Genomic DNA, 57,671 nt, shown 5'->3' with positions numbered 1-57,671 from the left:
ATAAAATTAAGATCATGTCGAATGATCAAGTTCATATCGCAGATAAAGTGGGTATTTTCACACCAAAACAAACTAACACGGGTATCTTAAAAACCGGTGAAGTAGGCTTTGTTATTGCGGGTATTAAAGAAATCCATGGTGCACCAGTTGGTGATACCATCACTTTACAACGTAATTCTGCGCCTGAGCGTTTACCGGGCTTCCAACGCATTAAACCGCAGGTTTATGCAGGTATGTTCCCAATTTCATCAGATGACTATGAGTCATTCCGTGATGCGCTTGATAAATTAAGCTTGAACGATGCGTCGTTATTCTTCGAGCCAGAAAACTCAACAGCACTAGGCTTTGGTTTCCGTTGTGGCTTCTTAGGTATGCTACACATGGAAATCATTCAAGAGCGTCTTGAGCGTGAATACGACATTGATCTTATTACCACTGCGCCAACAGTAATCTACGAAGTAGAGACTAAAGACGGAACTAAACAGATAGATAACCCGTCTGACTTACCGCCAGTGAATAATATTCTTGAAATCCGTGAGCCAATTGTTGAAGCTAACATATTAGTTCCGCAAGAGTTTTTAGGTAACGTAATTACGCTTTGTGTTGAAAAGCGTGGTATGCAAACTAAAATGAGCTACCATGGTAAGCAAGTTGCGGTGACGTACGAATTACCGATGGCTGAAGTAGTCATGGACTTCTTTGATAAGTTAAAATCAACAAGCCGTGGTTTTGCATCGCTTGATTATAACTTCAAGCATTTCCAAGCTTCAGACATGGTACGTGTTGACGTATTAATTAATGGTGAGCGTGTTGATGCGTTAGCGATTATTGTTCACCGTGATATTGCACAATCACGTGGTCGTCAGTTAGCTGAAGCACTGAAAGACTTAATTCCACGTCAGCAGTTTGATATTGCGATTCAAGCAGCGATTGGTCAGCATGTTATTGCCCGTACAACCGTTAAGCAATTACGTAAAAACGTAATCGCAAAATGTTACGGTGGTGACGTGAGCCGTAAGAAGAAACTGCTACAAAAACAAAAAGAAGGTAAAAAGCGAATGAAGCAACTAGGTAACGTTGAAGTACCTCAAGATGCATTCTTAGCTATCCTTAAAGTTGGTAAATAATTAGAAGTAAATAAAGGAATTAATGCATGGCGGGTTACTTTTCTATTTTCTTAGTGTTGTTAACGCTAGGCTCAGGATTAATTTGGTTAATTGACCACTTTATGTATGCGCCAAAGCGTCAGCAACGCATTGCCCTTGCTCAAAATGCAGCAGGTGGTGAACTAGACGAAGAAACCGCCGCATTAATTGCGCCTGAGCCAAGTATCACTGAAACGGCTAAGTCAATTTTTCCGATGATTGCAGCGATCACGATTTTTCGCTCTTTCATTTTTGAACCGTTTCAAATTCCATCTGGCTCAATGATGCCAACCCTATTAGTGGGTGACTTCATTTTGGTACAGAAGTACTCATATGGCATCAAAGACCCAATTTGGCGTAGCCAGTTAGTTGATGTTGATGAACCTGAACGTGGTGATATTGTGGTATTTAAATACCCATTAGACGAGCGTGTAGATTACATTAAACGTACGATTGGTTTACCGGGCGATAAAATTGTTTATCGCAATAAGCACCTTTATATTCAGCCAAAATGTGCCGAAGGTGAAACGCAGCAAGGTGATTTGCTGTGTAATGAATACAACAAAATTGATATGGAAATCCTCAATAGTGACGAGTTCAAGCAGGGTTCGATGAATTTAGTGCGCTTAGAAGAAAACCTAAGCACATTGAATCATAACATTTTAATTAACCCGCAAGCTCCTGAAATGAAAGGCCGTTATTATCAACAACCAGGTACACGCTCTGATGAGTGGGTTGTTCCTGCCGATCATTATTTCATGATGGGTGATAACCGTGATAATAGCCAAGACAGTCGCTTTTGGGGCTTTGTACCTAAAGAAAACTTGGTAGGTAAAGCCGTCTTTATATGGATGAGTTTTGAATTTGAGAATGGCCCAGATGACTTTTTACCAGGCTGGGTTCCAACTGGTGTTCGTTTTGAACGCCTAGGTAATATTCAGTAACGATGAAAAAAAACGTAACAGAGTTATACAACAAAATAGGTTATACATTTACTGATCAAGCTTTGCTTGAGCAGGCAATGACGCACCGCAGTCATAAAGGTCAACATAACGAGCGCTTAGAGTTTTTGGGCGATTCGATTTTGAGCTTTGTGATTGCGAATGCGCTTTACACTAAATTTCCAAAAGCACGCGAAGGTGATTTAAGCCGCATGCGTTCGACCCTAGTTCGTGGTCAAACGTTGGCTGAATTTGGCCTAGAGTTTGGCTTAGGCGATTACTTACGCTTAGGTCCAGGTGAGCTTAAAAGCGGTGGTTTTCGCCGTGAATCAACCCTTGCTGATGCCGTTGAGGCGATTATTGGTGCGGTGTTCTTAGACTCAAACATTGAGCAATGTGGTGAGTTAATTTTAAGCTGGTACGAGTCGCGTCTTGATGCAATTTCGCCGGGCTTAAATCAAAAAGATCCAAAAACATTACTTCAAGAATACTTACAAGCGCGCAAATTATCGTTACCTGGCTACACTGTAATTGATACAAAAGGCCAAGCGCACAATCAAACATTCACGGTTGAATGTATTGTTGAAGGGATGGATAGCATTATCTCAGTTGGTAGCTCGCGTCGTAAAGCTGAGCAAAAAGCCGCTGAAAAAGCCTTAAAGATACTTAAAAATGAATCTTGATGATTTAATTAGCAAAGAACCTGCAGAGCTAGACACGCACTGCGGTATGGTTGCCATTGTTGGCCGCCCAAATGTAGGTAAATCAACCTTACTTAACTATATTGTTGAGCAAAAGGTGTCTATTACCTCGCGTAAGCCACAAACCACACGACACCGTATCATGGGTATTCATACCGAAGGTAAATACCAAGCTGTTTATGTGGATACACCAGGCTTACACGTCGAAGAAAAACGCGCTATTAACCGTTTAATGAACCGTGCTGCATCAAGCTCAATTGGTGATGTCGAACTTATCATCTTTGTGGTTGAAGGCACACACTGGAACGAAGACGATGAGATGGTACTAAATAAAGTACGTCAAAGTGGTCGCCCAGTGTTATTAGTTATGAATAAAATTGACCAGGTTAAAGACCGTGATTTAGTGCTTCCCCACATGCAGTTTTTAGGTGGTAAATTTGATTTTGTGGCTATTATGCCAGTCTCTGCGAAGCAGGGTAAAAATATTGATTTAATCAAAGATGAAGTGAAAAAGCGTTTACCGCTTTGTGAGTTTTACTTCCCTGAAGACTACGTAACAGACCGTTCAATGCGCTTTATGGCGGCTGAAGTGATCCGTGAAAAGCTGATGCGCTTTATGGGTGATGAGTTACCATATTCAGTCACCGTAGAGATCGAGCAGTTTAAATGGCAAGAAAACGGTGTCTGGCAAATTAATGGTTTGATCCTCGTTGAGCGTGAAACGCAAAAGCGTATGGTGATCGGCAATAAAGGCGAAAAGCTGAAAGTTATTGGCCGTGAAGCTCGTAAAGACCTTGAAGATATGCTTGATAACAAAGTGTTTTTAGAACTTTGGGTAAAAGTGAAGTCTGGCTGGGCCGACGATGAGCGTGCGCTACGTAGCCTTGGCTATGGTGAAGACTAAGTAAAGTCTTACACGCCATGGATAGCGAATTCTACACAGCATACTTGCTGCACCGACGTCCATTTAGCGACTCGCAAGTCATGCTCGATATGCTGGTAGAAGGCGTAGGTCAGCTGAGAATGCTGGCCCGTGTTAGTGGTCGCCAGGCCACTAAACATAAAGCACAATTACAACCTTTCCAATCTCTGCTCGTACAATATAACGGCAAGTCTGATTTAAAATACATTAATCGTTTTGAACCCCATGGCCGGCAAACTATGTTGCAGGGTACCGAGCTTTATTGCGGCTTCTATATGAACGAATTAACCAATCGTATCGTACCTATCAATGAGCCGATGGAAAGTGTTTATCATCTTTATAAACAGCATCTAGGTGAATTATCAACCACTAAAAACCTGCAAGCGGTGCTTCGCTCTTATGAGTTTCAGTTACTTGAAATGCTTGGTTATGGCGTTGATTTTAGTGTTGATGCCGAAGGTGATGAAATTATCGATGCAGCAAATTACCAGTACTTTGCTGAATACGGTTTTTTACTGCATGACGACCCCCATAGTGGTTTTTCAGGAAAGCAATTAAATGCCATAGCAGCTCATGACTTTAGCGCCCCTGATGTGTTATATATGGCAAAGCAATTAAGTCGATACTTACTCAAGCCTTTACTTGGTAAAAAGCCATTAAAAAGCCGTGAGTTATTTATTAAGTAGGCTGATGTTCAGCCTTGAATCGTTGTTTTAAACAGGTAAAAAAATGAAAGATATTCTTCTTGGTGTAAACGTTGATCACATTGCCACTTTACGCCAAGCGCGTGGCACGAGTTACCCAGATCCTGCGCATGCTGCAGCTGTTGCAGAGCATGCTGGTGCAGATGGTATCACCATTCATTTGCGTGAAGACCGTCGTCATATTCAAGACCGCGACGTATATGTGATGGCAAAAACGATTCAAACACGTATGAATCTTGAAATTGCAGTGACCGATGAAATGATCGACATCGCCCTTGAAGTGAAACCTGCTTATGTTTGTTTAGTGCCTGAAAAGCGTGAAGAGCTCACCACAGAGGGTGGTCTTGATGTTGTGGGTAATTTTGAAAAAGTAAAAGCAGCAACAGAAAAGCTAACAGCAGCAGGAATTAAGGTCTCGTTATTCATAGATGCCGACAACGCACAACTTGACGCTGCAAAAGCGTGTAATGCTCCATACGTTGAAATTCACACCGGTGCTTATGCTGATGCTGAAAATGACGAAGAGCTTCACACTGAGCTTGAGCGTATTCGTAGCGGTGTACAATATGCCGATAGCCTAGGTTTAATCGTTAATGCCGGTCATGGTCTTCATTACCACAATGTAAAACCCATTGCGGCAATGCCAGAAATTTATGAGTTAAACATTGGTCATGCGATTATTGCCCGTGCAGCGATTGATGGTTTAGAAAAAGCAGTCAGCGATATGAAACGTTTAATGATTGAAGCAAGACTTTAAGCTGACGCCTTTAATAAGAGCCAGCAAATTTGAATACTGAGCGCGGTGGATGTGATATCCACCGCGTTTTTTATTTACTCAGATAAACAATAAATTGTGCAAGCAATGAAGATAGCCAAGGGGAAAGGCAGAGTAGGACCACTAAATATTGATGCTTTTTCTTAAAGCTTTTTAAAACAGCGTCATCTATTGCCGACAATTCACCTTTCTTAATTGAATGAATAACCATTGAGTCAGGTTTTGTTCTCATTAATCTGGCTTGGCTTTCGTATGTTTGCCACAGCTCTGTGTAATTGGTTTTTACGTATTCGTTTGCCATCCCACTAAGCTTTTTAGAACTGAGTATGAACCAAAAGAACGATAATGATGTAAAAAACAAAAATAAAATAAAAAACATTAATCTTCCTTGATATCCTTCGTAACTTTTAACGTTGCTGCTCAAGCATTCCAGCATCGCTCAACAAATTATTTAGCTCATCAACAAGCTCAAACAATTCAGGCTCAATGTAATTTAAATCGCAATCACCTTTTAGTGCTGTCTCGAGTGTTTCGGCGAGGGATTTAAGTTTTGGCACACCAGTGTAACAACATGCGCCATGGAACTTGTGCACAATGCTAAGCACATGTTCACAATCTTCTTTTTCTATAGCTTCATTGAGCAGACGCAAGGTTTCCGGCACGCTGAGTAATAACATATTGAGCATTTCTAGTGCTAGCTCTTCTTTACCGCCAGCACGTTGTAGTGCTAACTGCCAGTCTAAGCGGGCACTTTCAAATGGAGGCTCTGAATTAATTGCCGGAACTTTGTTGCGTTCGCGGTTAATCGGTGATTGTGGACTATGATCGCTAATTATCTGCTTTAGCATATCTTCATCAATAGGTTTGGTTAAATAGCCTTTAAAACCATCCTTAAGTAGCTGTTCTTTTTCACCCGCTAGGGCGTGAGCGGTTACAGCAATGATAGGGGTATCTTCATTAAGAGATGACTCGCGAATAAGTTTACATGCGGTAATACCATCCATAATTGGCATTTGGATGTCCATGAAGATTAAGTCATATTTGTGGCTTTTACTTAAGCTGTAAGCTTGTGAACCGTTGTGTGCGGTATCTATCAGTTCTATTTGTTCATCAAGCAAGGTGCAAATAAGTTTAAGGTTGGCATCGTTATCGTCTACAACCAGTACTTTTAGCGGTAATAGTTTTTCATCGCCTTGTTCAATGTTATGTACAGGGTGATCAAGGCGATAAGGTGCAGCAAGCACTTCGCATAATTTACGGTGGTTAAGTGGTTTGCTTAAGCACGCATCTGCTCCGCTGCCAATAAAGGCTTCGCGCATATTATGCGAAACTGTATTGAGCATAAGGTAAAGATAGTCAGTGACAGGGCGAACGGCTTTTACATAACTCTTGAGCTGTTGCATATCATCAATTGCAGCTGTATGACCGATAATACAAATATCGTAACTGAAGTCTTTGTTAATCTCAGCTAAGAAACTTTCTTCATCTAAGCAGGCAGTTACTCGTGCTTGCCACTCATTGAGCAATGACAGAGTCGCTTGGTGTGTATGCTCGTGAGGTTCAAGGTAAAGAATACGTTTATTAATTAATGATTGAGTCGGTAAGTCACTGGTAATTGAGTTACTTGGCGTTCTGAATACGGCATTGAACGTAAAGCAGGTACCATTACCAGGTGCTGAGTTTAGGGTGATACGGCCATTCATCGCTTCAACAATATGCTTAGTGATGATTAGCCCAAGACCTGTGCCACCAAATTTACGGGTGATACTAGAGTCAGCCTGGCCAAATGGGGTAAATAACGCATCTTGTTTATCCATTGGGATGCCTACACCAGTGTCGGTGACAGACACTAAAATAGAGGCGCGTTCTTCATCTAATAAGCGATAGCCAACATCAACTTTGATTGAGCCTTTTTCAGTAAACTTAATGGCATTACTTAACAGGTTGATTAAAATTTGTTTAAAGCGGGTCGGGTCGCCAGTTAAGTTGTCGGGTACTTGTGGGTGGATAAATATCGATAGTTCAAGTTGTTTTTCGTGAGCACTTGGTGCCAACAAGGTCATAACTTCATTAATATTGTCACGGAGCTGGAATTGCATTGACTCAAGCTCCATGGCTCCGGCTTCTAATTTCGAAAAGTCTAAAATATCGCTGATAATGGTAAGTAAACTATTTGCCGACAGTTCAATGGTATCAAGATAATCTTTTTGATGCTTATTCAGCGGAGTCTTATAAAGCTGGCGAGTAAAACCAATTACACCGTTTAAAGGTGTGCGTAACTCATGACTCATTTTAGCTAAGAAGTCTGATTTTACTCGGTTCGCATCTTGTGCATCTTTTTTAGCAATACTTAACTGAATATTTTGGGTTTCGTATTGTTCGAGTGTTTCACGGTAATCAGAGGTTGCTTGGTCAATGTGCTTTTGCATCTCATCACGTTGCACGACCATGGTTTCTGCAATGGTATTTAAACCTGTGCGTAATAACTCAAACTCACCAAACATTTTTTGATCAAGTCCAGTGTCTACTTTACCTTCAATAAGCTTGTCGGTAGCTAGTACTAACTTATTAAGAGGCTGAATAAACATGCGAGTTAGTCTAAACGCTAATACGATAGCAAGTATGAGCGCGAGTAATATCACTACGCCACTGACCAATAATGCTCGTTGCTGGCCAATAATGGCTTGTTGTTTGTTAAGCATGATCACCACAGTACCAAGTGATGCTTGATAGCTGTGATGATTCCAAATCGTGTCTTGGCGGCTATGATTAATTATGGCAGTGGAGAATGTTAAATAGTGCTCAGAATTTTGTACTTGGATGCCATCCATGTTGTTTGCATTGCTGCTAACAATTTCTTTGAACTCACTTTGGTATTTACTAAAAATCACTAACTCATTGTTTTCATCAAAAATAGCAATTGATTGGATAGCAGGGGAGTGTTTGTTGTGCGTATGACTAACTAAGCGAGTTAATAAGGCTTTATCACGCTTTAATAGCGGTTGCTCAACAGCAATGGCGAGGGGCTCAATAATAGTCACGCCCTGTTGATACAAAATTTCATCGAGCTCAATGTAACGATTTATTGTAAAATAACCGCCCAGCAACAAGCCTATGATCACAGTCGGTATAAGTGTAAGGGTTAAGACTGAGTCACGTAAGCCAAATTTAGTCATAAAGAATGTTGTTATCATTATTATCGTTGTTTAAGAGTATATACTTACTCCCGCTTTATCAATAATTAAGGTGTTGCCCAATGGCACAGATTTTCAAAGCCAAAAAGAAATCCGTTTCGCAAAAAATGCTAACCCTGAATGTCACTGCTATGGATCACCAAGGACGGGGAGTTGCTAAGCAGGGAAATAAAGTCTGTTTTGTTAATGGTGCTTTGCCGGGTGAAGAAGTAAAAGCATTATTGATTGAAGATAAGGCACGCTTTGCCAGTGCTGATTGTAAAAAAGTGCTATCAGCCTCAGCGCATAGGGTTACTCCTTTTTGCCAGCATTATCAGGTTTGTGGTGGTTGTCAGCTACAGCACCTTGATGCAGAGCAGCAATTGGTTGAGAAGCAAGCGGCGGTGAGTCAGCTGTTTAGCAAGTTTGCCAAAGCTGATAACTTAAATTGGCAAGCACCTCTGCTTAGTGAAGAGCGCCATTATCGTCGCTCTGCGCGCATTGCCGTAATGCACGACAAAGCCGCAAAGAAAATGCGAGTAGGGTATCGGGCTCAAGGTTCTAAACAATTAGTGAGCATAGAAAACTGTGATGTGCTGAGCGGCACTTTTAAAGACGTTTTTTCAGTTTTTGATGTTCTTATCAACAGCCATTCAGGTCTGAGTAGCATTAGTCACTTACAATTATGTGAAGCTGATAACGCGGCCTTTGTGGTTATTAGGCATACCAAAGCCATTAACGCAGAGTTAAAAGCTATTGTAGTCGCAGCGTGTGATGAATATAGCTGGCGTGTTGTGTGGCAGTCACACAGTGGCGAAATTGATCACAGTGACCATCCAATGCCGTACTACCAGATACCGGCTTATGATTTACGCTTTGAGTTTGGCCTTGAAAACTTTATTCAAGTTAACCCGCAAGTAAACCAAGCTATGCTGTATCAAGCAAAACAGTGGCTTGATTTACAAGGTCATGAGCAGGTATTGGATTTGTTTTGTGGCATTGGTAACTTTTCATTATTGATTGCAAAGTATGCTAAATATGTTATTGGTGTTGAAGGGGTCGATTCTGCGGTTGCATTAGCAAAACAAAATGCGCAAACTAACTCATTGTCGAATACCGATTTTTATTGTTTTGATTTAACAAAATCACTGCAATCAGCTGCTTGGTTTAGTGCCGAACTTGACGTGTTAGTACTTGATCCATCACGTACTGGTGCAATGGCTATTTTAGAGCAGTTACCACTTACTCAGTTTAAAACGATTTTATACGTCTCTTGTGATCCTGTTACTTTAGCCCGTGACAGTGCAATTATTTTACAAGCAGGCTTTAGCATTGAAAAAATTGGGCTTATGAATATGTTCCCGCATACCGGGCATATTGAAACGATGGCGTTATTTCACAGGAGGTAAAGCGCACATGGTAGCCACTAGACAGTCACATCAGCTAACTAAGCCGAGTGATTTTGCCAGCCGTATCGAGCTGTTAGCGCTAACAGAAGACAAACATACCTTATTAGAGCAGGCTCACCAACTGTGCCTGCATTGCGATGATGCAAAACGTGAAAACACAGCCATTGAAATGGTGGAGATTTTAGCTGAGCTAAATTTAGACGCAGATTCCCTTGCTACTGCTTTTTTAACGCCTTATTTTTTAGCTGAAAAAATCTCGATAGAGACAGTCACTGAAAAGCTGGGTAACCACGTTGCATTATTACTAACTGGAGTAAGCCAAATGGCGACCATCAGTACCTTAGCCCACCAAGGGAAAGGCACTGTACAAATTGATAATATCCGCCGCATGTTATTAGCCATGGTTGAAGATGTGCGGGCTGTAGTGATTAAACTGGCGGAGCAAGTGTGCCACTTGCGTGATGTTAAAGACGCCAGTGAAGAAGAGCGCGTTATTGCCGCTAAAGAAACTCGCGACATTTTTGCCCCCCTTGCTAACCGTTTAGGGATTGGCCAGCTTAAGTGGGAACTTGAAGACCTGTCGTTCCGTTATCTGCATCCAGATACCTATAAAAATATCGCTAAACAGCTAGATGATAAGCGCCTTGCCCGTGAAGCTTACATGGAGAACATGGTTGCTTTAGTTAAAGCACGCTTGGCTGAGGCGGGTATTGAAGGTGAGGTGTATGGTCGCCCTAAGCATATCTACAGCATCTACAAAAAAATGGCACAGAAGAATTATGAGTTCGACCAGCTTTTTGACATTCGCGCTATGCGCATAGTGGTAGAGCGCCTGCAAGATTGTTACGCGGCGTTAGGTATCGTTCATACTAACTGGCGCCATTTAAATAAAGAATTTGATGATTACATCGCAACACCTAAACAAAACGGTTATCAGTCAATTCATACCGTGGTATTTGGCCCAGAGGGTAAAACCGTTGAAATTCAAATCCGTACGAGCGAAATGCACCAAGATGCTGAGCTAGGTGTTGCTGCGCACTGGATGTACAAAGAAGGTGCATTGCCAGGGCGTGGGTCGGGCTACGAGCAAAAAATTAGTTGGTTACGTAAGTTACTGCAATGGCAAGAAGAAGTTGTTGATGGTAGTGATCTTGCGGAAGAGCTTAAAAACCAAGTAGTAGAAGACCGCGTTTATGTGTTTACGCCTAAGGGTGATATTTTCGATTTACCGCTGGGTGCAACACCACTTGATTTTGCTTATTACATTCACTCAAACGTAGGGCATCGCTGTATTGGTGCAAAAGTGTTCGGCAAAATCGTACCCTTTACTCATCAATTAAGTACCGGTGATCAGGTTGAAATTTTAACTCAAAAGCAGCCTAATCCAAGCCGTGATTGGTTAAACCCATCGCTTGGTTATATTAAGTCATCACGAGCTCGTTCTAAAATCCATCATTGGTTTAAGCAGCTGGATCGCGATAAAAACTTAAGTGCCGGTAAAGAGATTCTTGAAACTGAGCTGCAAAAGCTGGATTTATCGACCAAAGATCTAGCGCCAGCAATTGAGCGTTTTAACCTTAAAGGCCTTGACGACCTTATGGTTGCGGTAGGTGCTGGGGATGTTCGCTTAAACCAGTTATTAAACTTTATTAGTGACCGTGAGCATGACGAACCACAAATTAAGTTTAAAAAACCAAAAAGTGTCACTGGCGATAAGAACGGTATTGTTGTTGATGGGGTAGGTAGCTTAATGAGCCATGTTGCTAAATGCTGCCGGCCCGTGCCGGGTGATGAAATCATCGGCTACATTACGCAAGGCCGAGGGATTGCAGTTCACCGAGAGGATTGTGATTCGTTTGAGAAACTTCGCCAGAAGCATCCTGAGCGGGTGATATCAGTAAGTTGGTCAGACGACATTAATGGCTCTTACTCATTAACGATAAAAGTTGAAGCCACTGACCGCTCAGGTCTTATTCGAGATATCAGCTCAGTGCTTGCAAACGAAAAAGTGAATGTGCTGAACATGAACGTCAACACAATTGAAGATAAGCAACTTGCGCTGTTTTCAATGCAGGTTGAAGTGCATGACCTATCGAGTACTAACCGCTTATTGTCTAAGCTACACCAAATCGAAGGTGTGCATGATGCAAAGCGTGGTCATTCGTAATGAGTGATAAACAGGCAATTGAGCAATCGCTTGCAATTATGGCCAAACTTCGGGACCCAGAATCTGGGTGCCCGTGGGATTTAAAACAAGACTTTAAATCGATTGTGCCGCATACCCTTGAAGAAGCTTATGAAGTAGCAGACTGCATTGAAAAAGGTGAATTCACTGAGCTTAAAAGTGAGCTTGGCGATTTACTTTTTCAAGTTATTTTTTATGCTCAACTTGCTAAAGAGCAGGGCTTATTTGATTTTGCCGATGTGGCTAATACGCTTAATGATAAATTAGTTCGTCGTCATCCCCATGTCTTTGCAAAGCAAAGTGAGCTGTCGGACGCTGAGCTTTCAGCGCAGTGGCAAGCTATTAAAGCACGAGAGCGAGCAGAAAAAACCGCCTCTCCACAAATGAGTTTATGGCAAGATATTCCTGATGCGATGCCGGGCTTATCAAAAGCGAAGAAGATTCAACAGCGTGTAGCAAGCCTAGGGTTTGATTGGCCAAGTTATCATGGGGCACTCGATAAAGTTGCTGAAGAAGTAGACGAAGTTAAAGAAGCACTGGCTCATGATCCTAACTCTGATCATAGTGCAGAGGAGTTGGGTGATTTACTTTTTGCAACGGTAAATGTAGCCCGTCATATTAAACGTGACCCTGAGCAATTATTACGAAGTGCCAATGCTAAGTTCGCGTCACGCTTTGAAAAAGTGGCTGCTTACTTAGGTGAACGTGGTCAAAGTTTAGAGACGGCTAGCCTCGAAGAAATGGACAACGCATGGGAAGCCATTAAAAAGCAGGCAAACTAAGTAAGTTATGATACGGCTTGGGTACAGCGTAACCAAGCTCGTTTTTTGTGCACTTATTTGCTAATTTTATCTGGATTGATAGCAGTCCCTTTGCTACAATATCGCCCCGTCTTGATTCTATATTATTCCTTTTAATTCCTGATATTCTAGGGTTCGCATGAGTACAAAATTTATCTTCGTAACTGGCGGGGTTGTTTCTTCGTTGGGTAAGGGTATTGCAGCAGCGTCATTAGCCGCTATTTTAGAAGCACGTGGTCTTAACGTGACTATTTTAAAGCTGGATCCTTACATTAACGTTGACCCAGGCACTATGAGCCCAATTCAGCACGGTGAAGTATTTGTAACTGAAGACGGTGCAGAGACTGACCTTGACTTAGGTCACTATGAGCGTTTCATCCGTACCAAGATGACTAGCCGCAACAACTTCACACAAGGTCGTGTTTATGAAGATGTATTACGACGTGAGCGTCGTGGTGAGTACCTTGGTGCAACAATTCAGGTTATTCCACACATCACAAACGACATTAAGCAACGTGTATACGACGGTGCTGAAGGTCGCGATGTAGCAATCGTTGAAATTGGCGGTACAGTTGGTGACATCGAGTCACAACCATTCTTAGAAGCAATTCGTCAGCTTGGCACTGAAATTGGCCGTGAGCGCGCATTGTTTATCCACCTAACGCTAGTGCCATTCTTAGGCCCTGCAGGTGAAGTTAAAACTAAGCCAACACAACATTCAGTAAAAGAATTACGTTCGATTGGTATCCAACCTGATATCTTGATCTGTCGTTCTGATCGTAAATTACCAAATAACGAGCGTGCGAAGATTGCACTTTTCACTAACGTTGAAGAGAAAGCCGTTATTTCATTACCAGACGTAGAAAGCATCTATAAGATCCCTGCGTTACTTAAGTCACAAGAATTAGATAACTTCGTATGTCGTCGTTTCTACCTTGAGTGCCCAGAAGCAGATTTATCTGAATGGGAACAAGTGTTATATCAAGAGTCTAACCCGACAGGTGAAGTGACAATTGGTATGGTTGGTAAGTACATAGAACTACCAGATGCATATAAATCAGTAAACGAAGCATTAAAGCATGCGGGTCTGAAAAACCGTTTAACTGTGAACATCGAATATGTTGATTCACAAGACTTAGAAAGCAAAGGTACTGAGTTACTGTCTCACCTTGATGCTATCTTAGTACCAGGTGGCTTCGGCGGCCGTGGTGTTGAAGGTAAGATCTTAGCGGCTAAATATGCACGTGAAAACAAAGTTCCTTACTTAGGCATTTGTTTAGGTATGCAAGTAGCGCTTATTGAATATGCGCGTAACGTTGCAGGCCTTGAAGATGCAAACTCAACTGAGTTTAACGCAAACTCTGCGCACCCAGTTGTTGGTTTAATCACAGAGTGGCAAGATGCTGACGGTAACGTTGAAATCCGTGATGAGCAATCTGACCTTGGTGGCACTATGCGTTTAGGTGCACAGAAGTGTCACTTAACACCAGGTTCAAAAGTAAGCGAAGTATACGGAAGTGACGAAATAGTTGAACGTCACCGTCACCGTTATGAAGTGAATAACCACTTTGTAGAGCAGCTTGAAAAAGCTGGCTTAAGTTTCACTGGTTTATCTGAAGATAAGAAACTAGTCGAAATCATCGAGAATAAAGATCACCCTTGGTTTATTGCCGCGCAATTCCATCCGGAATTTACGTCAACGCCACGTGATGGTCACCCGCTGTTTGAAGGGTTTGTTGCAGCTGCACACACTCACCAAAAAGCGTCATCGTAATTTAAATAGGCCGTGCTATATGCACGGCTTATTTGTTTTAAAAAGCCAGCAACAATAAAGCTGGCACTAACTCACCATTTTCGGGAAAAGAGGAATCAAGATGTCAGAAATCGTAAAAGTGATTGGTCGCGAAATCATGGACTCGCGTGGTAACCCAACTGTTGAAGCTGATGTACATTTAGCTGATGGTTCATGGGGCCGTGCTGCAGCACCTTCTGGTGCATCAACAGGTACTCGCGAAGCGCTTGAATTACGTGATGGTGATAAAGCACGTTACCTAGGTAAAGGTGTTTTAAAAGCAGTAGGCTATATCAATAACGAAATCGCTGAAGCGCTTAAAGGTCAAAACGCAGTTGATCAAAAAGCGGTTGACCAAGTAATGCTTGACTTAGATGGTACTGAAAACAAAGAAAAATTAGGTGCAAATGCTATCTTAGCTGTGTCTTTAGCAACAGCTAAAGCGGCTGCTAACTCTAAAGGCGTAGAGCTTTATGAGCACATTGCAGACTTAAACGGCACACCAGGTGTTTACTCAATGCCATTACCTATGATGAACATCATCAATGGTGGTGAGCACGCTGATAACTCTGTTGATATTCAAGAGTTCATGATCCAGCCAGTTGGCGCTACAAACTTCCGTGAAGCGTTGCGCATGGGCGCTGAAGTTTTCCACAGCCTAGCAAAAGTACTTAAAGCTGAAGGTCACTCTACATCAGTAGGTGATGAAGGTGGTTTTGCTCCTAACCTTGAATCAAACGAAGCGGCACTTGCTGCAATCAAGGTCGCTGTTGCAAATGCAGGTTATGAGCTTGGTAAAGATATCACTCTAGCTCTAGACTGTGCGGCATCTGAGTTCTACGACAAAGAAGCAAATATCTACGACCTTAAAGGCGAAGGTAAAAAATTCACTTCTGAAGAATTCAACCACTTCCTTAAAGGCCTTACAGAGCAATACCCAATTGTTTCAATAGAAGACGGCTTAGATGAGTCGGATTGGGATGGTTTCGCACACCAAACACAACTAATTGGCGACAAAGTACAATTAGTAGGTGATGATCTTTTCGTAACTAACACAAAGATCTTAAAGCGTGGTATTGATAACGGTATTGCTAACTCAATCCTAATCAAGTTCAACCAAATCGGTTCATTAACTGAAACGCTTGCTGCTATCAAAATGGCTAAAGACGCTGGCTTCACAGCTGTTATCTCACACCGTTCAGGTGAAACTGAAGATGCAACAATTGCTGATTTAGCAGTAGGTACTGCAGCGGGTCAAATCAAAACGGGTTCATTAAGCCGTTCTGACCGTATTGCTAAGTACAACCAATTACTTCGCATTGAAGAAGTATTAGGTGAGAAAGCACCTTACAATGGTCTTAAAGAGGTTAAAGGTCAGTAATCTGGCTTTTAGCTCATCAAGACCTTAAAAACCTCCTTCGGGAGGTTTTTTTATAGCGTAAACTTTAAGTAGTAACAGCAAGCTTTTGTAATCAATATAAAAATGATAATGTTTTAAAGATTATTGTGTTTTGTTCTATTTAATCTGAGGGTAATGTGGCTGGCAAGTTAATTTTTGAATTATTAGAAGCGCGGTTCAATGGCAAAATAGTTGAAAATTCGGCCATAATTGATTACGCGGTTAAAAATAAAGACTTTGCGAGAGCTTGGTTTTACCATGCTATATCATCTTCTTTGCTACATGATGAATTGATTAACTGCCTTCTAATTGCAAAGTATCATAATTTAAATGAACTTGAATTGTTGTTTGAGTATTGGCCTAAATTGCAGTTTCAAAAGTGTCAGCTATTGAAAGCCTCGCCTCATCTAGTTAGTAAAGTCCCTGAGATTAATGAGTTGTTAACTGAAGAGCTGACTCAACTAATTCAAATGTTGTTACCCCTTCCTGTATCGCAAAATCTTGGTGATTCTCGAGTTAACTTACTCGACAGTAAAATGAATGATGAAGCCCTACAAAAAGTGATTGGATTTGCCAAAGAAAAATTAACTGATGCTAAACTTTATTCGGAACAACAAAAGCATCAGAAAGTAGATTCAATTCGAAATAATGATCAACATATTGTTACTTTACCAGTCAATGATTTTTTCACGGCACTTATTCAAAGATATATGTGTATTAATAATATTTTTGATTTGAAGTATGCTGAACCAGCTATCATTTATCGATATAAAAAAGGACAGCAGTATAAATGGCACTATGACTTTATCACCCCGAGCAATAGTGCAGCCCAAAAAGAAATAGACTTTTTTGGGCAACGAAAAAAAACAATCATTTTAAACCTTAATGAGGGGTTTAAAGGTGGGGAGACTGCCTTTAAGTTTTGGGAATTAGAAGTATCAGCGAAAGCAGGTCAGTTAATTCAATTTAACAATATGCTTGATACTAAAGTTGATAAAAGTTCAGTACATTCTGGAAAACCAGTAATTGATGGTGAAAAATGGATTTGTACTCTATGGTTCAGAGAAAAACCATTCTGGTTAAGAGCTTCTATTTGGAATTCATAGCTGAAATTGTTGTTTTAGGATCTCGCCGGTAAAGCTGGTTTTTAGATAAAAGCCGCGAGGTAAGGTTTGTACTATCTGGCCATTCGGGCCAATTGCATCAGTCAGCGCTTTGCTATTGGCAGCTTTTGGCCTTATTTGCATTACATCGCCTAAATGACCCGAAATTTCATCTACGCGACCAAGGGCGATTAGCTCCATTTGTTCTTCCCAATCACGCTGTAAAAGGGCATCTTGCTCTGCACTTGGCTGCCATAAAAAGCCACTGCCTATGGTACGGTGAAAAGGCAGTATCTCACGTTCGCCTAAAATCGGTAGCCATAAAACATGATTCAACTTTTTACGAACCGTGCTTTGCTGCCAAGTCATTCCTGTCACATTTAATAGCGGCGTTACCGAAACAAAGGTTGTTTCGAGAGGTTTGCCTTTAAATGAAATCGGCAAGGTTTTTAGCTCAATGCATAACTCTTCAAAATCAGGTGTTGGTTTTGAACCCGCTGTTGCGCCAAGCACATATTCGATAAGTTGCCCGGTCCAGCCTTTTTCACGAAGTAAATCGTCAGGGGTTTTAAATTGATATTGCTCAGCTAATTGCCCTAGGGTGAGGCCAGCAATAGCATCAACACGTTGCATTAATTCGTTTATAGAAGCGGGTTTTATTGGTCGCATAAGGCGTTTATTTTATTGTCTATTTATCCGGTTCATGATAGCAAATGCACGCCTTAGTGGATATCTTTGTGTTTGGGTGTTTTTTGCGCACGTTAAGTGTGGGCTAAAAATAATCAGTTTTATTTTGAGGTGTCATACCTTAACTAATTGATATTTATCTATTTTGCTGTTTTTGTAAGGTGTTTCCATTTCATTAATTAATCAGTTGTTTGTATAAATACAGATATATAAACATGTTTATCCACAGTTTCTGTGGAGAAAGTGGATATTTAAACTGTGGATTGTGGATTTGTTTGCAATTTAGGCATGATTTACAAAAGTTATGCACAAGCTGTGGGTAAGGTGATGAAAATACGGTTGTAAATAGTTATTTTAATCAAACAGCACATTTTTATGATAATTACTTCGTAACACCTTGATTAAACATGTTTGTTAAAAAATAATTTTTCAATCTAATTTAGGCTTAGGTGTAAAGTGTTTGCTGTATCGCAGGTTATGTGGAACAATCAATAAAAATCGACTTACAAATGAGGCACTAAGGTGATTGATGCCGAAGGTTTTCGTGCCAATGTCGGAATTGTAATTTGCAATAATCAGGGACAAGTATTTTGGGCTCGTCGCTATGGTCAACACTCTTGGCAATTTCCCCAAGGTGGTGTGGATGACGGCGAAACTGCTGAGCAAACCATGTACAGAGAATTACACGAAGAAGTGGGCTTGCTTCCTGAAGACGTTGAGATCGTCGCAAGTTCTAAACATTGGTTACGCTATAAATTACCCAAGCGTTTAATTCGCAGAGACTCAAGTCCTGTGTGCATTGGGCAAAAACAAAAATGGTTTTTACTAAAACTTCGTTGTAAAGATGAAGATGTAAATTTACTTAAAACTCATCACCCCGAGTTTGATGATTGGCGATGGGTGAGTTATTGGTATCCGGTTAGGCAAGTTGTTTCGTTTAAGCGCGATGTATATCGTCGAGTAATGAAAGAGTTTGCTCCGTTTGCAATGCCGTTTAATAAACGAGAGCAACACAAAGATCATTGGCGACATAAACGATAAGGGCAACCTTATTTAAATCAAAGGAGCAGCATCATGTTAGCCACGCTCAGATCAATTGCTGAGGCAGTGTCGCAACAGGCGGACTTAAACAGTGCGCTGGGGTGTTTTGTGCAAATGGTAAAAGATGCCATGCAAACACAGTGCTGCTCGATTTATTTTGCCGATTATAGCCAAGATAACTTTGTATTGATGGCCACCCAAGGCCTCAACCCAGATGCCGTGGGTAAGTTCCGTATAGGTTTTACCGAAGGCCTCGTTGGCCTTGTTGCTCAGCGTGAAGAGCCCATTAATATAGCTTTTGCTAAATCTCACCCTCGTTTTAAACTCTCACCTGAAGTTAATGAAGAAGGCTACAACGCGTTTTTATCAGTGCCAGTCGTGCATCAGAAAAAGGTTTTAGGCGTTATTGTTGTTCAACAAAAACTAGCCCGTGTTTTTAGCCCTGACGAAGAGTCATTCTTAATTACGCTCTCGGCCCAGTTAGCTTCTCAGTTAGCGCATGCAGAAATAAAAGAAATATTACGGGTCGATGAGTTTTCACACCAAACCTCAGTATTGAAAGGGGTATCAAGTGCGCCGGGTATTGCCATAGGTGAAGCCTTTGTAGTAATCCCTAAACTTGACTTTAGCTCTATAGAACTGCAAAAAGACGACGATGTGAGCACCCAGCGCAAGCTATTTACACAAGCTGTGGCTGCGACGCGTAACGAGTTTAATACCTTATCTATGACTCTGAGTGACTCTATTCCGCAAGAGGCACTTGCTGTATTTGATGTTTATCAGCAGTTACTCGATGCCAAAAGCCTTGGTCAAAATGTTGAAGCGCAATTAAAACAAGGCTGGAATGCTAAAAGCGCCCTGAAAATTGTTATTGAGAAATTGGTGACTCAATTCAATGCCATGCAAGACCCTTATATTAAAGAGCGCGCTGTTGATGTTAAAGATATTGGTTTACGGGTTTTACATCACTTAGTTAATACTGAGCATGCGGCAAAACCTTACCCTAAAGACACTATTTTAATTGCCGGTACACTAACCCCCGCAATGCTCGCTGAAGTACCTAAAGGGCACCTTGCTGGGGTTGTGAGTGTTAATGGTGCAGCAAATAGCCATGCTTCAATTTTAACTCGTGCTATGGGGATCCCAGCAATTTGGGGCATTGAAGATGTGCCGTTATTGCAGTTTGAAGGCAAGCAAATGATATTAGACGCCTATGCAGGGCGTTTATATATTTCTCCTTCACAAATGCTGCAAGAGGAATACAGCCAGCTTAAATATCAAGAAGCCTTATTGAACGACCGTTTTGTTGCAGAGCAAAACCTAGATGCCGTCACTAAAGATGGCGAACACATTAGCTTGTTACTAAACGCGGGTCTTGAATTAAATACCGAGCATGACAATAAGCCATTTTGCGATGGGGTAGGTCTTTATCGCACCGAAGCCTGGTTTATGCAAAAAGGCCAATTTCCTTCACAGTCAGAACAAGAAAACTGGTATCGCGAAGTGCTAACGAGTTACCACCCTAATCCTGTGGTGATGCGTACACTCGATATTGGTGGTGATAAAGTTTTAGATTACTTCAATATAACCGAAGAAAACCCATTTTTAGGTTGGCGTGGTATTCGTGTGACCTTAGATCACCCCGAGCTATTTTTAGATCAACTCAAGGCGATGTTAAAAGCCAACATTGGTTTGGGGAATTTAAAAATTATGCTGCCGATGATCAGTGGCTCAGAAGAAGTCGATGAATCTTTAAAGCTGCTCGAACAAGCCTATTTTGAGTTAAGTGAGCAATACCCCGAACAAGCCATTGAGCGCCCTGAAATCGGGGTGATGTTAGAAGTACCTTCGAGTGTATTTATGCTTGAAGAGTGGTCGCAAAAAGTCGATTTTTGCTCTGTAGGTAGCAACGATTTAACCCAGTATATGCTGGCAGTTGACCGCTCTAATGCCCGCGTTGCTGAGCTATTTAATCCTTATCACCCAAGTGTTCTTAGAGTGTTGTTAAAAATAGCACAGGAGTGTCAGCAACATGAGCTGCCATTTAGCTTGTGTGGTGAGTTAGGCGGCGATCCAGAAGGCGCATTACTGCTTATTGCAATGGGTTATCGAAGCTTGAGTATGAACTTTGCTTCGATTAGTAAAATTAAGTTTGTGCTTAGGCGATTAAATGTCAGTGATATGGAAAAGTTACTTGCAGAATGCTTATTACAACCCACTGCAAAACATGTACTTAGGTTAACGCGTAACTTTATGATTGAACATCAACTCGGTGAGCTATTTTACACCCCAAGCCAAGGTCAATCATGAGGGAAAATTGTGCTATGAAGCACTTATACCCAAGCCACCTCAAGATGTAGAATTCAGCGTTTCACAGGTGCTTAATATCAAGGCGTTACTTTGCAACAATGGCAGTCCCTTTTAAGAAGTCACAACGATGAGAGTAAGTGCCTGTGAAACGCCCAAAGGGTTGGTTTAAAAGCGATTTATACTGCGTTATTGATTTTAACAATAGAACCACTATTACTTGCAATCAATGCCTTGCCTAAATCGCTTTTAATTCCAACTGAAACTCGCATCTTGAGGTGGTTTGGGTATATATATTAGTTTAGTATATGTATATAACAAATTGAATATATGAGTGTGCTATGCATGATGTAATACTTTTAATGGTGTACTGCGCAATTTTGGGCAGTGTGGTTGGATTTTTAGCAGGCTTATTAGGCATTGGTGGCGGTCTTATAATCGTGCCAGTACTTAGTGCGCTATTAGTGTCGTTTAATGTTGCCGACCCAAGCCATGTATTAGTTATCGCGATAGCAACCTCGTTAGCATCCATTATTTTTACCTCGACGTCTTCAGCCTTTGCTCATCATCGTAATGCTAACGTGCCATGGGAAATTGCTCCTTGGGTTATGACTGGCGTTGGCCTAGGCGCATTGATCAGTGGCTTTGCAGCAAGCTTTATTCCTGAGCAGCTGCTGCGCTTTGTTTTTGCCGGTAGCGTGGTGTTTATCGCACTTAGAATGGTGTTATCGACACGAAAAAAAGCCGCCAGTGAAAAGCCGCTTCCATCAGGGCCTATTCTTGGCTTTTTATGTGCCATAATGGGGGCACTTTCAGGACTAATTGGTATTGGTGGTGGGGCGCTTATTGTGCCGCTACTGCATTATTTTTCCGTTGATATTAAAAAGGCCATTGGTTGTGCTGCTGCTTGTGGTATTGTCATTGCGCTGTTTGGCTCGGTGGGTTACGTATCTGCCGGCTGGCAATTAACATCTTTCAGTGATGGATTTGCCGGATTTGTGTATTTACCTGCGTTAGTCGGGATTGTGGTTACCTCGTCGCTCATTGCGCCTATAGGTGCCAAAGCCACGCATTACTTGCCTGTGGCAACAATAAAAAAAGTATTCGCGCTATTACTTGTCATAATTGCGCTTAAAATGGTGTTTAGTTAAAGGTTTTAATTTTTATGGCTCTTCAATTTCCAGATATCGATCCGGTTATTTTTTCGGTAGGCCCGCTCAGCGTACGTTGGTACGGTTTAATGTATTTAATTGGTTTTGCTTTGGCGATGTGGCTTGCTAATCGCCAAGCAGCAAAACCAAACTCAGGTTGGACAAAAGAACAAGTCAGTGACTTATTATTTTACGGCATGCTCGGGGTTATACTCGGTGGCCGTATTGGTTATGTATTGTTTTATCAGTTCAGCTACTTTATCGAAAACCCACTGTATTTATTCAGAATTGACCAAGGTGGTATGTCGTTCCATGGTGGCACCCTGGGTGTCATTACAGCTATTGCAATCTTTGCTTGGACCCGTAAAAAATCATTGTTTGAGGTAGGTGACTTTGTAGTGCCACTTGTGCCGCTTGGTTTATTAGCCGGACGTATTGGTAACTTTATTAATGGCGAACTATGGGGCCGAGTGACAGATGTACCTTGGGCATTTGTTTTTCCTACAGGTGGCCCAGAGCCTCGTCACCCATCCCAATTATACGAAGCCTTTTTAGAAGGCCTAGTGCTGTTCTTAATCTTACAATGGTTTATCAAAAAGCCTCGTCCAGCGGGAAGTGTTGCTGGGGTGTTCTTACTTGGCTATGGTACGTTTAGGTTTATTGTTGAATACTTCCGTGAACCAGATGCTCATTTAGGTTTATTTGCAGGCGTTATCTCTATGGGTCAAATACTGTCATTGCCGATGGTAATTGGTGGCCTTGGTTTGTTAATATGGGCCTATAAAAAGCCGCAGCAAAGCGTGGCAAGCAAAGCATAACAAGAGCAAATCAATGAAACAGTATTTAGATTTATGTCAGCGTATTGTTGACGAAGGTGTGTGGGTTGAGAACAAACGCACAGGAACCAAATGTTTAACCGTAATTAATGCCGATCTTGAATATGATGTGGCAAATAACAAGTTTCCGCTCATCACCACGCGAAAGAGCTTTTACAAAGCGGCGATAGCGGAGTTACTGGGTTATTTACGTGGTTACGACAGCGCTGCACAGTTTCGTGATATCGGCTGTATGACTTGGAATGCCAACGCGAACGAGAACAAAGCGTGGCTTGAAAATCCGCATCGTCGTGGTGAGGATGATATGGGCCGTGTGTATGGTGTTCAAGGGCGCAGTTGGCAACGCCCTGATGGTAGCCACCTTGATCAGCTTAAAAAAGTTATCGATAACTTATCGAAAGGAATTGATGATCGCGGTGAAATCGTCACTTTTTATAATCCAGGTGAATTTGAGCTAGGTTGTTTACGCCCTTGTATGCACACGCACACCTTTTCTTTGTTGGGCGATACTTTATACTTAACATCATACCAACGTAGCTGTGATGTGCCGCTGGGTCTGAACTTTAATCAAATTCAATGTTTTGTGTTACTTGCTTTAGTTGCACAAATAACCGGACATAAACCGGGTAAGGCGTATCATAAAATAGCGAATGCGCATATTTATGAAAACCAACTTGAATTGATGCGTGATGTACAACTTAAGCGAGAGCCTTTCGCGTCGCCAGAATTAAAAATAAACCCAAATATTAAATCATTAGAAGACATTGAAAGCTGGGTTACAAAAGATGATTTTGAAGTAGTAGGTTATCAGTGTCACGATGCAATTAAGTATCCGTTTTCAGTTTAAGAACAATAAAATTTAAGGAGAAATCAATGAAAGCAGTGATCCCAGTTGCTGGTCTTGGCACGCGTATGTTACCTGCAACAAAAGCAATCCCTAAAGAAATGCTTCCTATTGTTGATCGCCCGTTGATTCAGTACGTTGTAAATGAAGCAATATCAGCAGGAATTAAAGAAATTGTTTTAGTAACGCATTCAAGTAAAAACTCAATTGAAAACCACTTTGATACCAGTTTTGAGTTAGAAGCCACACTTGAAAAGCGTGTGAAACGTCAGTTACTTGCTGAAGTACAGTCAATCTGCCCGAAAGATGTGACTATTATCCACGTTCGTCAAGGTGAAGCGAAAGGCCTTGGTCATGCGATAAATTGTGCGGCGCCTATTATAGGTAATGAACCGTTTGTTGTTATCTTACCGGATGTTATCATCGATGATGTTGCGAGCGATCTTAAAAAAGATAACTTAGCTGAAATGATCCAGCGTTTTGAAACCACCGGTGAGAGCCAAATTATGGTTGAGCCTGTGCCGCAAAACGAAGTAGACAAGTTCGGTGTAGTAGACTTAGGTGATGTAACAATCAATCAAGGTGAAAGCGCCGCAATTTTGAATATGGTTGAAAAGCCTCCTATTGATCAAGCTCCATCAAATCTTGCTGTTGTGGGTCGCTATGTACTGAGCAAAAATATTTGGCCATTACTTGCAAAAACTCCAGCTGGGGCAGGTGATGAAATTCAATTAACAGATGCCATAGCCATGCTAATGGAAAAAGAAACGGTTGATGCATACTCTATGAAAGGTAAAAGCCATGACTGTGGTAGCAAAATTGGTTATTTAAAAGCCATCGTTGAATTTGCTTTACGACGTGAGGAATTCAAAGATGAATTGAGCGACTTCATAAAGTCGTTGGTTAAATAACCAATTCTATTTACTTAGTAATAAATTATGTTAAAAAAGTGCCTATATGGCACTTTTTTGTTATTTACAAGCAGCTGACAATTGTTGATTATTAACAAATTAGGGACTTTTCTGATATACCTTTGTCTTATAGGGTTGTTAAGATGAGTATGGTGATTAATTGCTCTAATTCAGTTAGTTAACTGAGTAATGAAAAGCATTAATAATTTTGCTGCAAATTGTTTATGTTATAAAGCTACTTTTTACTAACAACATGATTTGCAGCGAATTAAAGCACTAAACTGAAATTATAATAAAAACATAATGTTAGTGTTTATTTTCAATATCTTAAATTATCTTTTAGCTTTTGATGTACAGGTAAGTACTAACAGATAGTCTTCTTCAAAGTAAGAAGCAATTTTTTAACGGTACGTTTAAGAATCCTGATTATGAAAGATTACTTCAAGCCTTTTCGCTGCAGTATATACCTAATGGTGTTATTAACTGTTTCTGGTTGCAGTAATGAGCTGCTGCTAAGCTCTACCGTTAATTCTATGCAAAGTTTTGCACTTCGCTTAATCGATCCTATTTTTCAAATTAATGTAAAAACTAGTTCTGAGCTTCAATCAACGGCTACACAAAAAAATACCCTAGCCACTGCTGCTATATTAGCACCTACAAAACCTAATTATACTTTTGCGTTACAGTTAGCATCAGTTAGCTCTGAGACCGCAATAGAAGTCACCTTTCATAAAATGGCAAAACAAGCGCCTAGTATTTTTCAAGGTAAACCAATTTTGAATGTTGAAGTTGCAGACGTGCATGATAGAACTTTCTACCGCTTAAAGTTTGGAGGCTATAAGTATTTAAAAAATGCGAAAGCTGACTGCGCGGCTATTAAGCGACAAGGTATTGATTGTTGGGTTAGTAAATACACAGATAATCGAATTTATTTTTAGCGTCAAATATTCACTCTAAAGGTGGCATTTTTATTGCTAAGATTTAAGTCTGTTTTTTAGAATTGACGTCACCATGCATTTTTCTATTTTCTCTAAATATTTATTGTTAACCATCTGCTTAACTGCTTTAACAGCATGTATGATGAGCCAAGAACAAAGCCAGCCTGTTTATACTGAACAGCAGGTACAGCAATTTGCTGCCGAGTGGCAAAATCAACAGCCTAGCATTGAACGTCTTGCTGCAATGGAAAAAGACCTTGCGTTGTTAATCGAGGTACTTTCGGCTAATAGTGATTTAACTGCACAACCATCGGCATTTGAGCCGCAAAATGATGTGATCTATCACCAAAGTGAGCAAATACAATCTCAGCAATCATCATCAATCGACTCATTAGAAACGATTATTGCTGCAAACAAAGCAGCAGAAGCAGGTGTGCAATTAGGTTTATATTTAACGCCGAAAAAGGTCAGACATCAGGTCTTGAACCTTAAACGTGATTATCCTGCTGTTTTAAATGACCTAGATTTTCGCTTTAAAACTCGTGAGCAAAAAGGGGTAACCTTGTATGGATTACGAGCAGGTCCATTTGCAAATTATACTCAGGCGACAGCTTTTTGTGAGATAGCCAAAAGAATGGGGCAAACTTGTGTGACAGCCCCTTTTATTGGGGAGATGCTATAAGTATCTTTCCTCTTGGAAATTAGGGGATTAACCTTAAAGTATTTGTTCTAGAGGTCGATAAAGCTTAAGATACAGCAAAATGGCTTAGCCATTTATTTATAAGGACTTAATATGAAATTACCTCTTTCTTTAATTGCATGCTCATTAGCATTTTCTGCTTTTTATTCTTATGCCACTACTGAATCTTTCAGTGCAACAGTAAAGGTTCAAAACTCAGTTGTTTTAACAAAAGGGAATGATCTAAATTTTGGTACTATTCGTGCCGTAGCCGATCCTTCAGGTGCTGCGCAAGCTGTTTTAACAATTAACCCAGAACCTGATGCAAGCCCTGTTTCAACAAGAACAGATGCATCTCCTGCGATTATTTCAATTATTGAGCAAGGGTCTCCTGCTTCATTTACGGTATCGGAAGCGGTGCCAAATGCGCGTTTGTCGATTACTGATCCTACTGCTAATACTTTAGCTTCTGATGGACAAGGTTTAAATGAGCCAAACTTTATTGTTGATGAATGGAAGTATTTTATTACTTCAGGCCCAAATGCAAATGCTTATTACCTTCCAGGCAGCCCAAATTTAACAGCAGATGCAGACGGCAGTGTTGAGTTTAACATTGGTGCCAATTTATCTACCTCAAATTCGGCGTCATCTGAGCCTTATCGTGATGTTGAGTATACCGGCACTTTCCAATTAGAAGTTGCTTACTAATAATACTAGGTAATTAGTCATGCGCTTTTTGCTTTTAGCTACTGTTTTATTTTGTGTGTTCTCAACACCCTTACAGGCTGCGAGCACAGAGCAACAAGCGCTTGATTTTGGTACTCTAGTTATTCTAGCTAATACAAATACCAGCTCTGTAATCGTCAAAGATGATGGCAGTATCAATACGCAGGGCTCGGTTTATGTTCTTAAAAATGGCCGCCCTGCAGAATTATTACTTACTGACTTTCCAGCTAGAACTCAGCTAACTATGAATCTAGTTGCCCCAGTTGACTTAACACATGATATCGATGGCAACTCGAGTGCTGGATTTTCTGTACGCCTTAATGGTTTTCCTAAATATGTGATTACCAATGAATTTGGTGAAGCAAAAGTATTTATTGGCGGTATTTTAACGACAGACCGTAGCGCTAAACCATACGCTGATGGTCAGTATTCTTCTACAACTTATTTAGAAATATCAGTCGATTACTAAGGATAGATATGTTCGCAAAACGTCTTTTATGTGGACTTCTTTTTGTTTTTTTCAGTCAATATGCAACGGCAAACTTACTTATTTCACCAACGCGGGTTTCATTTGATGAGCGCCAACGAAGCGCAAAAGTCACCGTCATTAATAGCTCAGAAGAGTACCGTACATACCGCGTGGTATGGAGCGAAAAATTAGCGCTACCTGGTGGGGGCTATCAAACATTGAGTGAGCCAGTAACCACGAGCCTTTCTCCTATGGCACGCTTATCACCAAAGCAAATTCGCTTAGCACCTGGCGAAAGGCAAACGATTAAAATAGCAATTAGAAAGCCTAAGGATTTGGCTAAAGGGGAATATCGTTCCCATTTACTATTTCAAGCCTTACCAAATGAAGATAAGGCAGCTAAGGCTGGACTTAAAGTGAATATGATTTTGAGTTTTAGTATTCCAGTTGTATATCGTGAACAAGGTGAGCTGCCAAAAGTTGCATTTCAAACTGCAGAAATAGTTGAAGATTCGGTAAACAAAAAACCAAAAATTGCCGTTAAATTAACTGAACAACAAGGTTTTAGTAGTTACGGTCGACTTAGCGCGTATGTTACTAATTCTGCAGGTAAACAAGAAAAAATCGCAGAAATCGGGAATCTAAGCCTATACCCTGAAATTGAACAAGCGACTGTGTTGTTAGATTTATTCTCTGGTAAACAGTTGCCAAAACAAGGGAACATTGAGCTTAAATATCAAGGTGCCGATGAGTATGAAGGCGTCGATTTTGGCTCATATTCATTGCCTATTCGACATTAAGGATTAATGCGAAAACATTTATGAATCGCTTATTTGCGATAGGGCTTATACTATTAAGTCCTATCAGCGTTGCTAATTCGACTGTGAGTACAGAGGATGTACTAGCTAGAGTCAATGCCATAAGAGCTAAGCTAAATGGCGAACAGCTTTACGCTCCACAATCTAAGCATATACCTGCTGTTAATCATTCTGCAGATACCTTAGACGCTCAGCAACGAATTGCCACTGGGGAATTTTTGCTATTTTCAATTTATTTAAATGAAAATTATTTAGGTGAGTTGTTTGCCCTTAAGTCTGATCAAGACATATTGCTTGGCGTTTCGGGGCTAGTTGATATTTTACAGCTTGCAATTAATGTCGATATATCAGCCGAGAGGGCCGAAGGTTGGTTCATTAACACCAATAAAACCTTTCAATTAACAGCTCAAAAACAGTTGATTACAGATACAAAAAAGTGGCAGCTTACAGAACAACAAATTAGTGTTGATGATGATATTTATATAGAGGCAGCAGTACTCGCTGAGGCTTTAGAATTTCAGCATCGCTCTGATTACGCAAGCTTAGAGCTGTATATTGAAACTGAGTCTGTTTATCCGGTTGTCGCCCAAGCGCAGCGACATAAAAAACAACTACAAAGCTATAGTACTCAAAAGCAAGCAACTTTACCTTGGAAACCAAGCCCATATCAGGCCTTATCTGTCCCTGTGGCTGACTTACAATTGAACTATACCCAAGATAATGATGGTAGTCAGGCAAGTTACTCATTACTTGGCTCGCAAGATTTTGCATACCTTACTATGGAATACTTTTTATCGGGCCGTGAAAGTGATTTATTGAATAACTCAAGACTAACTTTCTCCAAGCAAGATGTGAATAATCAGCTGTTAGGTCCACTTGCTGCAAGTCTTATTGAGGTAGGTGATGTCACAGCTACGCAAGTTGGCAGCCGTTATAACAACCAGTACGGGCGCGGAGTTAAAATTTCGAATTATCAACTTGGGCAAGCAGTTAATAATAATCGAGTGAATCTAACTGGTGTAGTACAGCCAGGTTGGGATGTTGAATTATACCGCAATGGTATTTTAATTGAGCAGCAATTGAGCTTGGCGGATGGGCGCTATGTTTTTGCTGACGTTGATTTACTGTTTGGTGAAAATAACTTTGAGTTGATTTTTTATGGTCCGCAAGGGCAAGTAGAGCGAAAAACAGAATATTACTACATTGATGGTACGCAGCTTGAACAAGGGGAAGCAGTCTATGAGTTATCTGTTTCAGAGCAAGGCAAGCAGTTATTAGGTAATTACAGTAATAGTGCAAACAAGGGCTGGGTTGCTGCAGGGCGATACCAATATGGATTGAGTGATAACGTTGCTATGTACTCAGGCTTTATGGCGCAAAAGCAAGAGCAAGATGAGTTATACCATGTTGCTCTAGGAACGAATCTCAGCTTGTTAGATAGGTTATTAGTTAATCTGGAATATGAAGAAAACAATCAACAACAAAGAGAATTTGAATTAACAACAAGAACTAAACTGGCTGATCAGTCTTTGCTATTCAGCGCAACGAACCGTACTGATAACCAGAATGGTCGAGATATAACGCTGAAAAGCTATCAATTTGATATGTCTGGTGAGCTGATGCAAAACAACTTTGGGCGTCTTAATTATCAAAACAACTTTTTAGTTCAACACGCACAAAGTGGTGATTTAAAGCAAATTTATAACCGTTTAAATTACAGCTATGCAAACGTCTCAATAAATAATTTATTGCAATGGCAAGACCCAAGCGCCGGGCAAGAAAGTGTAGATGGTATGACGCGTTTACAAACACGACTAGGCAGAGTGTACAGTCGGTTTGGTGTTAATTATCGACTTTCTCCAGTGAGTGAGATAGCAAGTTATGAAGCTGAATTTAGCCGAAGTTTAGGCCCGAGTCTCCAAGCAGAGTTAACTATAAGGGACTCTCTAGATTACGATGTTCAGTCTGCAGAATTAGGACTAACGTGGCAAAATGACAGGATTAACTTAAGCAGTAATGTTAATTACGATAGTAATGACCAATGGCAAATTCGCTTAAATAGCCGATTTAGCTTTGGTTTTGATAGCCAATATAATCAACCATTTATGAGCAACAGAACATTGACCAATACAGGTAGCTTAATGGTTAATGTGTTTTTAGATGAAAATGATAATGGTATTAAAGACAGTACTGAGAAGGGCTTGGCGGGTGTTAAAGTAAAAGGCTTACAAAATTATCGCCAAGCGATTACTGATGAACAAGGGATCGCGATTCTTTCTGCTATGCCAGCTAACCGCACAACAGATATAGTGCTCGATCGTGACAGTTTTGCTGACCCTTTTATGATCCCCGCCCACGATGGTTTCTCCATAACACCACGAGCAGGCTTTGTTGAGTACATGGATTACCCAGTAAATAATGCCAGCGAAATAGAAGGCACTGTTTATCAGCAGACAGAGCAAGGAGCTAATGTTCAACCTTATGCCCAAATTACTTTAGTGGATGAGCAAGGTAATGATGTAGCAACTACGCAAGCGGCTTATGATGGCTATTACTTGTTTACTGATATTAAGCCCGGTAAGTATCAGGCGATTGTAGATAAGCAGTACCAAGGACAAAAATCACTGACTAGTACTCAAACACATAAAATACAGTTATCGCCCAAAGGTGATGTGCTGGTGGGAGTTGACATTACTTTGCGGCCACTCGAAAAGCGCCAGGGATATATAGCGAGTATTGGCAAGTTTAATTCACTGAAAATATTAAAGGTGTATTACTCATTGGTGAAACAGCGTTTGTTACAGCAAGGGTTAAAAAACGCTTTTTATATTCACGATAAAGCAAATGCGCACTACACGCTTGCGGTTGGCTTTGACGCACAATCTGCAAACGAGCTTGAGCAGCAATGTGTGCAGCTAATATCACAAGCAATTAAATGCCATGTAACAGAACAGCATGTCCAACACTTGCAAGGAGCAAATTATGGTTTTTAGTATTTTTCAAAATCTGAAGAAAGTATGGTTAGTTTTACTGGTTACTCCTATCTTTGGTTGCCAAAGCGTATCAGAGCCACAAGTGAGTGAAGAAAACTTAGTGAAAATTAGCCAGCAAGAGCTTATGGAGCTAAGGCAGTCGCATCAGCAATTCCAAGCAATGAAGCCAGAGCTTGAGCGCTTGCTGACAATTGAAAGTGAGTTAACCTTACTCACTGAACAACTTACTTTGTTAAATACGCAGCAAGCTGAGCCTGTAAATACTAAAAAGTCATCAGTAACCGCCCCTCAGTTTATTGCGGAGCCTGAAGCTAAGTTTGCACTACAGCTTGCTTCCGTAACAGAATTACCTCGACTAACAGCTCGCCTTGCTGAAATTAAAAAACAAGCGCCGGCACTATTTCATGGTCAGTTTATTGCTAATGTAGAGTCAGTAACTGTAAATGGCAGCACTTTCCATCGCTTGAAAATTGGTGCATATCAACAAAAGCAGCAAGCTGCTAATGATTGTAAAAAGTTAGCATCTGTCGGGGTGGCATGCTTGGTATCGCACTATGTGCAAAATCCGCTTGATTTATCCCATCAACAATAATACTTAGGCATAATTATTGCTTTATACTTACTAAGTTTAGTGAGGATGGCAATTATGCGCCTGTTATTTTATTCAGTTTTTTTAGTGTTGGTGGGTTGTAGCTTAACTGAAAAGCCACAAAAAGCGCCCCCTAGAGAAACCCCAAAATCGCCGATGGCACCTTATACGGTGCATCAATACGTTGCTGATCTAAGTAGTCAGCTGAGCCGTATTCAAGGCCCTTACAAAGGCAATGCACGTATTGCTGTGACCAGTTTCTATATGGCTGATGGCTTAGGTACTGATTTAGCAGAAGATCAGGGCAGTGGTTTGAGTCAGCAAATTCAAGAAAGTTTATTAACGCAATTTACTCAGCTTGGTTTTCATACCATAGAGTATCGATTAGAAAAGACTTTAAATTTGCAGCAATCGGCCGATAGTGTACTTAGTCGTGATGTAAATACCTTGCGTCAACGTCAGAATATTGACTTTGTTATTACCGGCACACTGACGCGGCAACAACATGCCTACATAGTTAACGCCCGATTGGTAAATACCAAAGATCTGCGAATAGTGTCAGCAGCAAGCACCGAGATCCCTATCAATGTGATGTGGGGCGCTGAAAAAGTTCAGCAACGTGATGGCCAGTTGTATCGAAGCGAATATTAAGAGGAACTCATTTAATGAAACGTTTAATTTTAACTTTATGTTTGCCTTTTGGCTTTGGTTGCTCGTCAATGTTAACTGGTGATGTAACACAACACGATAATGATCCTCAATTAGCTGCGCAAAGAGAAGTTGCCGCGCCGCATAGTAACTACAGTGTGTTTCAAACCAATCAGGCGGTGATGAATAACAGCACCTTTACCGCTGCACCAACGCGCAAAAATATTAATCACTATGTGCGTGGCATCATGCAGGACTTAGTTGAAAACTTGCAATATGTTAGCGATAACACGCCGGTTGCTGTTTCAAGCTTTGTATACCTTGATGCAGATTACAACTCAACGAATTTGCTAGGTAATCAAATTGCTGAAAGTTTCATTCATGAGCTTCATGCATTTGGTGTACCTGTCATTGATTTTAAAACCACTGATTATATGCGTGTCACGCCAAGTGGTGACTATGTTTTCAGTCGTGATTATTTAGAGCTAAGCCAAGATCAAAACTTCAATTATGTATTGGCGGGTACTTTGGTTAATCATCAAAGTGGTGTGCTCGTTAATGCCCGCATTGTTGGTTTAGCAAGCAAAGCAGTTGTAGGGTCAGCGCAAGGCTTTATACCACAATCAGTGGTTGATGCCCTTGATAGCACCAACCGTAGTGATGGTATTACACTTAAACAAGCAAGTGAGTAAGCTATGAAAGGTTTTATCTTCGCATCGTTAACGCTCGCGATTTCTGGCTGCCAATTGCTGCCAGAGCAATCAGCAGAGCCGCAAAATACCGCTCAAAGTGCACCTGCATCAGCAAGTACTCAAGTCGATTATGTTGCTATGCTGCAAGCGCTTGAGCAAAAAGATATGCAGCAGGATAACGCTAACCATCGTTTATTTGTGCCTTATCAACATCATAAAACCGTTGTTAATTATGTCGAGCAAATGGCCCTTGAATTAGTGGATACCATGCAACAAGAAAGCGAGTTAGGAATAGCCATTACTAGCTTTGTTGATTTAGATGCGAGCCTAAAAAACAGCTCTCAACTTGGTAATCAACTCTCTGAAACAATGATGCACCAGCTGCAAAAATTCGGCTTTGGCGTTGTTGATTTTAAAGCGATGGATATCATTAGTGTGACCTCGCGTGGTGATTTTGTTATGTCGCGTGATGTAGAAGAGCTAGCCGAGCGTCGCATCGCCAGCCATGTACTTACAGGCACGCTGATATATCGCCCTAATGGTGTTGAAGTGAATGCGCGAGTAATTAATCTAAACTCAAAGCTGGTTATTGCCAGCGCACAAAAAGTGATCCCTTATTTTGTGCTAAAGAATGAGTCAATCAAATCAGAGACTGCTCGCGTTAACTAGCCTCATTATTTTACCGATCGGCTTGCTCTAAAGCCGGTTGGATTAATTTCTTGATTACCAAAGCCTTAGACCGTTATAATTTTCTGTAGCTTTACCTCAGCTTTTTAAGTGGCCTCTTAGTTAAATGGATATAACGGCCCCCTCCTAAGGGGCAGTTACAGGTTCGATTCCTGTAGGGGCTACCAATAAAATCAATAAGTTAGTCATGTTCTTCTTTGAAGCAAATTTGTAGCATTAAAGTTCCAAATCGATTGCCTAAATCAATATCCGATAAATTTGAGTGTTCTATTAAATAATACAGATTTCTTCATTCGAACAGTCTTCTTATCAAGTCGTTTTTTAGTGCTGCCAGCATTTCACTTACTCAACACTATGTCTATTTTCAATATTAAAAAACAATACGTTTGTCGTGTTCTTTACTGTTTTTCTTGCTGTTTGATTGAAATCTAAACTAATCATTATTTTGCAGATTAGTTTTAACCCCGCCTATAAAAGTGACAGGTTCTAACTACTTCCTATGGCTAAAAACAGAATAAGGATATTGATATGTTGATTATTACGAATAGAAACATAAATAAATCAAACTTTAAAAGTGGCGTAGGCGATCACAATGCTTTTGGTGACTACGCAAACGCTAAAGGACCTAATGAAGTTAGGCTCGCTCATGCAGATAAAGTAGAGGGAGTATGGCAAGTGCGACTAGTCACTGAGCCATCTAAAATCACAGAGAATAATATTCCCTCTAAAAAAGCATTTGCAGAAGTTCGTGAACGGCTCACTTCTTCAGGTAAAAACTGCGTTTTTTTTGTACATGGCTTTAATCAAAGCTTTTATAAGAACTTAGAAAAGTCATTAGCATTAGAAAAAGAGCATGGGGTTGAGGTTGTTGTTTTTTCTTGGCCCTCTAATCCTGGAGGTTTTAAGACAAAAGAATACCGAAGCGCTAAGAGGAATGCACAGGCGTCAGTTGGTGCTTTGGATGCTACGTTGGAAAAGCTAGGTCATTACATGAAAGAGCCGTTCAATAAAGAGGCCCTTGAGGCATGTGATATTAAATTTACCTTTATGACATACAGTTTGGGGAATTTCTTGTTTCAGAATTACGTTATCAACGCTTTATACGAAGCTGAAACAAGAATGTTTGATAACGTTGTATTGTGCCAAGCTGATGTTGATAACGCAGGTCATCAACATTGGGTAAATAATATAGAAGCTGGAAAACGAGTTTATATTACGATCAATGAAAATGATTGGGTCCTAAAATGGTCTGATGCGAATTTTCAAAAAGATCGGTTAGGAAGAACTGCTAGGAATTTGGTCGCTTCAAATGCTTTTTATTTTGACTTTACTGGCGGCCCAAATGTAGGGAAAACCCATGGCCTGTTCTATGAAAAGACAAATGATGTAGTTAAATCATTTTTTACAACTGTTTTAAATGGCGGTAGAGGTGAGGAGACTGATGGCTTAGTTTTTGATAGTAAGTTGAACGCTTATAGATTTTAGCTCTAAAATGAGGCTATTAATTTTTTAATAGCCTCATTAAAATTAACCCGTTACTTTTTCAAGCTCGCCTGTGCGCCATGGTTCAATGATGATTTTGATATGGTCGTTTGGTTTAAATAAGGTATCAAATGCACCTTGTACGCCATCTATGCCGACTTTACCAGTACGCATTTTTTGCCATGCAATTTTGCCTGACGCGATGTTCTCAAGTGATTGTGCAAACTCTTCTGGCTGGTAGTAATAAGAGAAAATAAGGTCTAACTCTTTCACTGTGGCATAAGCAAAGTTAACGTTTAGTGGCGCGGTATGTACACCAGTTACAATGATTTTTGCTTTTGCTGGCGCACGTAAAATGTAATCGTTTAATAAGCGGCTTACACCAGCACATTCAAAAATAACCACCTTGTTGTTACCCGCAAGTGCTGCGGCTGTAGCAACTTGATCATCCGCCATAGGGTTAACATATACTGTGGCGCCAAATTCAAGGGCAATTTGTTTTTTACTTTCTTGTGGATCAGAGGCAACGATGTGTTTTACGCCTTGAAGCTTTAACGCGGCAATCGCGGCAAGGCCAATTGGGCCACAGCCAACCACAATGGCAACATCGTCATTATTCATTTGTGCACGGTTCACTGCGTGCAAGCCAACAGCAAGTGGTTCTGTAATGGCTGCTGCTTCTGATGGAACTGCATCAGGAATAGGTAATAGCAAGGCTTCATCAACAATAAAATATTCAGAATAGGCACCATATAGCCCAGGGGTTACACCTACGCCAGCGCCGCCCGCAGAAAGTAAAATAGGCACTGAGGTTACGCGGGTGCCTTTAGCTAATTCGCCTTTAGTATTGGGGCCATAGCTAACGATTTCTGCCGCATATTCATGGCCTAATAATACTTCTTGGTCATCGCCTGCCTCTTTAGCCATGATGCCAAGGTTCTTATAGATATCGAATACATCGTTGGTGTGGCGGGTAATATGAATATCAGAACCGCAAATACCGCAAGCTAGGCTTTTTACCAGTACTTGGCCGGGTCCAGGTGTAGGGATATCAATTTGTTTTACATGCAGCTTGCCATTTTGCATGGCAACAGAATTCATTTGGCTCATATGTGTGTCCTCAATTCACCTTATTTGTGAATTATTAGACTAAAGTAAAGCGCCTTCCTTAATCTTGACTTTTTGCGACAAAAACACAGCTTATTACGACACTGTTGTTTGTTAACTGCTCATTGTGGAGTGTTTAAAGTTAAAACCCTAAGAGTGATTAGGGTTTTAACTTTGACATTACAGAAGTTTAGCCGAAGTAGGCAGTATTGAGGTACAAGTGAGTTAATACACCAGCAAAGTAACCGAGTAAAATGACCGGTGACCATTTTAAGTGGCTATTAAAGGTGTAGATCCCTCGCGCTTGACCCATGAGTGCAACTCCTGCCGCAGAGCCAATTGATAACAGGCTACCACCAATTCCGGCTGTTAGTGTGATAAGCAGCCATTGACCATGCGACATATCAGGCATCATTTGTAGCACTGCAAACATCACTGGAATGTTATCTACTACCGCTGACATTAAACCAAGAATAATGTTCGCACCGGTGGCAGACCAGTTGTTATAAAGTAAATCAGAAAGTAGCGCTAAGTAGCCGATAAACCCTAAGCCACCAACACAAATAACGATGCCATAGAAGAACAAGAGCGTGTCCCACTCTGCTCTCGATACGCGGCTAAATACATCAAAAGGAACAACGTTACCTAAGCGAGATAAGCGCTCTTTATCACCTTCACGCTCTGCCATCGCGCGTTTTCTGGCAAGAGAGCCAGGGAGTGTCACGCGTAAGAAGTAACCAAAAAACTGTAAATAGCCAAGGCCCATCATCATACCCACAACTGGCGGTAGACCAAAGGCGGTTTTTAGCACCACGGCGGTTAAAATTGTCAGTAAGAATAAGCACAATATGCGAAGCGCACCGCGTTTAAGTTCAATATCTTCATCGGCCGTATCAGGGTGACGGTTATTGATAAATAAAGACATAACAAAGGCAGGAATAATATAGCTGACTAAAGCTGGCAGAAATAAAACAAAGAACTCGGTAAAGGCAACAACATCAGCTTGCCAAACCATCAGTGTCGTGATGTCACCAAATGGGCTGAATGCGCCGCCGGCATTAGCGGCAATCACTATATTTACGCATGACATAGCAATAAAGCGGTTATCATTTGCTGCAACTTTCATTACCACAGCACATAAAAGTAGGGCGGTTGTTAAGTTATCGGCTACAGGTGAAATACAAAATGCCAGTACACCGCTTATCCAAAATAATTGTTTGTAACTAAAGCCCCTCGCAACTAGCCAGCTTCTTAGGCCATCAAATAAACGGCGTTCTTCTAGGGCGTTAATGTAGGTCATCGCAACGAGCAAAAATAGCATTAACTCTGAAAATTCTAACAAGGCATGACGAAATGCGTCGGTGCTAAGATCAGATAAGTTTTGTGCACTGTATTGCCAAGCAATAAGGGTCCAAATAATCCCGGCTGCAACTAATACGGGTTTTGATTTGCGTAAGTGAATTTTTTCTTCGAGTATGACGAGCACATAAGCAAAGATAAAAATAACAAGGCAGATAATGCCAACAGGATGGGTGAGTAAATCGATAGTACCAGTTGACGCAGCATGAGCTTGGCCACCGAAACATAGCAAGGATAGGATCAGTCCTTGTAATAGTTTTTTCATTGTATATTCCACTTAATTCATCTTAAATTCGTTACGGTTTGAGTAAATGTAGCTGCAGACATTTTAAGTTTATTCTTGGCTTTATGTAACAATTTGGTAACTAAGGTGTTGGTATTTTGAATATAAATATGGGTGATGGCGAGAGCAGACCAGTTATATAATTTATAATTGAATCAATGGGTTGAGGTTTTAAAATAATAAAGGGCTGCAACGAGCAGCCCCAACTTGAAAATTATGCAAAGTGTTTTTCTAAATCGTCAGAGCCACCAATGTGCTCACCGCCTATGAATACTTGCGGCACTGTCTCACGACCCGAAATCGCTTTTAAACTCGTTAGTGAAGCGTGTTGACCTAATACAATTTCTTCGTACACATAACCTTTTGCGTCTAGTAGCGCTTTAGCTTTGGTACAGAACGGGCAGTTAGGTTTAGTAATAATGCTCACTGATTCTGGTTTTACCTGTGCTGGGTTAATGTATTCAAGCATGGTATCTGCATCAGATACTTCAAACGGGTCGCCAGGCTTTTGTGGCTCGATAAACATTTTTTCGATAACGCCATCTTTTACCAGCATAGAATAACGCCAGCTGCGTTTACCAAAACCTAAGTCGTTTTTATCAACGAGCATACCCATACCGTCGGTAAACTCACCGTTACCATCTGGTAATAGAGTAATGTTTTGCGCTTCTTGGTTTTGCGCCCATGCATTCATTACGAATGTATCGTTTACAGAAATACAAACAATGTCATCAACGCCGTTTTGTTTAAATACAGCTGCAAGCTCGTTATAACGTGGTAAGTGAGTTGATGAGCATGTTGGTGTAAATGCACCAGGTAATGCAAATAACACAACCGTTTTACCTTTAAAAATTTCGTCAGTGGTTATTGATTTCCACTGCTCGTCTACACGCGTTGCGAATGTAACGTTTGGTACTCTTTGGCCTTCGATATTCTTTAACATTGTTTTGATTCCTCTTGATTTGCTGAGTGCCATTATGCAATTTAATTTATGATAGCTCCAATCGTTTGTTTGTATTAGTATGATAGGTAAAAGCTATTGATGGTGTGATATGAATTTAAAAGACTTTGAATACGTAAAAGCGGTTGCACAATATAAGCACTTCAGAAAAGCTGCCGATGCGTGCTATGTCAGCCAACCGACATTGAGTGGTCAGGTCAAAAAGCTTGAACAAGAATTGGGGGTTGTTATTTTTGACCGTTCAACTAAGCAGGTTACGTTGACTGTGCAAGGTGAGCAACTACTTAAACAGATCACAGTTATTTTAGAGCAAACACAGGTACTTAAAGAAATAGCTACCAGCTCACACGACCCACTAAAAGGTAAAATAAATGTCGGTATTATTCCTACCATTGCGCCTTATTTATTGCCAACGCTGCTAACGTCGATGAAGCAAGCCTTTAGTGAAACTCAGTTTTCATTTATAGAAATGCAAACAGCACAAACGCTTGTAGCGCTTGATAATGGTGAGATTGATATTGCCATTGTTGCTGATGTGGCTGATTTAGCGCCTTATCATGTGTCACCGCTTTATAAAGAAGATTTTTTAGTAGCGGTTTCTGAACAACATGCATTAGCAAAATGCCCTGAGGTTGCGCTGGCTCAATTACAAGGTTGTGATTTATTGATGCTAAATGAAGGGCATTGCTTTAAAGATCAAGCAGAACAATTTTGCTTTTCAGCAGGGGTTGAGGTGTCAAATCAATATAAAGGCAATAGTATTGAAACCTTACTCGCGCTGGTGGCAATGGATGATGGGTTAACTTTTGTTCCTAAGCTTGCTTGTACACCACGTGAGGGAGTAAAGTACTTAGCAATTACACCAAATCAGCAGCGCCAAGTTGTTATTGCAACCCGTAAGCATTACCCACATATAGCAGGCGTTGAGCAATTAGCCGACTGGCTAAATGCTCATAAGGGACTACAAGCTCACTTACTCGCTAGTAGCTAATTCAACAATATCGTTTATTTGAATGTTTGGTAGTGGTTGCTGATCAATACTTATGGCTACCGCTGATTGCTGATAAAGCTGAGTTACTTTTACCTGGTTAAGTGTGGTGATTTTATGCGGAAGCTTATTACCCTGTGCATCCGTTAGGTAATTATGATGGGCAATATTTAAAATTTGCCCTTGCTCAATCCCGTGCGCCTTACCCAAGTTGATGATTAGCTTATCGTTTTCGATATGCAGTATTTTTCCTTGCGTGGGTAAGCAGGCCATGGCTGCTTGTAAGTCATAGGTTAGGGTTTGGTTTATATCGCTGATAGCTTGGCCATAGTCAGTTGCCCAAAATCGGTCGCTATATACATCGATGATCTCAGTCTTTTTATACGGCCAAATGCCTTCTGTTTGGTAGCTTTTTTGCCAGAGCTTTTCGTAAGTGGTGCCATCAAATAATACGTAATCTACTTTGTATGCACGCTTGAAACTGTCATCTTGCCAAAATGCATAATCGTTGTTGATCTTATGGTTAACCGATAAGTCACGAATACGGCTCAGTAATACATATTGCGAGTTACTGCGACTAGTGATCTCTTCAAGTAGCGCATTACTGTAATCGTATTGCTGAGTGAAAAAATGATCTACTCGCAGTGGGATATTGTAATAGGCTGTTGGCTTTGCAGCCATTTGCGTATTGTTTAAGCTGGCATAGAGGTGTTCGCTAATAGCTTTGTTTACGTCAAAAATTTGGCCCATGCGCGCTTGCTCGCGGTTGGCCAGTTGGCTTTGTGTCACGGCAATAAATTTAGTGTATTGGTTTGCTGGGCATTCTTCTGCTTGAGCAAAAATATCTAAGCGAAGCGTTATAGCATAGGTGTCGTTATGGCGGTCTTCGCTGATCAGTTCTATTTTTTGGATTTCACCGTGGCTGCTTATTTTTAGCTGATCTTGCGTCAAAACCCCGTCAACGAGGGTTTGTACTGAGCTAACTCGAGCGCCAGAAAACACTAACGCCTGAGTTATGGCGTCTTTAATAGCGGCAGATTTGGCTTGGCTCGTATCGCCATTTTTTATAACAGCATGACCTGTAGATTCAAACCACTGCGCTAAGCTATTGTTAGAAAACAAAATTGTAAAGGCTAAAGCGAACCACTTAAAGTTGGCTCTTGTTTTATTTTTCATGCTGACACCTAGCATTAAAACCAATGAATAACCTTAACGAGCAAGGACTGTACCACAGTGGCATTAAACGTGCATATTTGTAGCCAAAGAGTTTTAAGCGGAAATAAATCATGCGAGCATTATTATTCGGCGGGCTGGTTGCCTGCGCAGCATTAACCGGCTGCAGTAGTATTTTTGATAAACATGTAGAATACACTTACATTGAGCCAGATAGCTACCCAGTGCTAAAAGCCGTGGGTTATGCGCCTATTAGTGCTCAACCTGGTAATAATGAATCGCAGCGTACCCTTCTTGCGATTAAAGCCTCAAAGCTTGAAGCGTATCGAGAGCTTGCTGAGCAAGTTTACGGGCAAAAAATTTCCGCAGGTACCACAGTGCAAAACAGTATCGCCCATAATGATCAATTACAAAGCCAAGTACAAGGTGTGATCAAAGGTGCACAGGTGATCAAGACTTATGCAGTAGGCGATACCTATGCAACTGAATTGCAGCTCGATATGAAGCGCGTCCACGATTTATACATCGGCGAAGTAAAACCTCGACAGGTAAAAAAAGTAACGTATTATTAGCGCTTAAATTCTCATAGTTTCAGCTTGGGTGCTATGCTTTAAAAATCATATTTTTTTATTAAAGCATAATGGGTAACACACACGATTACATTCAAGCTGAATATCTTCAAGGCATGCCTTATGTTATCTAAGGCTTGTATCTTTGCTTGTCGTTTTATTGGGCGTTACCGCTTTTTATCTTCTTCAATTGTCATTCTATTTTGCGTCACTAGCGGTGCTTTAGCTGAGCGCTTAGTGATCGAGTTCTCAACCTTTATTCAACAAATGCAGCAACGCTACGGTGCCACGCGAGTTACTGTCGCAAGGCAATGGCAAGGCATGTTGCAGCATGCTCAAAATCTTCCTGAACAACAGCAAATTTTAGTCGTTAATGATTTTTTTGCGCGTAGTTTACGTTATCAAACTGATATCCAGCTATGGAAACAAAATGATTATTGGGCAACCCCACTAGAAACAATGGGAACAGGGCTTGGTGATTGTGAAGATTATGCTATTGCTAAATACGTCAGCTTACGCGCTTTGGGTATAAGCGACACCAAGCTTCGATTGATTTATGTTAAAGCGCAATTACCTGGAACTAGGAAGACCCAAGCCCACATGGTGTTGGGTTATTACAGTCAACCCAATGCACAACCACTTATTTTAGACAGCTTAATCGTAAAAGTGTTGCCTGCTGCAAAGCGCACCGATCTTAGTCCTGTTTTCAGCTTTAACAGTAAGGGCCTTTGGGCTAACAATTCAGCACAAAGCGTAGCCGACCCGACAGCGAGGCTATCACGTTGGCGACATATTTTAGAGCAAACTCGTAAAGAAGGAGTTAAATGGTGAATATAATTAAAGCGTTTAAACGCAAAAAAACCATTACTTTGAAACAAGAGTTATGGATTGCCATTTTAGTGGTGATCATTATTGGCTTTATTAGCAGTTTGCTGATTAGTACAAGTTCGGCAAAAGACTATTTTACAGCCGAACTTAAAATGAAAAATGTAGATAACGCAAATTCATTAGCGCTAATGTTGAGTCAAATGGATAAGGACCCGGTGGAAATCGAACTGCTTCTTTCGGCGTCGTTTGATACAGGTTATTACCAACGTATTGAATTAAAAGATCCGAATGGCGAGACTATTATAAAACGTGCATTTAAGGGCGAGTTAGTGCTTGATGCACCGAGCTGGTTCCGCCATTTATATTCTCTTGAAGTAGCACCCGGCATTGCGCTTGTCAGTGATGGTTGGCAGCAATATGGTACTTTATATGTTGAAAGTCATAGTCAACATACACAAGATGCGCTTTGGCAAAGTTCGGTGCATTTGTTTTTTAGCTTTCTTGCTGTTGCAGTTGTTGCTTGTATAGCGAGCGCTTACTTCTTATCGAAAATTTTAAGCCCTTTGAGCGATGTAATGCGCCAAGCAATAGCGTTAGGAGAAAAGCGCTTTATTAAATCAAAGGTGCCTAGAACATACGAGTTTGCCAAATTAGTTTCTTCAATGAACTTACTATCTACACGTTTTAGCCGCATCGTGAAAGAGGACCGTCAAAGGCTTGAAGAAATGCGTTTTAAGAGCCAGCACGATGACCTGACTGGGCTTGCAAATCGTGAGTATTTTAATGCGACCTTAGATACCTTTTTAGATAATACACAAGGGCATGGCGCATTATTCCTTTTTAGGGTGGTTAATCTTGACGAGCTAACAGAGCAAGTTGGACGTGTAGAGATGGTCGAGTTTTTACGTCTTTTCTCGCAGTCGTTAGTTGCATTTCTAGAGTCAAATGAAGATAGCTTTAGAGAGAGCCATATTGCGCGAATGTCGCATGTTGACTTTTTGGTGTTGTTTTCTGATGTGAGTGATCTAACACTGTTGAGTGACAATATTTTGCAGTCTCATCAGCAATTAGTTGCTCAGTACGCACAGGTGGATCTTGCTGTATCTCATAGTTGCAGTTTAGTTACTACCAACGATACGCGAGGAGCGCTGTTAAAGCGGGTTGATAGCTTATTAAAAGTGGCGATTTCAAAGCCTGGTTGTAATGCCCACTTTACTGTAGATGGTACTGCTGAGCTTAGAAATGATGACCTTAATTTTTGGCGAGAAACGATAGAATTAGCATTAAAAGAAAACCAACTAGAAATTGCATTATATCCCGTTACCTCGTTCAGCGACGTTCTTCTACAACAACAAATTTCACTGAGTTTATTGCTCAAAGGAGAGAAGTACGGAATAGGATTTTACTATCAATGGGCGCACAAACTTCAATTACTAGCGCGGCTTGATTGGAGCCTAATGAAATTGATGATTAAGCAATATGGTGAGTTAACAGACGGTGCCTTGCTGGGGATGGAGCTCTCAGCAGGTACCTTACATGATGATATGGCCGTAGCGTCAATTTTGACAGGATTGTGTGCTTACCCTGAACTTGCTAAGCGAATTTGCTTTGAGGTACGAGCAAACACTGCCATTAAAGATTTACCGTTATTCAGGCGTTTTTGCAGTCAGGTGCATAGCATAGGTGCAAAAGTTGCGTTAAAACGCGTTGGGGCTGAGTTTACAAAATTAACTAAAATCCAAGAGCTTGGCCTTGAGATGATAAAGGTAGATAGCGTTTATTGTCATAACATTAGTTTTAATGACTCAAACCAAAGCTTTTTGAGAGGGGTATGCTCATTAGCTCACTCGCTAGGGATTAAGGTTGTTGCTGAAGGGGTTAAAAACCCAAGTGATCAATCAACCTTAAAAGGGCTTGGTTTTGATGGTGTTGTTGCGGTTGAAGAGTCAGTTTAATGACCCTTCACAGCAAGCATTAATTGCATTCGATCGCGTACCTTTAATTTATGAAAAATTGAGCTCATGTGCTCTTTGACAGTGCGCTCAGTAATATTTAAAACTTGCGCGACTTGTTTGTTGGTTGCACCTTTTATAACTTCATCAACAACCTGTTTTTCACGCTTGGTGAGAGAACTCAGATCACATTGATGCGGATAGTTAATTGCTTGTCCTGATAACACGCCAACCAAGTTTGAAAGTAATTGCCCAGGAAGCCAAATTCCACCGGCGTTAACGGTTTCAGCAACTTGTTCGATAACAGTTTTGTTTGCAAATGCTTCAATGTATCCGCGTGCACCAAGTTGCAGTGCATCACACAGTTGTTGAATATCCAGCTGAGTTGTCATCACAATCACGGGTAGTCGTTGTGCGGTTAATTTTTGTAGCTGCACTTGCCAATCCGCAGAGTCTGCAAGTAACCAGACTAATGTGTCTGCTAATAATTTCTTAGGGCAGGCTGTCTGAATTACGCAATTTGGAAATGCACTTAACCAGTGAGGCGATTGCAAGTCATCTTGTGTAATAAAAATACTGCGACGCATGATTACTCCATTAAAAAGCCCGCTAGCGTTCACTCATTGCCAGCGACGTTGCACGCAAAATTGGTTTGAATAAATACTCAAGAACCGTTTTTTTACCGGTAATAATATCGACTTGTGTAGTCATTCCCGGAATGATGGTTAGGTTGTCTGCAAAGTGATTACGATTTGTTTTAAGCTGCACTAAGTAAAATGTATTGTCTCTGTCATCTGTAATCGTATCAGCGCTGATATGAGTAACTTCAGCCTCTAAGCCGCCATAGATCGCAAAATCATAAGCACTAAATTTAATCATTGCAGCTTGACCTGGGCGTAAAAAAGCAATGTCTTTAGGTTGAATTTTAGCTTCAACAACCAATTGATCATCGAGTGGAATAATTTCAATTGCGTCGCTGCCAGGTTGGAGTACTCCGCCAACTGTGTTGACTAATAGGCGTTGAACCGTTCCATTGACGGGGGAGCGGATCTCCGTTTGTGCAACTTTATCAGCAAGTCCAGACTCAGTTTCTTTCATTGCATCAAGCCTGAGTAAGGCTTCTGATAGCTCATTACTCCAGCGATTTATCATGGCAAGCTCAACTTCGGTGACTTTGTTTTTTGCTTCATTTATAGCTGATAGGCTACGATTTATTGCCGCTTTTGTTCGATTTATTTCACCTGTATGTTCAACAATTTGGCGCTCTAAGCGAATTATATCTATGTCTGATACCGCACCTGTGCGAAGTAGGGGGCGAGTTACTGCTAACTCTCGGTTAGCTAAACTCAATGAATTTGTGTGTTGCTGTAATGCAGCCCTAGCTTCGGCATAATCTTGTCGACGCTGCTCTAATTGGCGTTTATGAATGGTAACCTGTTGCTCCAGTTCTTTGTTACTGCTTTCAAAAATAGCTTGTTCATGTAGAACCGCGTCCGGTGCTTGCTCTATCAAGCTGGCAGCAAATAGCAGAGGTTTTTTTTGCGTAAGTGCTCTTAATCGCTCAACTTTAGCAGTCAAAGACAGTACCTTAGCTTGGTTTTCTCTAAATGAAGAAATAAACCGTGTGGGATCAATTTTTATTAAAACATCACCTGCATTAACAACTTGTCCTTCACGTACAAATATCTGCTCGACCATACCACCATCGTACGACTGCACTATTTGCAATTTGTGAGATGGGATTACACGGCCTTCTCCTCTGGCTACTTCATCGAGATGAGCAAATCCTGACCAAACAATAAGCGCAACAATACTGATACAGATAATGTAAAGCAGTAATCGGGCACTTGCTGGTTGTTGCTGCATTTTTTCCCATTGTGCGTCAACGACCCAGTCTTGACTATTTGGCGGTGATAACCAACCGGAAAAAAGCTTAGAGAAAATAGAGGGACGTTTTGCTTTTTGCTTTTCCAGCACCTTGTTTAGATGCTCAAATGAGCGTTGTTCAATAGGTAAGTTTTTATTACTCATGATACTTTTCCTACTGTATGGTTATTTAAAGCCGATAACACCTGTGCCTTGGGGCCATCAGCAACCACTTTGCCGTTATCAAGTACAATGATGCGGTCTACCAGCTCGAGTAATGAGGTTCTGTGAGTGACGACAATTAAGGTCTTCTCTTGGCAGTTGCGCTTGATATTGTTAATAATTTTACTTTCGCTATTGTGATCAAGTGCTGATGTGGGTTCATCCATCAATAAGATGGGCGGATTGTTCAGAAGCGCACGTGCAATCCCAACAGCTTGGCGCTGCCCGCCAGAAAGTAGCCGGCCTTGTTCACCCACTTGTAGGTCAAAACCATCTGGGTGTGAGTTTATTAACTCAAATAATTGGCTTTGTTGACACGCAGATAAAATTTGCTCATCTTTAGCATGCCATGCACTAAGGGTGATATTGTCTTTAAGGGTGCCAAAAAATAAAGAAATTGTTTGTGGTACATAGCCAATGTTATGTCGTAACTCGGCAGGATCGATCTGATGGATATCATTATTATCTATTAAGATACTGCCAGAAGTTGGTTCATACAGGCCGAGAATTAATTTTTCAATTGTGCTTTTACCAGAGCCATTGCGACCAAGAATCGCTACTTTTTCACCAGACTTTATTTTAAAGCTAACACCACTTAATGCTTCATTGCTTTCTTGAGAGTACTTAAACCGAACATCGTTAAATTCAATATCACCCAGTAGTACAGGGTGACTTAGCCAGTGCTTGCCGGCTGGGCGTTCAACTTCATTATCCATAATTTCATTGAGTGAATGCATTGCAATCGCGGCATGATGAAACTGAGCTAGCACAGCAGCTGATTGGGTAATTGGAGCCATAGTACGCGACGAAAGTAAGTAGGCTGCAATGAGCCCTCCTTGAGTGAGGTCTCCGGAAATAATGAGATGTACGCCAACCATCATAATTATGACCCCAACACATTGCTGAACCCATGAACCTGCATTGCTGATAGAAGATGAAATTAAGCGGCTTTGCGCGTTAACGCGAGCAATGTAAATTGTTGATTTCTCCCAATTGGACTGAGTTTTACACTCACTATGAAAGCTTTTTACATCTTCAATGTTAGTTAAGCTTTCAACTAAAATTGCATTGCGCATAGAGCTTGCTTTCATTGTTTGCTCTGAGAGGCTTTCAAGCTTTCGGTGGGCTGCTAATGCGTAACAGAGCAATATCAAAGCCCCGACAATTATTGGTAAGCTTAATTCGACGCCAATGATCGCAATTACGATTAAATAGAGTAAAACAAAAGGTAAATCGACAAGCGCAATAAGGGTCATAGAGCTAAAGAAGCCTCTGACCGCTTCAAATGATTGAATATTACTTGCAAACGAACCTGCAGAAGCGGGGCGGTTTTTTAGTTTCATGCCAAGTACGCGTTCCATAATGACAGCTGAAACTTTGACATCAATACGACTTGCTGCCAGCTCCACAAAGTAACTTCGAACTAACCGTAAAATAAAATCTGCGGTGAGTGCAATTAAAACACCGCTTGCCAGCACCCATAGGGTTTCTACTGCATGATTGGGTACAACTCGGTCATACACATTCATAACAAAAAGTGGCATCGCAATTGATAATACGCCTAATGCGATGGCAGAAACGACTACATCTTTATATAAACTTCGGCACTCTTTGATGACTCCCCAAAACCAGCCATCTTTAGCTAATTTTTGTAGTACAGGGGAGCGTGCGTCAAAAGCGAATTCGGGCTGTGCATAAATAACCATTGCTGTGCTGCTATCAGCAAGTTTTGTAATACTGATTTTAACGGCGGAGTCATTTAGTTCAGGGTAGATGACCTCAGCGCTGTCGTTTTCGATATCAAGCTCAGTAATTACACAGGCTTTATTACCTTTTAGGATTAACACCGCAGGTAACAAAGCTGTATTAAGGTCGCATAGGGGTTTGTGAACAATTTTAGTTTTAAAGCCTATACGTTTAGCGGCACGTGAAAAACCTGACGGAGTCAATAAGCCGTTCTCAAGGGGTAAACCGCTTAATAATGTTTCACGAGAAAATTCTCGATCATGATAGCGGCATAGGGTTTCTAGACAGTCAACAAGGCTGCCACCATGATCTTGAGCATCAGTTTCTTGCATACAATATCCATACTTATACCAATGCGCAAAAATACTAAATTAAGCGAATTGGTATCAAATTCACCATGAGCTTTACGACCAGCCATCTTTCATGACTGCTGGGCGGCTACCTGCGTCGGTTATCACTGCTTCAATGCGACGATTTGCAGCATTTGCTCTAACTGAAATCTCATTTATTCTTGGTTGATCAACACCATAACCAAGCGATTTCACTCTGTTTGGGGCAATACCGTATTGCTGGATTAATATCTCAGCAACCGAAGATGCGCGTTCTTCAGAGAGCTTTCTATTGTGAAGGGCTGGTCCTTCAAGGGAAGCATGCCCTTGAATTTCAACATTTTTGTTGGGGTGTTCTTTTAAGAAATCAGCAAGTCGAGCTATTTCCTGCATATACTGAGGGCGCACAACACTTGAGTCTGCGAGAAAAGGAATGCCAATCTCTACATTACTCGTGTTGCTTCGATACTTTGTGCAGCCTTTTTCATCAACCTCCGTAAATGCAGGCGTAGATGGGCATTCATCTTGCGCATTTGCGATACCATCATTATCATCATCGGCAAATGTCGTAGCTGTTTCGACAGGAGTTGCCGGCATAGTTAAGTAGCTAGGCATAGCGGTTACTGTCATATATGCATTATCTTGCTGTTTTTTTTTCTGCAAGAATGCTTGTCTGCCAATCGTTGCAGCTACATCAAATTTTGGACAAATACTGTCTGCATTTAATGCAATTGGGTCATCAGTTAACTCTGTAATTTTTGGAAACTTGTCGGATGTAACGTTGAGCGTGTCGAGTAATTTCCCCATCTCCGCAAGCATAGTTAAAATAGCTGACTGTCTGTCATATAGAGCTGCGATATAAGAACGATTTGATTGAAATGCTTCATTTTCAGCGTCAAGCACATCAAGTAACGTTCTTTGGCCAATATCAAACTGGTCTTTATAGGCATATTTTACTTTATTAGATGACTCTTTATGACTAGCAAGAGAAGGGATCTTATTTTGTAAAACCTGCACATTGTTATAAGCAACTTGAAGGTTTTGTCTGATTTCAATACAGGTTTGGTCGCGCTGATATTTAGCAACATTAATCTCTTGATAGGCTTGATCAAGATTCGCACTGTCTAAGCCACCATTGTATAAATTGTAGCGAATATCTATACCAACTCTTGCCTCAGAGCGAGTTTCATTTAAACCTAACTCATCTCTATCTTGCATTCCGTAGCGTGCAGATAAATCTACATTAGGATGAAATGCGGAGCGTTGTGAATCAGCATTCGCTTTTTGCGCTTCGATATTATACAGAGACGCGTAAAAGTTAGGGCTGCTTTTGTAAGCTATATCAAGTGCTTGATTGATGGTGATGGGAATTGCATCATCACTTAGTCTTGCTTTTGCAGTTCCTTTTGTTGGCAGCTCTCCAACAATGCGTAAATAGCGAGCACTTACATCATGCAAGTTTGCATACTCTGTCATAACATTCGATTGCGCAAGCGAGAGGCGACCATTAATTTGTTCAAGATCTGCTGCTCTAGCAACACCAGCACCAACGCTTTGCTCTATTTGCTGATAGACAGCCTCGTGCTCTTTTAAGTTATTTTCAGCAAGCTCAACTAACTCAGTGAACTTTTGCACATCTAGGTAAGCAATACTTGCCTGAAGTGCAATTTTTTCAGCTTGATCAAGTAGTTCAAAATAACGTATCAGTTGAATTCGTTCAAAGCGTTTAACTGTGTTCGATGTTCTAAAACCATCGTATAGCATTTGCCCTAATGTGAGCTCTGCGGTATTGCGGTTGTATTCATCTTCAATACCGTAGTTACGTTTTTCATAACCTGCACTCGCGGATACATCGACGGTTGGTAAATAACCTGAACGAGCAGCATCAATGCCATACATTGATGCTTTAAATGCATGCCAAGCTTGTTGTACTTCTGGGTTAGATGAAATTGCTTTATCAGATACATAATGCAAAGGCATTACAGAGGTTTGTTCTGCTTGTGCGTCGAATACACTTCCATTCGCTGCAAACATTAAAATAAGTAAAGCGCTGAGCTTTTTGCTAGTGAACTGCTTGCTTATAGCCATATGATCCTCTTTTTAGACTAAATTTTATTCACGCTAAGTTAAGGTTTAGCCAACAATTTCAAATACTGCAAATGATACTTTTGTGTTGCTTTTAGTTTTTTATTAATTGTTTTGTTTATTCGAATATTAGTTAAATAGTGCTGTTTTTTAGTGTTCACCTGTACCATAGTCCAGTAACAAAGTGTTACTTGCTGGCTAAGCTTAAGTTATACAAATGTATTACTCATAGTTTGAGGAAAAGCAAATGGACGCAAATCAATTACTGGTTATTGATGTACAAGGTTCTGCAGGCTTAGTGCAAGCGGATGGTTCTATAAAAGCCCTCTCAGTTGGCGATGTCATAACGGTAGGAGATACTGTTGTTACCGCAGATAACTCGACCATATTAATTGATGTACAAGGAGAGTCGTTGGCGATCCCTGCCAATAAATCAGTGACTATAACCCCTGACTTGCTAGCAAAAGAGACGCAAGATAACTCAGAGAATACCCTTTTCGATGATAGTATCGACGAAGCCATTGCAAGTTTAAATCAACCCAATCAACTAACCCCAGAGCAACAAACAGGCACTGATATCAGTGATTTTTTAGATGCGCTTGAAGGGGGGGGAGACATTTTAGATAATTTAGAGGCGACGGCTGCTGGTGGAGGCGGTGGTGCTGCATCTGGCGGAGGCACCTCGTTTGTAGAGCTAGCACGTATCGCTGAAGGTATCGACCCATCTAGTTTAGCATTTGATGACAGCTTTAACGCTGATAACACTGGCATTTTCTCTCCTAGAGATACAACCGATGGTGTTGTACCAGATGATGAGTTAATTGCAACATTGAGTGTCAATGAATTAGGTCTTACTAATAATCCACAACCAGTTATATCAGGTACATCTGAAAACCTAGTAGGACAAACGGTCACGGTGACAGTAACCGACGCGAATGGTAATACCCAAGTTGTGACTGTTGTAGTCCAACCAGATGGTACTTTTGTAACCCCACCACTTGACCCATTACCTGATGGTCCAATCACTGTCGATGTGGTTGCTCTTGATCCAAATGGTGACCCTGTATCAGATAATATAGGCGCAAGTATTGATACTGTCGCGCCAGTTGTAACGATTGATACACTTACTGATTCAGCGATTCAAAATGTACTAATTACTGGCACAGTGTCTGGTATCAGCAGTGGTGATACTGTCACTATCACTGTTACAGACAGCGCAGGACAAGTTCAGGTAATAGCGACGCAAGTAGATGATCAAGGAAATTGGAGTATTACGACTGAAGCACTTGCTGAGGGACTTTATACAGTCGTTGCATCGGCAGTTGATGAGGCTGGCAATGAAGGCAGTGATAGTGAAAATGGTCTAGTCGATCTGACTGCTCCCGTTATAAGTATTGACACCATCGGCGAAACAAATGATACCACGCCAACTATTTCAGGAACGGTAAGTGGAGTCACTGTTGGTAGTGAAATCACTGTCGTGATTACTGGCGCAGATAATACAGTGCAAACCGTAACTGCAATTGTTGCCGAAGATGGTAGTTGGATCGTTGATGTGCCTGATGCACTTGTTGAAGGTGAGTTTACTGTAACTGCAACAGCCGTTGATATTGCTGGAAATGAGGCGCAAGCAACGACCACTGGTGTTATTGATAATACAGCGCCTGTGATTAGTATCACGCCAATTGATGATACGCAGGACACTACGCCAAATATCAGTGGTAATGTTGTTGGTGTTCAACAAGGCACACTTGTTACCGTTGTTGTCACTGATATTAATGGTCAAGTTCAAACATTAACAACGGTAACCGATGCTGATGGGAATTGGAGTTTAGATGTTGTCGCAGATCTTGCAGAAGGGATTTTTGACGTAAGTGCATCCGTAACTGATGCAGCCGGAAATACAGCTCAAGCTGACACCCAAGGGGTTGTTGACTTGACGGCTCCTGACATAACGTTAACAGCTATTGCCAATACAAATGATACAACGCCAACCTTTGTCGGGCGAGTTGAAGGGGTGCCAGAGGGCACCGAAGTTACAATACAAGTTGTTGATAGTAATGGTCAGTCGCAAACGTTGACGGCGCTTGTTCTTGCTGATGGCAGTTATAGTGTTGATGCAATAAGCCCTTTGCCTGAAGGCAGTTTTACGGCAATTGCTACCGTTAGTGATGCTGCGGGTAACTCAGCATCTGCAAATACGACAGGTACTGTCGCATTTTCTCCTATTTCAATCACAATTGATTCTATTGCTGATAGTAATGACACAACACCATTGCTGAGTGGGCAAACCGATGGCGTAGCTACTGGAACGACAATTTCGCTGACAATTACAGCAAGTGATGGGCGGATTATTAATTTACTCGCAATCACTCAAGCTGATGGAAGTTGGTCTATTCAATTGACAGAGCCTTTACCTGAAGGAGATTTTACAGTTGTCGCATCGGTATTAGATCCTCAAGGTAATGAAGCACAAGCAACCGCGATTGGTAATGTAGATTTAACAGTCAGTATTAATTTCATTATTGATACTAATGACACGACTCCAAGTGTATCTGGTTCAACACAAGATGTTGAACCAGGCGCAGTCGTTACTGTTACATTTACAGGAAGTGATGGAGCGACTGAAACTTTACAAGTTATTACCGATGCAAACGGTAATTGGACTGTTGAAGCAAGTACTGCATTGGCTGAAGGTCAATTCACAGTCACCGCGACAGTAACCGATGAAGTGGGTAATACAGCGACAGCAACAGAAATAGGGGTCATTGATTTAACCGATCCTACTATTTCAATCAATCCTTTAAATGATACTAATGACACAACTCCACTAATTTCAGGATCTGTTGCAGATGTACCAGTAGGAACGACAGTTACGTTAGTCATTACAGATAGTAATGGTGTTGTGCAAACGATAACAACCACCACAAATGCACAAGGTGTATGGCAAGTCGAAACTTTAAATGAGCTTGCTGAGGGAGATTATACTGTCACTGCAAGCGCAAGCGACGAAGCGGGTAACACCAGTTCAGCAACAGCGACTGGCACAATAGATTTAACTGCACCAATTATTAATATTAATGCAATTGCTGATAGTAATGACACCACGCCGACAATATCTGGCACAACACAAGGGTTAAATGCTGGTAGCACAGTTACAGTCACGGTTACCGACAGTAATGGGAGTGCACAAGTATTTGCAACTGTTACAAATGCCGATGGCAGCTGGTCGATTAATATTGATCAAGAGCTAGCTGAAGGCGAGTTCACTGTTGTTGCGCAAACTCAAGATGAAGCAGGAAATAGCGCACAAGACATTGAAACGGGTGTGATTGATTTAACTGCACCTACCATCACAATTGATGAGTTTAACGATTCTAATGATGTTACACCCATTATTTCAGGTGTTGTATCAGGGGTTGATGCTGGCTCGGTTGTTACGATCATACTCGTTGATAGTAATGGAAATCAGCAAATACTGACGACCACAGTTAATGCAGATAGCAGCTGGCAAGTTGGTGCAAATCAAGTGTTGGCTGAGGGTGAGTTTACAATTACCGCAACAGTGAGTGATCCTGCTGGTAATCAAGCTCAAGATACGACGACAGGGATCATTGATCTAACCGCGCCAATTATAAGCCTTGATAACTTAGGAAGTAGTGCTGACAACACACCTACAATTTCAGGCACAGCGCAAGGCGTTGCAGCAGGCACACCGGTCACTTTAGTTGTCACAGATGCAAATGGCAATAGTCAGACGTTTACTGCAATCACTAATGATAATGGTGTATTTAGTGCAGACGTACCAGGCAGCCTTGCTGATGGGCAATACACGGTTACCGCTACGGTATCTGACTTAGCTGGTAATCAAGCCTCGGATTCAGAAACGGGTACGGTGGATAGTTCATCTTTAACTATCTTAATTGATGCGTTAGGCGAAACAAACGACACAACACCCAGTATTTCAGGTTCAACATTAAATGCAACAGCAGGTGATGTGGTCACGGTGGTGATTGTTCCTGCTTTGGGTTCAAGCCAAACATTTACAACAACAGTTGATGCAAATGGAGATTGGAGTATCAATGTATCAGATGAACTTGCAGAGGGTGAGTTTACGATTGATGCCACTGTTACCGACCAATTTGGTAATACCGCAAATGATTCGATCACCGCAGTGGTTGATACGACTGCACCGCTTATTAGCATAGATACCATAGGCGCTATCAATGACAGTACGCCTCTAATTTCAGGCAGCTCACAAGGAGCGACGGCAGGTAATACAGTAACAGTTACTGTTGTCGACTCTCAAAATAATAGCCAAACCTATACGACAACTGTTGATGCTGATGGAAATTGGGCAGTGCCTGTTACAAGTGCAGTGTCGCAAGGGGAATTTACTGTAACAGCCAGCATCACTGATAATGCAGGTAATACAGGCACGGATACTGAAGTTGGTACGTTCGATGGAATTAATCCTTTATTAACGTTAGATTTTGATCCTTTGACTAATGACAGTACGCCGTTGATCACAGGCACAACTGATGTCACTGCAGGCAGTATTGTTACTGTCAACGTTACTGACAGCGATGGCGTGGTACAAACGCTTTCTGCGGTTGTGGCTGCGGACGGAAGCTGGTCAATCAGCCCTAATACGCCTCTAGCTGAAGGGGCGTTCACGGTGACAGCAAGTGTAGAGGATGAATCTGGCAATCAAACGCAAATCACTCAAAACGGTGTTGTTGATCTCACTGCTCCAATTATTACGATTGACAATTTGGGAACGGTCAACGATACAACGCCTACAATTAGCGGACAAACGAATGAGCCTGCGGGTAGTATCGTTACGGTTGTTGTCTCAGATGGTATTAACAGCTATGAATTTAGCGCAACCGTTAATGCTGATGGCAGTTGGTCTGGGGATGTGCCTGCAGAATTAGACGATGGCAACATCAATGTTACAGCGTCAATAACTGATGCTGCAGGCAATCAGGCCCAAGCAACGAATAGCTTTATTTTAAATAGTGCTGCGCCTAGCATTGCAATAGATGCAATCAACGAAACCAATGACACAACGCCAACTATAAGTGGCACCTCAGATGCCCCTAATGGCAGCGTCATAACTATAATTGTTGAAGACAGTAATAACAACAGCCAACAGCTTACTGCAACAGTGCAGAATGGTCAGTGGAGTGTAGAGATACAGCAAGCTTTAAGTGAAGGCACATTTACTGTTAATGCGTCAGTAACAGTTGATGGCTTGACCAGTGATGCTGCTGCTCAAGGCGTAATTGATGTAACAGCGCCGACAGTCAGTATTGATGCCTTAGTAGATAGCAACGATGTAACTCCGATCATTACGGGTCAGACGTCAGGTTTGGCGGCTGGTAGTGTCGTAACACTCACAATTACTGACAGTGCAGGAGCCGTTCAGACAGCATCTGTTGTTATCTCGCAAGATGGTTCATGGTCAGCAGAAGTTAGCAATGCGCTGGCTGAAGGACAGTATTCTGTATTAGCTGAGGTGGTAGATAATGCAGGCAATGAAGCGAGCGACTCTCAATTAGGTATCATCGATTTATCTGCGCCTACAATTAGCATTGATGCTATTGCCGATACAAATGACGTTACACCTACTCTAACGGGTCAAACAACAGGTGTACCGCAAGGCACGCAGGTAACTTTATTAATAACAGATAGTTCGGGTAATACCCAAACTTTAACTACTACCACATTAGCTGATGGATCATGGTCTGTTGATGCTGAGGTTATTATTGCTGAAGGAAGCTTCACTGTTGAAGCATCTGTGAGTGATGTTGCTGGAAACTCTGCTTCAACCTCGGCAACCGGTTTAATTGATTTAACAGCCCCTACTATTAGTGTTGATCCATTGTCAGATAGTGCTGATGTAACACCGCTGATCAGTGGTGTAGCGAATGGTGTGGCAACAGGTACAATTGTTAATTTAGAAATCACCGATAGTGCTGGTAATGTTCAAACAGCGACAGCGATTGTTCAAGCGGACGGCAGCTGGTCTGTTGAGCCTAGCGTAGCAATTGCTGAAGGAGAATTTACTGTTGTTGCTACAGTACAAGATACTGCAGGAAATCAAGGATCTGACACCGCAACGGGTAATATCGATACCACAGCACCAAGTGTATTCATTGATCCTCAAAATATCACAAATGATACAACCCCAGTATTCTCAGGACAAAGCTCAGGCGTTCCTGTAGGTACTGAGGTTAGACTAACGGTTACCGACAGTGCTGGTAATATTCAAACTTTAATTGCTATTACTACTGCTGACGGAAGCTGGTCAGTTGCTGCAACTGAAGTACTTGCCGAGGGTAATTACACTATTGAAGCAGAAGTTTCAGATGCGGCAGGTAATACTGGCACCGATAGTGCCACTGGTGAAATCGACATTACCGCACCGACGATTAGCCTTGATACCTTGGCCGATAGTAATGATGTGACACCGCTGATTAGTGGGCAAACCACTGGAGCGGCAGTGGGCAGCTTAGTGCTGCTTACTATCACTGACAGTGCCGGTAATGTACAAAGTGCGACAGCGACGGTGCAAGCGGATGGCAGTTGGTCTGTTGAGCCAAGTACGGCATTAGCCGAAGGTGATTATACCGTGGTGGCCACCGTGAGCG

The 57,671-nt window shown here is 41.3% G+C and carries 45 protein-coding genes and 1 tRNA gene (1 of these 46 running past the window's edge); 35 read left to right on the top strand and 11 right to left on the bottom strand.

Annotated elements, in window-relative coordinates; genetic code table 11:
* The 6 genes in view from lepA to pdxJ are tightly spaced (at most 43 nt apart) and all read left to right on the top strand, a layout consistent with a single transcriptional unit that may run on beyond the window.
* A protein-coding gene (gene lepA / locus IRQ78_RS14945; RefSeq protein ID WP_054554335.1) for a translation elongation factor 4 crosses the window boundary here: on the top strand, nucleotides 1-1,127 show its 3' portion. The gene continues 661 nt to the left of window position 1, outside the view; only the last 1,127 of its 1,788 coding nucleotides appear in the window; its start codon lies off the left edge, out of view; its stop codon occupies nucleotides 1,125-1,127.
* Between the two features lie 26 nt (nucleotides 1,128-1,153).
* Entirely contained in the window at nucleotides 1,154-2,089 is a 936-nt protein-coding gene (gene lepB / locus IRQ78_RS14940) for a signal peptidase I (RefSeq protein WP_054554336.1), read from the top strand.
* A 2-nt stretch (nucleotides 2,090-2,091) separates the two neighbouring features.
* Entirely contained in the window at nucleotides 2,092-2,769 is a 678-nt protein-coding gene (rnc, locus tag IRQ78_RS14935) for a ribonuclease III (RefSeq protein WP_054554337.1), read from the top strand.
* Nucleotides 2,759-3,691, top strand: a complete 933-nt coding sequence (gene era, locus IRQ78_RS14930; protein WP_054554338.1) for a GTPase Era — start codon at nucleotides 2,759-2,761, stop codon at nucleotides 3,689-3,691. Before rnc ends, era begins: the two co-directional genes overlap by 11 nt.
* Nucleotides 3,692-3,708: 17 nt before the next feature.
* Nucleotides 3,709-4,395, top strand: a complete 687-nt coding sequence (recO, locus tag IRQ78_RS14925) for a DNA repair protein RecO (RefSeq protein WP_138600276.1) — start codon at nucleotides 3,709-3,711, stop codon at nucleotides 4,393-4,395.
* Between the two features lie 43 nt (nucleotides 4,396-4,438).
* Nucleotides 4,439-5,170 (top strand): pyridoxine 5'-phosphate synthase, encoded by a 732-nt coding sequence (pdxJ, locus tag IRQ78_RS14920; protein WP_054554340.1) that lies wholly within the window; start codon nucleotides 4,439-4,441, stop codon nucleotides 5,168-5,170.
* A 70-nt stretch (nucleotides 5,171-5,240) separates the two neighbouring features.
* Here the strand turns inward: pdxJ and IRQ78_RS14915 are convergent, their stop codons facing one another.
* Both IRQ78_RS14915 and barA read right to left on the bottom strand, forming a co-directional pair.
* A complete protein-coding gene (locus IRQ78_RS14915; protein WP_138600278.1) occupies nucleotides 5,241-5,567 on the bottom strand; it encodes a hypothetical protein in 327 nt (108 codons plus the stop codon).
* Nucleotides 5,568-5,595: 28 nt separating this feature from the next.
* Nucleotides 5,596-8,364, bottom strand: a complete 2,769-nt coding sequence (gene barA / locus IRQ78_RS14910; RefSeq protein ID WP_138600321.1) for a two-component sensor histidine kinase BarA — start codon at nucleotides 8,362-8,364, stop codon at nucleotides 5,596-5,598.
* Between the two features lie 80 nt (nucleotides 8,365-8,444).
* Here barA and rlmD point away from each other — a divergent pair, with 80 nt between their 5' ends.
* From rlmD to IRQ78_RS20820, 6 genes are all read left to right on the top strand, one after another.
* Complete coding sequence (gene rlmD, locus IRQ78_RS14905; RefSeq protein WP_138600280.1) at nucleotides 8,445-9,770, top strand: 23S rRNA (uracil(1939)-C(5))-methyltransferase RlmD; 1,326 nt, start codon at nucleotides 8,445-8,447, stop codon at nucleotides 9,768-9,770.
* Nucleotides 9,771-9,777: 7 nt separating this feature from the next.
* Complete coding sequence (relA, locus tag IRQ78_RS14900; RefSeq protein WP_054554344.1) at nucleotides 9,778-11,937, top strand: GTP diphosphokinase; 2,160 nt, start codon at nucleotides 9,778-9,780, stop codon at nucleotides 11,935-11,937.
* Nucleotides 11,937-12,737, top strand: coding sequence for a nucleoside triphosphate pyrophosphohydrolase (gene mazG, locus IRQ78_RS14895; RefSeq protein ID WP_138600282.1), 801 nt, complete (start codon nucleotides 11,937-11,939; stop codon nucleotides 12,735-12,737). Before relA ends, mazG begins: the two co-directional genes overlap by 1 nt.
* Before the next feature lie 157 nt (nucleotides 12,738-12,894).
* Entirely contained in the window at nucleotides 12,895-14,529 is a 1,635-nt protein-coding gene (locus IRQ78_RS14890; RefSeq protein WP_054554346.1) for a CTP synthase, read from the top strand.
* Nucleotides 14,530-14,629: 100 nt separating this feature from the next.
* Nucleotides 14,630-15,928: a phosphopyruvate hydratase gene (gene eno, locus IRQ78_RS14885; protein WP_062566760.1), complete on the top strand. Its 1,299-nt coding sequence runs from the start codon at nucleotides 14,630-14,632 to the stop codon at nucleotides 15,926-15,928.
* Nucleotides 15,929-16,083: 155 nt separating this feature from the next.
* Nucleotides 16,084-17,052 carry a prolyl hydroxylase family protein gene (locus IRQ78_RS20820; RefSeq protein ID WP_054554348.1) on the top strand — a complete coding sequence of 323 codons (969 nt, stop codon included), beginning with the start codon at nucleotides 16,084-16,086 and terminating at the stop codon, nucleotides 17,050-17,052.
* Here the strand turns inward: IRQ78_RS20820 and mutH are convergent.
* Nucleotides 17,047-17,718, bottom strand: coding sequence for a DNA mismatch repair endonuclease MutH (gene mutH / locus IRQ78_RS14875; RefSeq protein WP_194442591.1), 672 nt, complete (start codon nucleotides 17,716-17,718; stop codon nucleotides 17,047-17,049). The genes IRQ78_RS20820 and mutH overlap by 6 nt on opposite strands.
* Before the next feature lie 540 nt (nucleotides 17,719-18,258).
* Between mutH and rppH the strand changes: the two genes are divergently transcribed.
* From rppH to IRQ78_RS14785, 18 genes are all read left to right on the top strand, one after another.
* On the top strand, nucleotides 18,259-18,777 hold the full coding sequence (gene rppH, locus IRQ78_RS14870) for an RNA pyrophosphohydrolase (RefSeq protein WP_054554350.1): 519 nt from the start codon (nucleotides 18,259-18,261) through the stop codon (nucleotides 18,775-18,777).
* 33 nt (nucleotides 18,778-18,810) lie between these two features.
* On the top strand, nucleotides 18,811-21,087 hold the full coding sequence (gene ptsP / locus IRQ78_RS14865) for a phosphoenolpyruvate--protein phosphotransferase (protein ID WP_054554351.1): 2,277 nt from the start codon (nucleotides 18,811-18,813) through the stop codon (nucleotides 21,085-21,087).
* A 338-nt stretch (nucleotides 21,088-21,425) separates the two neighbouring features.
* Nucleotides 21,426-22,235 carry a sulfite exporter TauE/SafE family protein gene (locus IRQ78_RS14860; protein WP_054554352.1) on the top strand — a complete coding sequence of 270 codons (810 nt, stop codon included), beginning with the start codon at nucleotides 21,426-21,428 and terminating at the stop codon, nucleotides 22,233-22,235.
* A gap of 14 nt (nucleotides 22,236-22,249) precedes the next feature.
* The gene (lgt, locus tag IRQ78_RS14855; RefSeq protein WP_054554353.1) at nucleotides 22,250-23,053 is read left to right on the top strand and encodes a prolipoprotein diacylglyceryl transferase; all 804 of its coding nucleotides are present in this window, start codon (nucleotides 22,250-22,252) and stop codon (nucleotides 23,051-23,053) included.
* Between the two features lie 13 nt (nucleotides 23,054-23,066).
* Nucleotides 23,067-23,918 carry a thymidylate synthase gene (locus IRQ78_RS14850; RefSeq protein WP_138600286.1) on the top strand — a complete coding sequence of 284 codons (852 nt, stop codon included), beginning with the start codon at nucleotides 23,067-23,069 and terminating at the stop codon, nucleotides 23,916-23,918.
* A gap of 26 nt (nucleotides 23,919-23,944) precedes the next feature.
* Complete coding sequence (gene galU / locus IRQ78_RS14845) at nucleotides 23,945-24,826, top strand: UTP--glucose-1-phosphate uridylyltransferase GalU (protein WP_054554355.1); 882 nt, start codon at nucleotides 23,945-23,947, stop codon at nucleotides 24,824-24,826.
* A gap of 428 nt (nucleotides 24,827-25,254) precedes the next feature.
* Entirely contained in the window at nucleotides 25,255-25,764 is a 510-nt protein-coding gene (locus IRQ78_RS14840) for an SPOR domain-containing protein (RefSeq protein WP_054554356.1), read from the top strand.
* A gap of 73 nt (nucleotides 25,765-25,837) precedes the next feature.
* Nucleotides 25,838-26,446 (top strand): SPOR domain-containing protein, encoded by a 609-nt coding sequence (locus IRQ78_RS14835; protein WP_082389317.1) that lies wholly within the window; start codon nucleotides 25,838-25,840, stop codon nucleotides 26,444-26,446.
* 111 nt (nucleotides 26,447-26,557) lie between these two features.
* Nucleotides 26,558-27,151 (top strand): DUF4402 domain-containing protein, encoded by a 594-nt coding sequence (locus tag IRQ78_RS14830; RefSeq protein ID WP_054554358.1) that lies wholly within the window; start codon nucleotides 26,558-26,560, stop codon nucleotides 27,149-27,151.
* A gap of 19 nt (nucleotides 27,152-27,170) precedes the next feature.
* Nucleotides 27,171-27,638 carry a DUF4402 domain-containing protein gene (locus IRQ78_RS14825; RefSeq protein WP_054554359.1) on the top strand — a complete coding sequence of 156 codons (468 nt, stop codon included), beginning with the start codon at nucleotides 27,171-27,173 and terminating at the stop codon, nucleotides 27,636-27,638.
* Between the two features lie 8 nt (nucleotides 27,639-27,646).
* Complete coding sequence (locus IRQ78_RS14820) at nucleotides 27,647-28,438, top strand: fimbria/pilus periplasmic chaperone (RefSeq protein WP_138600288.1); 792 nt, start codon at nucleotides 27,647-27,649, stop codon at nucleotides 28,436-28,438.
* Between the two features lie 20 nt (nucleotides 28,439-28,458).
* Nucleotides 28,459-31,449 carry a hypothetical protein gene (locus IRQ78_RS14815; protein ID WP_206769774.1) on the top strand — a complete coding sequence of 997 codons (2,991 nt, stop codon included), beginning with the start codon at nucleotides 28,459-28,461 and terminating at the stop codon, nucleotides 31,447-31,449.
* Entirely contained in the window at nucleotides 31,439-32,041 is a 603-nt protein-coding gene (locus IRQ78_RS14810; RefSeq protein WP_171041497.1) for an SPOR domain-containing protein, read from the top strand. Before IRQ78_RS14815 ends, IRQ78_RS14810 begins: the two co-directional genes overlap by 11 nt.
* 54 nt (nucleotides 32,042-32,095) lie before the next feature.
* On the top strand, nucleotides 32,096-32,689 hold the full coding sequence (locus IRQ78_RS14805; RefSeq protein ID WP_054554363.1) for a FlgO family outer membrane protein: 594 nt from the start codon (nucleotides 32,096-32,098) through the stop codon (nucleotides 32,687-32,689).
* Nucleotides 32,690-32,703: 14 nt separating this feature from the next.
* Nucleotides 32,704-33,378, top strand: a complete 675-nt coding sequence (locus IRQ78_RS14800; RefSeq protein ID WP_138600292.1) for a FlgO family outer membrane protein — start codon at nucleotides 32,704-32,706, stop codon at nucleotides 33,376-33,378.
* Between the two features lie 3 nt (nucleotides 33,379-33,381).
* Nucleotides 33,382-34,047 carry a FlgO family outer membrane protein gene (locus IRQ78_RS14795; protein ID WP_194442590.1) on the top strand — a complete coding sequence of 222 codons (666 nt, stop codon included), beginning with the start codon at nucleotides 33,382-33,384 and terminating at the stop codon, nucleotides 34,045-34,047.
* 110 nt (nucleotides 34,048-34,157) lie between these two features.
* Nucleotides 34,158-34,232: transfer RNA gene (locus tag IRQ78_RS14790), tRNA-Arg, on the top strand.
* A 361-nt stretch (nucleotides 34,233-34,593) separates the two neighbouring features.
* The gene (locus tag IRQ78_RS14785) at nucleotides 34,594-35,550 is read left to right on the top strand and encodes an alpha/beta hydrolase (RefSeq protein ID WP_194442589.1); all 957 of its coding nucleotides are present in this window, start codon (nucleotides 34,594-34,596) and stop codon (nucleotides 35,548-35,550) included.
* Between the two features lie 42 nt (nucleotides 35,551-35,592).
* On the opposite strand, the gene IRQ78_RS14780 is transcribed toward IRQ78_RS14785, so the two are convergent.
* From IRQ78_RS14780 to IRQ78_RS14770, 3 genes are all read right to left on the bottom strand, one after another.
* Entirely contained in the window at nucleotides 35,593-36,657 is a 1,065-nt protein-coding gene (locus tag IRQ78_RS14780; protein WP_194442588.1) for a zinc-binding dehydrogenase, read from the bottom strand.
* A gap of 187 nt (nucleotides 36,658-36,844) precedes the next feature.
* On the bottom strand, nucleotides 36,845-38,278 hold the full coding sequence (nhaD, locus tag IRQ78_RS14775; RefSeq protein WP_054554368.1) for a sodium:proton antiporter NhaD: 1,434 nt from the start codon (nucleotides 38,276-38,278) through the stop codon (nucleotides 36,845-36,847).
* A gap of 232 nt (nucleotides 38,279-38,510) precedes the next feature.
* Complete coding sequence (locus tag IRQ78_RS14770; RefSeq protein WP_194442587.1) at nucleotides 38,511-39,239, bottom strand: glutathione peroxidase; 729 nt, start codon at nucleotides 39,237-39,239, stop codon at nucleotides 38,511-38,513.
* 109 nt (nucleotides 39,240-39,348) lie between these two features.
* On the opposite strand from IRQ78_RS14770, the gene IRQ78_RS14765 reads away from it, so the two are divergent.
* Nucleotides 39,349-40,248, top strand: a complete 900-nt coding sequence (locus IRQ78_RS14765; RefSeq protein ID WP_194442586.1) for a LysR substrate-binding domain-containing protein — start codon at nucleotides 39,349-39,351, stop codon at nucleotides 40,246-40,248.
* On the opposite strand, the gene IRQ78_RS14760 is transcribed toward IRQ78_RS14765, so the two are convergent.
* Nucleotides 40,231-41,421, bottom strand: coding sequence for a flagellar assembly protein FlgT (locus IRQ78_RS14760; protein ID WP_194442585.1), 1,191 nt, complete (start codon nucleotides 41,419-41,421; stop codon nucleotides 40,231-40,233). The genes IRQ78_RS14765 and IRQ78_RS14760 overlap by 18 nt on opposite strands.
* Before the next feature lie 110 nt (nucleotides 41,422-41,531).
* On the opposite strand from IRQ78_RS14760, the gene IRQ78_RS14755 reads away from it, so the two are divergent.
* The 3 genes from IRQ78_RS14755 to IRQ78_RS14745 all read left to right on the top strand — a co-directional run bounded on the left by IRQ78_RS14755 (nucleotide 41,532) and on the right by IRQ78_RS14745 (nucleotide 44,770).
* Nucleotides 41,532-41,990 carry an LPP20 family lipoprotein gene (locus IRQ78_RS14755; protein WP_054554372.1) on the top strand — a complete coding sequence of 153 codons (459 nt, stop codon included), beginning with the start codon at nucleotides 41,532-41,534 and terminating at the stop codon, nucleotides 41,988-41,990.
* 120 nt (nucleotides 41,991-42,110) lie between these two features.
* Nucleotides 42,111-42,818 (top strand): transglutaminase-like cysteine peptidase, encoded by a 708-nt coding sequence (locus IRQ78_RS14750; protein WP_082389319.1) that lies wholly within the window; start codon nucleotides 42,111-42,113, stop codon nucleotides 42,816-42,818.
* Nucleotides 42,812-44,770 carry a bifunctional diguanylate cyclase/phosphodiesterase gene (locus IRQ78_RS14745; protein WP_194442584.1) on the top strand — a complete coding sequence of 653 codons (1,959 nt, stop codon included), beginning with the start codon at nucleotides 42,812-42,814 and terminating at the stop codon, nucleotides 44,768-44,770. Before IRQ78_RS14750 ends, IRQ78_RS14745 begins: the two co-directional genes overlap by 7 nt.
* Here IRQ78_RS14745 and IRQ78_RS14740 read toward each other — a convergent pair.
* From IRQ78_RS14740 to IRQ78_RS14725, 4 genes are all read right to left on the bottom strand, one after another.
* On the bottom strand, nucleotides 44,767-45,354 hold the full coding sequence (locus IRQ78_RS14740; RefSeq protein ID WP_054554374.1) for a LuxR C-terminal-related transcriptional regulator: 588 nt from the start codon (nucleotides 45,352-45,354) through the stop codon (nucleotides 44,767-44,769). The genes IRQ78_RS14745 and IRQ78_RS14740 overlap by 4 nt on opposite strands.
* 22 nt (nucleotides 45,355-45,376) lie before the next feature.
* Entirely contained in the window at nucleotides 45,377-46,798 is a 1,422-nt protein-coding gene (locus IRQ78_RS14735; protein ID WP_194442583.1) for an HlyD family type I secretion periplasmic adaptor subunit, read from the bottom strand.
* On the bottom strand, nucleotides 46,795-48,933 hold the full coding sequence (locus IRQ78_RS14730; protein ID WP_166341760.1) for a type I secretion system permease/ATPase: 2,139 nt from the start codon (nucleotides 48,931-48,933) through the stop codon (nucleotides 46,795-46,797). The genes IRQ78_RS14735 and IRQ78_RS14730 overlap by 4 nt, the downstream gene beginning before the upstream one ends.
* A gap of 72 nt (nucleotides 48,934-49,005) precedes the next feature.
* On the bottom strand, nucleotides 49,006-51,018 hold the full coding sequence (locus IRQ78_RS14725) for a TolC family outer membrane protein (RefSeq protein WP_228290594.1): 2,013 nt from the start codon (nucleotides 51,016-51,018) through the stop codon (nucleotides 49,006-49,008).
* 244 nt (nucleotides 51,019-51,262) lie between these two features.
* Between IRQ78_RS14725 and IRQ78_RS14720 the strand changes: the two genes are divergently transcribed.
* A partial coding sequence (locus IRQ78_RS14720; RefSeq protein WP_194442582.1) for a beta strand repeat-containing protein occupies nucleotides 51,263-57,671 on the top strand: 6,409 nt, incomplete at its 3' end.

The sequence above is a fragment of the Pseudoalteromonas simplex genome (genome assembly GCF_015278155.1).
GTDB classification, from domain to species: domain Bacteria; phylum Pseudomonadota; class Gammaproteobacteria; order Enterobacterales; family Alteromonadaceae; genus Pseudoalteromonas; species Pseudoalteromonas simplex.
This window is presented reverse-complemented; position numbering and strand designations above follow the sequence as displayed.

Excerpts from the sequence above, each read along its gene's own strand:
- lepB (WP_054554336.1), top strand. The coding sequence starts at position 1,154 with ATGGCGGGTTACTTTTCTATTTTCTTAGTGTTGTTAACGCTAGGCTCA.
- rnc (WP_054554337.1), top strand. The coding sequence starts at position 2,092 with ATGAAAAAAAACGTAACAGAGTTATACAACAAAATAGGTTATACATTT.
- era (WP_054554338.1), top strand. The coding sequence starts at position 2,759 with ATGAATCTTGATGATTTAATTAGCAAAGAACCTGCAGAGCTAGACACG.
- recO (WP_138600276.1), top strand. The coding sequence starts at position 3,709 with ATGGATAGCGAATTCTACACAGCATACTTGCTGCACCGACGTCCATTT.
- pdxJ (WP_054554340.1), top strand. The coding sequence starts at position 4,439 with ATGAAAGATATTCTTCTTGGTGTAAACGTTGATCACATTGCCACTTTA.
- IRQ78_RS14915 (WP_138600278.1), bottom strand. The coding sequence starts at position 5,567 with ATGTTTTTTATTTTATTTTTGTTTTTTACATCATTATCGTTCTTTTGG.
- barA (WP_138600321.1), bottom strand. The coding sequence starts at position 8,364 with ATGACTAAATTTGGCTTACGTGACTCAGTCTTAACCCTTACACTTATA.
- rlmD (WP_138600280.1), top strand. The coding sequence starts at position 8,445 with ATGGCACAGATTTTCAAAGCCAAAAAGAAATCCGTTTCGCAAAAAATG.
- relA (WP_054554344.1), top strand. The coding sequence starts at position 9,778 with ATGGTAGCCACTAGACAGTCACATCAGCTAACTAAGCCGAGTGATTTT.
- mazG (WP_138600282.1), top strand. The coding sequence starts at position 11,937 with ATGAGTGATAAACAGGCAATTGAGCAATCGCTTGCAATTATGGCCAAA.
- IRQ78_RS14890 (WP_054554346.1), top strand. The coding sequence starts at position 12,895 with ATGAGTACAAAATTTATCTTCGTAACTGGCGGGGTTGTTTCTTCGTTG.
- eno (WP_062566760.1), top strand. The coding sequence starts at position 14,630 with ATGTCAGAAATCGTAAAAGTGATTGGTCGCGAAATCATGGACTCGCGT.
- mutH (WP_194442591.1), bottom strand. The coding sequence starts at position 17,718 with ATGCGACCAATAAAACCCGCTTCTATAAACGAATTAATGCAACGTGTT.
- ptsP (WP_054554351.1), top strand. The coding sequence starts at position 18,811 with ATGTTAGCCACGCTCAGATCAATTGCTGAGGCAGTGTCGCAACAGGCG.
- IRQ78_RS14860 (WP_054554352.1), top strand. The coding sequence starts at position 21,426 with ATGCATGATGTAATACTTTTAATGGTGTACTGCGCAATTTTGGGCAGT.
- lgt (WP_054554353.1), top strand. The coding sequence starts at position 22,250 with ATGGCTCTTCAATTTCCAGATATCGATCCGGTTATTTTTTCGGTAGGC.
- IRQ78_RS14850 (WP_138600286.1), top strand. The coding sequence starts at position 23,067 with ATGAAACAGTATTTAGATTTATGTCAGCGTATTGTTGACGAAGGTGTG.
- galU (WP_054554355.1), top strand. The coding sequence starts at position 23,945 with ATGAAAGCAGTGATCCCAGTTGCTGGTCTTGGCACGCGTATGTTACCT.
- IRQ78_RS14840 (WP_054554356.1), top strand. The coding sequence starts at position 25,255 with ATGAAAGATTACTTCAAGCCTTTTCGCTGCAGTATATACCTAATGGTG.
- IRQ78_RS14835 (WP_082389317.1), top strand. The coding sequence starts at position 25,838 with ATGCATTTTTCTATTTTCTCTAAATATTTATTGTTAACCATCTGCTTA.
- IRQ78_RS14830 (WP_054554358.1), top strand. The coding sequence starts at position 26,558 with ATGAAATTACCTCTTTCTTTAATTGCATGCTCATTAGCATTTTCTGCT.
- IRQ78_RS14825 (WP_054554359.1), top strand. The coding sequence starts at position 27,171 with ATGCGCTTTTTGCTTTTAGCTACTGTTTTATTTTGTGTGTTCTCAACA.
- IRQ78_RS14820 (WP_138600288.1), top strand. The coding sequence starts at position 27,647 with ATGTTCGCAAAACGTCTTTTATGTGGACTTCTTTTTGTTTTTTTCAGT.
- IRQ78_RS14815 (WP_206769774.1), top strand. The coding sequence starts at position 28,459 with ATGAATCGCTTATTTGCGATAGGGCTTATACTATTAAGTCCTATCAGC.
- IRQ78_RS14810 (WP_171041497.1), top strand. The coding sequence starts at position 31,439 with ATGGTTTTTAGTATTTTTCAAAATCTGAAGAAAGTATGGTTAGTTTTA.
- IRQ78_RS14805 (WP_054554363.1), top strand. The coding sequence starts at position 32,096 with ATGCGCCTGTTATTTTATTCAGTTTTTTTAGTGTTGGTGGGTTGTAGC.
- IRQ78_RS14800 (WP_138600292.1), top strand. The coding sequence starts at position 32,704 with ATGAAACGTTTAATTTTAACTTTATGTTTGCCTTTTGGCTTTGGTTGC.
- IRQ78_RS14795 (WP_194442590.1), top strand. The coding sequence starts at position 33,382 with ATGAAAGGTTTTATCTTCGCATCGTTAACGCTCGCGATTTCTGGCTGC.
- IRQ78_RS14785 (WP_194442589.1), top strand. The coding sequence starts at position 34,594 with ATGTTGATTATTACGAATAGAAACATAAATAAATCAAACTTTAAAAGT.
- IRQ78_RS14780 (WP_194442588.1), bottom strand. The coding sequence starts at position 36,657 with ATGAGCCAAATGAATTCTGTTGCCATGCAAAATGGCAAGCTGCATGTA.
- nhaD (WP_054554368.1), bottom strand. The coding sequence starts at position 38,278 with ATGAAAAAACTATTACAAGGACTGATCCTATCCTTGCTATGTTTCGGT.
- IRQ78_RS14770 (WP_194442587.1), bottom strand. The coding sequence starts at position 39,239 with ATGTTAAAGAATATCGAAGGCCAAAGAGTACCAAACGTTACATTCGCA.
- IRQ78_RS14765 (WP_194442586.1), top strand. The coding sequence starts at position 39,349 with ATGAATTTAAAAGACTTTGAATACGTAAAAGCGGTTGCACAATATAAG.
- IRQ78_RS14760 (WP_194442585.1), bottom strand. The coding sequence starts at position 41,421 with ATGAAAAATAAAACAAGAGCCAACTTTAAGTGGTTCGCTTTAGCCTTT.
- IRQ78_RS14755 (WP_054554372.1), top strand. The coding sequence starts at position 41,532 with ATGCGAGCATTATTATTCGGCGGGCTGGTTGCCTGCGCAGCATTAACC.
- IRQ78_RS14750 (WP_082389319.1), top strand. The coding sequence starts at position 42,111 with ATGTTATCTAAGGCTTGTATCTTTGCTTGTCGTTTTATTGGGCGTTAC.
- IRQ78_RS14745 (WP_194442584.1), top strand. The coding sequence starts at position 42,812 with ATGGTGAATATAATTAAAGCGTTTAAACGCAAAAAAACCATTACTTTG.
- IRQ78_RS14740 (WP_054554374.1), bottom strand. The coding sequence starts at position 45,354 with ATGCGTCGCAGTATTTTTATTACACAAGATGACTTGCAATCGCCTCAC.
- IRQ78_RS14735 (WP_194442583.1), bottom strand. The coding sequence starts at position 46,798 with ATGAGTAATAAAAACTTACCTATTGAACAACGCTCATTTGAGCATCTA.
- IRQ78_RS14730 (WP_166341760.1), bottom strand. The coding sequence starts at position 48,933 with ATGCAAGAAACTGATGCTCAAGATCATGGTGGCAGCCTTGTTGACTGT.
- IRQ78_RS14725 (WP_228290594.1), bottom strand. The coding sequence starts at position 51,018 with ATGGCTATAAGCAAGCAGTTCACTAGCAAAAAGCTCAGCGCTTTACTT.